Annotated in this window: 45 protein-coding genes and 5 pseudogenes; 25 read left to right on the top strand and 25 right to left on the bottom strand. The window is 61.5% G+C overall.

The window, feature by feature from the left end; all coding sequences use genetic code 11:
* Positions 1 to 819: 819 nt before the first annotated feature.
* Positions 820 to 1414, bottom strand: a pseudogene (locus tag R4P64_RS32960) (IS6 family transposase).
* 483 nt (positions 1415 to 1897) lie between these two features.
* Between R4P64_RS32960 and R4P64_RS32955 the strand changes: the two are divergent.
* From R4P64_RS32955 to R4P64_RS32930, 6 genes are all read left to right on the top strand, one after another.
* Entirely contained in the window at positions 1898 to 2746 is an 849-nt protein-coding gene (locus R4P64_RS32955) for a type II CAAX endopeptidase family protein (protein WP_317824364.1), read from the top strand.
* Positions 2747 to 2892: 146 nt separating this feature from the next.
* The gene (locus R4P64_RS32950; protein WP_317824362.1) at positions 2893 to 3354 is read left to right on the top strand and encodes an SRPBCC domain-containing protein; all 462 of its coding nucleotides are present in this window, start codon (positions 2893 to 2895) and stop codon (positions 3352 to 3354) included.
* A complete protein-coding gene (locus tag R4P64_RS32945) occupies positions 3351 to 3704 on the top strand; it encodes a metalloregulator ArsR/SmtB family transcription factor (RefSeq protein WP_317824360.1) in 354 nt (117 codons plus the stop codon). Before R4P64_RS32950 ends, R4P64_RS32945 begins: the two co-directional genes overlap by 4 nt.
* Before the next feature lie 47 nt (positions 3705 to 3751).
* Complete coding sequence (locus R4P64_RS32940; protein WP_317824358.1) at positions 3752 to 4195, top strand: SRPBCC domain-containing protein; 444 nt, start codon at positions 3752 to 3754, stop codon at positions 4193 to 4195.
* 174 nt (positions 4196 to 4369) lie between these two features.
* Complete coding sequence (locus tag R4P64_RS32935) at positions 4370 to 4525, top strand: hypothetical protein (protein ID WP_317824356.1); 156 nt, start codon at positions 4370 to 4372, stop codon at positions 4523 to 4525.
* Positions 4522 to 4650, top strand: coding sequence for a hypothetical protein (locus tag R4P64_RS32930; RefSeq protein WP_317824354.1), 129 nt, complete (start codon positions 4522 to 4524; stop codon positions 4648 to 4650). Before R4P64_RS32935 ends, R4P64_RS32930 begins: the two co-directional genes overlap by 4 nt.
* A gap of 350 nt (positions 4651 to 5000) precedes the next feature.
* Here the strand turns inward: R4P64_RS32930 and R4P64_RS32925 are convergent, their stop codons facing one another.
* The gene (locus R4P64_RS32925) at positions 5001 to 5402 is read right to left on the bottom strand and encodes an ATP-binding protein (RefSeq protein WP_317824352.1); all 402 of its coding nucleotides are present in this window, start codon (positions 5400 to 5402) and stop codon (positions 5001 to 5003) included.
* Entirely contained in the window at positions 5399 to 5545 is a 147-nt protein-coding gene (locus tag R4P64_RS32920; protein WP_317824350.1) for a hypothetical protein, read from the bottom strand. Before R4P64_RS32920 ends, R4P64_RS32925 begins: the two co-directional genes overlap by 4 nt.
* 1181 nt (positions 5546 to 6726) lie before the next feature.
* On the opposite strand from R4P64_RS32920, the gene R4P64_RS32915 reads away from it, so the two are divergent.
* Complete coding sequence (locus R4P64_RS32915) at positions 6727 to 7017, top strand: hypothetical protein (RefSeq protein ID WP_411742754.1); 291 nt, start codon at positions 6727 to 6729, stop codon at positions 7015 to 7017.
* A gap of 43 nt (positions 7018 to 7060) precedes the next feature.
* Here the strand turns inward: R4P64_RS32915 and R4P64_RS32910 are convergent.
* The 4 genes and pseudogenes from R4P64_RS32910 to R4P64_RS32895 form a co-directional block, all read right to left on the bottom strand.
* A pseudogene (locus R4P64_RS32910) lies at positions 7061 to 7317 on the bottom strand (MerR family transcriptional regulator).
* A gap of 507 nt (positions 7318 to 7824) precedes the next feature.
* Positions 7825 to 8382, bottom strand: a pseudogene (locus R4P64_RS32905) (hypothetical protein); the annotation flags it as partial.
* Positions 8383 to 8399: 17 nt separating this feature from the next.
* The gene (locus tag R4P64_RS32900) at positions 8400 to 9176 is read right to left on the bottom strand and encodes an IclR family transcriptional regulator (RefSeq protein ID WP_317824348.1); all 777 of its coding nucleotides are present in this window, start codon (positions 9174 to 9176) and stop codon (positions 8400 to 8402) included.
* A gap of 134 nt (positions 9177 to 9310) precedes the next feature.
* Positions 9311 to 10741: a RidA family protein gene (locus R4P64_RS32895; RefSeq protein WP_317824346.1), complete on the bottom strand. Its 1431-nt coding sequence runs from the start codon at positions 10739 to 10741 to the stop codon at positions 9311 to 9313.
* Positions 10742 to 11099: 358 nt separating this feature from the next.
* Between R4P64_RS32895 and R4P64_RS32890 the strand changes: the two genes are divergently transcribed.
* From R4P64_RS32890 to R4P64_RS32850, 9 genes are read left to right on the top strand one after another with little or no spacing between them, the layout of a single operon-like run.
* The gene (locus R4P64_RS32890) at positions 11100 to 12272 is read left to right on the top strand and encodes an ABC transporter substrate-binding protein (RefSeq protein WP_317824344.1); all 1173 of its coding nucleotides are present in this window, start codon (positions 11100 to 11102) and stop codon (positions 12270 to 12272) included.
* The gene (locus R4P64_RS32885; RefSeq protein ID WP_317824343.1) at positions 12269 to 13081 is read left to right on the top strand and encodes an ABC transporter ATP-binding protein; all 813 of its coding nucleotides are present in this window, start codon (positions 12269 to 12271) and stop codon (positions 13079 to 13081) included. Before R4P64_RS32890 ends, R4P64_RS32885 begins: the two co-directional genes overlap by 4 nt.
* Before the next feature lie 12 nt (positions 13082 to 13093).
* On the top strand, positions 13094 to 13993 hold the full coding sequence (locus R4P64_RS32880; protein WP_317824342.1) for an ABC transporter permease: 900 nt from the start codon (positions 13094 to 13096) through the stop codon (positions 13991 to 13993).
* A 36-nt stretch (positions 13994 to 14029) separates the two neighbouring features.
* Positions 14030 to 15100, top strand: coding sequence for a class I SAM-dependent methyltransferase (locus R4P64_RS32875; RefSeq protein ID WP_317824341.1), 1071 nt, complete (start codon positions 14030 to 14032; stop codon positions 15098 to 15100).
* A gap of 40 nt (positions 15101 to 15140) precedes the next feature.
* Positions 15141 to 15395 carry a hypothetical protein gene (locus tag R4P64_RS32870; protein ID WP_317824339.1) on the top strand — a complete coding sequence of 85 codons (255 nt, stop codon included), beginning with the start codon at positions 15141 to 15143 and terminating at the stop codon, positions 15393 to 15395.
* On the top strand, positions 15392 to 16198 hold the full coding sequence (locus R4P64_RS32865; RefSeq protein WP_317824338.1) for an SDR family NAD(P)-dependent oxidoreductase: 807 nt from the start codon (positions 15392 to 15394) through the stop codon (positions 16196 to 16198). The genes R4P64_RS32870 and R4P64_RS32865 overlap by 4 nt, the downstream gene beginning before the upstream one ends.
* Positions 16195 to 17631 (top strand): amidohydrolase family protein, encoded by a 1437-nt coding sequence (locus R4P64_RS32860; protein ID WP_317824337.1) that lies wholly within the window; start codon positions 16195 to 16197, stop codon positions 17629 to 17631. The genes R4P64_RS32865 and R4P64_RS32860 overlap by 4 nt, the downstream gene beginning before the upstream one ends.
* Entirely contained in the window at positions 17616 to 19142 is a 1527-nt protein-coding gene (locus tag R4P64_RS32855) for a class I adenylate-forming enzyme family protein (RefSeq protein ID WP_317824336.1), read from the top strand. The genes R4P64_RS32860 and R4P64_RS32855 overlap by 16 nt, the downstream gene beginning before the upstream one ends.
* A 47-nt stretch (positions 19143 to 19189) precedes the next feature.
* Entirely contained in the window at positions 19190 to 20416 is a 1227-nt protein-coding gene (locus tag R4P64_RS32850) for an MFS transporter (protein WP_317824335.1), read from the top strand.
* Positions 20417 to 21417: 1001 nt separating this feature from the next.
* On the opposite strand, the gene R4P64_RS32845 is transcribed toward R4P64_RS32850, so the two are convergent.
* The 10 genes from R4P64_RS32845 to R4P64_RS32800 form a co-directional block, all read right to left on the bottom strand.
* Positions 21418 to 22605, bottom strand: a complete 1188-nt coding sequence (locus tag R4P64_RS32845) for an NAD(P)/FAD-dependent oxidoreductase (RefSeq protein ID WP_317824334.1) — start codon at positions 22603 to 22605, stop codon at positions 21418 to 21420.
* Between the two features lie 279 nt (positions 22606 to 22884).
* Complete coding sequence (locus R4P64_RS32840; RefSeq protein WP_317824332.1) at positions 22885 to 23124, bottom strand: hypothetical protein; 240 nt, start codon at positions 23122 to 23124, stop codon at positions 22885 to 22887.
* Positions 23125 to 23416: 292 nt separating this feature from the next.
* Positions 23417 to 23539, bottom strand: coding sequence for a hypothetical protein (locus tag R4P64_RS32835; protein ID WP_317824331.1), 123 nt, complete (start codon positions 23537 to 23539; stop codon positions 23417 to 23419).
* 92 nt (positions 23540 to 23631) lie between these two features.
* Entirely contained in the window at positions 23632 to 24480 is an 849-nt protein-coding gene (locus R4P64_RS32830) for a DUF5995 family protein (protein WP_317824330.1), read from the bottom strand.
* A 325-nt stretch (positions 24481 to 24805) separates the two neighbouring features.
* Complete coding sequence (locus tag R4P64_RS32825) at positions 24806 to 24970, bottom strand: hypothetical protein (protein ID WP_317824329.1); 165 nt, start codon at positions 24968 to 24970, stop codon at positions 24806 to 24808.
* 76 nt (positions 24971 to 25046) lie between these two features.
* Positions 25047 to 25775, bottom strand: coding sequence for an aspartate/glutamate racemase family protein (locus tag R4P64_RS32820; RefSeq protein ID WP_317824328.1), 729 nt, complete (start codon positions 25773 to 25775; stop codon positions 25047 to 25049).
* Between the two features lie 242 nt (positions 25776 to 26017).
* Positions 26018 to 27001, bottom strand: a complete 984-nt coding sequence (locus R4P64_RS32815) for an ornithine cyclodeaminase family protein (protein WP_317824327.1) — start codon at positions 26999 to 27001, stop codon at positions 26018 to 26020.
* Between the two features lie 5 nt (positions 27002 to 27006).
* Positions 27007 to 27927: an ABC transporter substrate-binding protein gene (locus R4P64_RS32810; protein ID WP_317824325.1), complete on the bottom strand. Its 921-nt coding sequence runs from the start codon at positions 27925 to 27927 to the stop codon at positions 27007 to 27009.
* 42 nt (positions 27928 to 27969) lie between these two features.
* Positions 27970 to 29418 carry an MFS transporter gene (locus R4P64_RS32805; protein WP_317824324.1) on the bottom strand — a complete coding sequence of 483 codons (1449 nt, stop codon included), beginning with the start codon at positions 29416 to 29418 and terminating at the stop codon, positions 27970 to 27972.
* Between the two features lie 190 nt (positions 29419 to 29608).
* Positions 29609 to 30238 (bottom strand): GntR family transcriptional regulator, encoded by a 630-nt coding sequence (locus R4P64_RS32800; protein WP_317824323.1) that lies wholly within the window; start codon positions 30236 to 30238, stop codon positions 29609 to 29611.
* A gap of 265 nt (positions 30239 to 30503) precedes the next feature.
* Between R4P64_RS32800 and R4P64_RS32795 the strand changes: the two genes are divergently transcribed.
* Complete coding sequence (locus R4P64_RS32795) at positions 30504 to 30878, top strand: hypothetical protein (protein ID WP_317824322.1); 375 nt, start codon at positions 30504 to 30506, stop codon at positions 30876 to 30878.
* A gap of 406 nt (positions 30879 to 31284) precedes the next feature.
* Here the strand turns inward: R4P64_RS32795 and R4P64_RS32790 are convergent, their stop codons facing one another.
* From R4P64_RS32790 to R4P64_RS32780, 3 genes and pseudogenes are all read right to left on the bottom strand, one after another.
* Positions 31285 to 31707 carry a hypothetical protein gene (locus R4P64_RS32790; protein ID WP_317824321.1) on the bottom strand — a complete coding sequence of 141 codons (423 nt, stop codon included), beginning with the start codon at positions 31705 to 31707 and terminating at the stop codon, positions 31285 to 31287.
* Positions 31708 to 32953: 1246 nt separating this feature from the next.
* A pseudogene (locus R4P64_RS32785) lies at positions 32954 to 33241 on the bottom strand (DUF3349 domain-containing protein); the annotation flags it as partial.
* A 278-nt stretch (positions 33242 to 33519) separates the two neighbouring features.
* Positions 33520 to 34485, bottom strand: coding sequence for a GlxA family transcriptional regulator (locus R4P64_RS32780; RefSeq protein WP_317824320.1), 966 nt, complete (start codon positions 34483 to 34485; stop codon positions 33520 to 33522).
* A 100-nt stretch (positions 34486 to 34585) separates the two neighbouring features.
* On the opposite strand from R4P64_RS32780, the gene R4P64_RS32775 reads away from it, so the two are divergent.
* Positions 34586 to 35224: an HD domain-containing protein gene (locus tag R4P64_RS32775; RefSeq protein WP_233364474.1), complete on the top strand. Its 639-nt coding sequence runs from the start codon at positions 34586 to 34588 to the stop codon at positions 35222 to 35224.
* A 160-nt stretch (positions 35225 to 35384) separates the two neighbouring features.
* On the top strand, positions 35385 to 36686 hold the full coding sequence (locus R4P64_RS32770; RefSeq protein ID WP_317824318.1) for an amidase family protein: 1302 nt from the start codon (positions 35385 to 35387) through the stop codon (positions 36684 to 36686).
* 191 nt (positions 36687 to 36877) lie between these two features.
* Here the strand turns inward: R4P64_RS32770 and R4P64_RS32765 are convergent, their stop codons facing one another.
* Positions 36878 to 37291 (bottom strand): hypothetical protein, encoded by a 414-nt coding sequence (locus tag R4P64_RS32765; RefSeq protein ID WP_317824317.1) that lies wholly within the window; start codon positions 37289 to 37291, stop codon positions 36878 to 36880.
* Between the two features lie 362 nt (positions 37292 to 37653).
* Here R4P64_RS32765 and R4P64_RS32760 point away from each other — a divergent pair, with 362 nt between their 5' ends.
* A complete protein-coding gene (locus R4P64_RS32760; protein ID WP_317824316.1) occupies positions 37654 to 38289 on the top strand; it encodes a PAS and ANTAR domain-containing protein in 636 nt (211 codons plus the stop codon).
* 699 nt (positions 38290 to 38988) lie between these two features.
* On the opposite strand, the pseudogene R4P64_RS34195 reads toward R4P64_RS32760, so the two are convergent.
* Positions 38989 to 39114 (bottom strand): annotated as a pseudogene (locus tag R4P64_RS34195) (hypothetical protein); the annotation flags it as partial.
* A 21-nt stretch (positions 39115 to 39135) separates the two neighbouring features.
* On the opposite strand from R4P64_RS34195, the gene R4P64_RS32755 reads away from it, so the two are divergent.
* Entirely contained in the window at positions 39136 to 39606 is a 471-nt protein-coding gene (locus R4P64_RS32755) for a hypothetical protein (RefSeq protein ID WP_317824315.1), read from the top strand.
* Positions 39607 to 39670: 64 nt separating this feature from the next.
* Here R4P64_RS32755 and R4P64_RS32750 read toward each other — a convergent pair whose 3' ends face one another.
* The gene (locus tag R4P64_RS32750) at positions 39671 to 39973 is read right to left on the bottom strand and encodes a helix-turn-helix domain-containing protein (protein ID WP_233364469.1); all 303 of its coding nucleotides are present in this window, start codon (positions 39971 to 39973) and stop codon (positions 39671 to 39673) included.
* Complete coding sequence (locus R4P64_RS32745) at positions 39973 to 40320, bottom strand: type II toxin-antitoxin system RelE/ParE family toxin (RefSeq protein WP_317824314.1); 348 nt, start codon at positions 40318 to 40320, stop codon at positions 39973 to 39975. The genes R4P64_RS32750 and R4P64_RS32745 overlap by 1 nt, the downstream gene beginning before the upstream one ends.
* 381 nt (positions 40321 to 40701) lie before the next feature.
* Between R4P64_RS32745 and R4P64_RS32740 the strand changes: the two genes are divergently transcribed.
* From R4P64_RS32740 to R4P64_RS32725, 4 genes are read left to right on the top strand one after another with little or no spacing between them, the layout of a single operon-like run.
* Positions 40702 to 41607, top strand: coding sequence for a TraG/TraD/VirD4 family protein (locus tag R4P64_RS32740; RefSeq protein ID WP_317824313.1), 906 nt, complete (start codon positions 40702 to 40704; stop codon positions 41605 to 41607).
* A 55-nt stretch (positions 41608 to 41662) separates the two neighbouring features.
* Positions 41663 to 42310: a hypothetical protein gene (locus R4P64_RS32735; protein ID WP_317824312.1), complete on the top strand. Its 648-nt coding sequence runs from the start codon at positions 41663 to 41665 to the stop codon at positions 42308 to 42310.
* A gap of 21 nt (positions 42311 to 42331) precedes the next feature.
* Positions 42332 to 42751 carry a hypothetical protein gene (locus R4P64_RS32730; RefSeq protein ID WP_317824311.1) on the top strand — a complete coding sequence of 140 codons (420 nt, stop codon included), beginning with the start codon at positions 42332 to 42334 and terminating at the stop codon, positions 42749 to 42751.
* Entirely contained in the window at positions 42748 to 43185 is a 438-nt protein-coding gene (locus tag R4P64_RS32725; RefSeq protein WP_233364463.1) for a DUF4913 domain-containing protein, read from the top strand. Before R4P64_RS32730 ends, R4P64_RS32725 begins: the two co-directional genes overlap by 4 nt.
* Positions 43186 to 43348: 163 nt before the next feature.
* Here the strand turns inward: R4P64_RS32725 and R4P64_RS32720 are convergent.
* Positions 43349 to 43895, bottom strand: a 547-nt coding sequence (locus R4P64_RS32720) for a YncE family protein (RefSeq protein WP_317824310.1), incomplete at its 5' end; no start/stop codon positions are given.

Raw genomic sequence — 43895 nt, 5'->3', positions numbered from 1 at the left:
CCCCGACGAGTACCGCGCCCAAACACCCGCCATCGCATAAGGTTCCATTAAGAGTCCAACTTTTGGGGTCCACTCCACTGTTGCGTGACTATTTCCCGAAGGGAACAGATCTCACCATCCATTCGCCGGAGCATCTGCTGGCCGTTGAGAACGAACTCAACAGCCGTCCCAGGGTCTTCCTCCAAGACCGTTGTCCGACAGAGTTGTTCACGGCTCTACTAGAGTTACAGAATCCGTCGGTGTTGCGACGTTGACTAGAACCCAAGGTGTCGTACCTTGATCAGTTTTCACCTGCCGTCGACATGTCCCCCACAAGCAGAGAACGAAGTGGCGTCGCATGTCACGGCCGACCGTCAAGCCTCCTGTGCCTTTTCTGTAACTGACACAACCAAAGACGATGACAGGCACTCAGTTTCACACCTCTCAGCGCTACCGAAAGTAGTCATATCAGCACGCCTGCAGACTTGTAGGCGCGAACTACGAGCGCAGTCTGCACCTGCCGAACACCGTCCAGTGCGAGAGACAGCCAGTAGGCCGATCTGCAGCCTGATTCACGCCCGGGCAGTCAAATGCATTCTGGAAAAGCAGATTGTCGACGATGAATGGACTTTTGCGCCGATGGTAGGATGCGTTTACGGACAAGCCGTTACATGGGAGCGAATGATGACCCTAATAGAGGCTTACAACACTGAGTTATGAATTGCCCTCATCAAGTCCAAGGTACTTCAGTGCAGCAGGCACCGTCACTTTAATCGAAAAATATAGCAGCACATATAGTTTGGGACAGGTTGCTACGGCACACCGCCTGGCCGTTCACTTTCAGGCGGGGACATCGGTCGCGATGATCTCCCGCCAAACCGCGGATCGGTCGGCCATCTCGGTACGCCATTCGGCGGCGGTCAGCAGGTGTCGGCGCGGCCGGAAATGTGGCGAGATGCCGCTGAACGCGGACAGGAACCGTTGCGCGTGCCCAGGTGAGGTGAAGCGTTTCATTGCACGTTCGCGTTGTCGGGTCGCTTGGTGCGAGTTCTCGGCGCGATTATTCAAATACTTCGACTGGCGATGCTCGACCGATCCCAGCAGTTCCCGGTGCGCCACCTGGTAGCTGCCCAGCTTGTCGGTGACGATCATCCGCGGAACATACTCCAAACCTTTGAGTAGACGCCGGAAGAACTTCTTGGCTGCCAACGCGTTTCGGCGTGACTGAACCAGCATCGAGAACGTTGCCGTCCTGATCGACAGCACGCCACAAATAATGTTGCCGACCATTGATCCGAATGAACACCTCGTCGAGGTGCCACTTGTCACCGGGTTCCGGGCATCGGCGGCGGAGCTCGTTGGCGTAGGCCTGCCCGAATTTGGCGCACCACCGCCCGATCGTCTCGTAGCTCACCACGACACCGCGGTCGAGCATGAGTTCCTCGACCTCACAGAAACTGAGTGGGAACCGAACGTACAACCACACGCAGTGGTAGATGATCTCGCCGCGGGTAGCGGTGACCTTTGTACAACGGCATCGAGGTTGTCACGCCACATTCTCCCAGTTTTCCGCGTTCAACAACGTGACAGTGCCATTTGGCAGGTTTCACGGAATTATTTGACACGGGGGTGACCATCAGGCGAGTTGAGGTGCCTGTAAACGGATGCTCGGCGGACACCGAGTGCTTCGGCGATCTTGCTCGTCGATCACTGGCCCAGGTCGGAAACTTACTGATGGAAACGGGTCGAAACACCGTTATCGAGAAACAGACCCGCCGAGCACGATGGTCGGACAATTCGCAGATAACTGTCCACGCTGGTGCCAATGGGCTCCGGGTGTGGCGGTCCCTGGGTATGAGGAACGGGCAATACCGTGGGTTGATGCGCTCGCGCCGACGTTCGAGCGAGGCTCTGTTGCATGACTTCACGCCCGCCCCGGATGTGGGTGCCGACAACGGTGTACGTACTCGTCGCGTTTGTGGCCAGCGGTATCCTCGTCGCCGCCCAGTCTGCGACCGGCCCCAATCCAGAACTGCTCGAATTGGTGCAGTTCGCACCCGCTGTCGCTGTGGCGGTGGTTCTTTTTGCGTGGAGGGGTAGATGGGTTGCGCCGTTCGAGGTGAGCCTGTGGCGGCCCGCCGCGGCTCCCACCCTTACTGCCGCCGCTTCGGTGCTGGTTATCTTGGCTTTTCCCGCAGTGGTGTTGGTCGCACTCGGAGGCAACGTAAGCGTCGCCGCGATACACGTCGAGTCGGAACCGATCGGGCTGCTCGTCCTCGCGCAGTGTGTCGGCGCCTGTGGTGAAGAGGTCGGATGGCGCGGCTTTCTGCAGCCCTACCTGCGCAGCAGATATTCCGTACTGGTCACCGGCATGCTGGTCGGCACAGTGTGGGGAGTGTGGCACGTGCAGGTCTTCGCGGCCGGACCCGCGTATGCGAGCGGCTTCTTACTGTCAACAATTACCATGTCGGTACTGTTAGCGGTCCTTCTTGACCCGTTCCGCAGTGGGAACCTGCTCATCGCCACTCTGTTCCACGCCGTCGCCAACCTGGGACTGTTGACGTTCAGCGACGCCGGCGGCCGAGAGCCGCTGCTTTGGACATTGATGGCAGTCGCCGCGGCATGCTGCGCCACGGCGATCCTGGCGGTCAGGAAGTTTCGCGGCGTTACAGACTCGGCGCCACGTGAGAGCGCTGTTTCCTGTTCGATCGATCCCAAGCTATCCCTCGACGGGACCTGTCGAGATTCCGATAATTTTCGATGCTGAATGGCTCACTCGGATCTACATGCGGCTGCTGATGATTTCCCTTGTCTCACCGTCTACTCGAAACCACCAATGAGCAACCAATGGTTGCATGACGGCGTACGACAGGCTAGCGTCATGTGCAACCAAACATTGCACATGGAGGATGAATGAAGAGCATGGAGTACGGCAGCATCGAACGAGAGATCTACGTCGACGCCTCGCCCGAGGTGGCCTTCGAGGTCGTCAGCAGCCCGGAGCACATCTCGCAATGGTGGACCGACGATGCCGAGGTCGAAGCCACTCCCGGCGCGGTCGGTGAACTGGTCTGGGGCGAGCGGGCGGAGGTCGTCCCGATCACCGTGGTGAGCGCTGAGCCGCCTCGATTGTTCTCCTTCCGATGGTGCTACCCAGACGGCAAGGTCAACGACGCCGCCAACTCGATGCTGGTCACCTTCGAACTCACCCCGTCGGGCACGGGCACCAAGATTCGGCTCATCGAGACGGGTTTTCGCGAGATGGGCTGGGAGGCTGCGAAGTTGGAGGAGCAATACCACGAGCACAGCATCGGTTGGGACACCTTCGTTCCCCGACTCGGGGAGTACCTCGCGCGGCTGGTGGCGACCCAATGACCACCGCCGTCGACGACGACCTGTGGTCCGCGATCGGGGATCCGACTCGTCGGCGGATGCTCGACCTGCTCCTGGCGGATGGAAATGGCACGGCCACCAGCCTCAGTGAGCAGCTGCCTGTGACACGGCAGGCCATCGCGAAACATCTCGGTGTGCTCGACCGTGTCGGCTTAGTGCACGCAACCCCTGCCGGGCGAGAGCGCAGGTACCGGGTGGACGAGGCGCAACTTGCTCGCGCGGTCGCGCAGCTGTCCTCGGTGGGGGCAGCATGGGACGCCAGGCTCCGGCGTATCAAGCGGATCGCCGAGACCATTCAGCGCACGAAAGACCGGCCCGGCATGGGGCAGTGAATTCATGAAAGTCATCCGAGAACCAACACTGAAAGGACGTACCGAAAATGGTGGACATCCTGCACAGGGTCGGTATCAAGTCGTCGGTAGCGGAGGTCTATGCGGCCTTGACCACTGCCGAGGGGCTTGCCGGCTGGTGGACGACCAACACGCAAGGTAACGGCAACGAGCTCGGCGGCGCGCTCCAATTCCGTTTCGGGGCCGGCGGATTCGACATGAAGGTCCTCGACCTTGACCCGGGCAGGCGCGTGCTCTGGGAGGTGGTCGACGGACCCGAAGAATGGATCGGCACACAGGTGGTCTGGGACCTCGATCAAGTCGACGACCACACCATCGTTCTCTTCAATCACCACGGTTGGAAGGAGCCCGTGGAATTCATGCACCACTGCAGCACCAAGTGGGCGGTCTTTCTGATGAGCCTGAAGTCGCTGATCGAAACCGGCAAAGGCGCTCCGGATCCCCACGACGTCAAGATCGACAACTGGAACTGACGTTCCGATCAAAGAGGAAGGGGATCCGAGGTCACTCGCAGGCAAGCGGCGTATCCGACAGCAAGGCAGTCGGGAACGCCCAACACCGATTTCGGCGGCGGAGCGCCGCCGAAACCGGAAACCACGCCACCACCAGACGATCACACGCAACTACCCATCAGCGACGACGCCGTCATGTGTGGGCTCCTACGCTCAACCTTGCTCGCACATGCCGATCAAGGCCGCGACATCACCGAACCCACCCTCCTCGGACTCCTCGCCATCACCGGCGCCCTCGAAGAACGCCTCACCCGGCTCAAAGCCACAATCCGCCCCTCCCCTACGCCATGACCCCACTCACACCACGCACCCACCGACGAAAACGCGGGCCCGAATTACTCGATATGGCAGCAGAAACTGCCGTCGTTCTCGGCTGCATCCTCTCCGCGATCATCGTCGTCTGGTGGGCCGCCTGAAAGAACCCCTCCTGCCGAAAGCGCAAAGACTGCAGGGTATTCGACGCAAGTTCTCGACACCTCGACCTCAGAACGAACTGGGGATACGCATCCTTCGCAGAAGTGTCGAAGACCGATTGAGACCAAGATCGACATTCGACGCCCGCCGATCATTGCACGTAATTCTCGGAACTACGGGCACTGGGATCCGTCAGACATGCCCGAGACATATTGTGGCGCACAAGATCCCTGGCCAGTATGACGACGGGGCGAACGGAAGCGTGTCCAGCTTCGCTTCGTGAATCGATCACCGGCGGTACCGCCTGATCGGCACGTGCGCGAACCAGCGTCGGTACCCCTCTACACGCGGGTCATCGCTGTGTGTGCGGCGCTTTCTTCAAGGTAATCGTCACTGCCCAGCTTTCCTTTTCCCCTAGGGCCCGAACGTGTTTGACGGCGACGGTAACTGAGTCGACCAAAGTGCGGAGAACGAACCATCCGAAGAACGTCATATCCGGGTTGATCGGGTCAGTCGTGACGGCACCGAGGTTCACGCGCACACCAGGGTCCTCGACCGCGACTACACAGGTGAGGGCACTGCAAGGAACGCTGTGATCGAGGAGGATGCCGGCAGCTTCGTCGACAGCGAGAACAAGATCAGCCAGATCGTCTGCCGCAAAGGCGTGGTCTGCGGCGACAGTCCGCACATGAGCGCGGACAACACCGAGTTGGTCAGGGGAAGCCGAAACGGACAGTGACTCGTCGATAATCATTTCTTCTCCATGACGATGCGCAGGTGGATCCAGCAAGGGGTGAGGCGTTCGGACTCTCGGTGCTCGCTCGCGATGATCAAGGCGCCAGTCCCGACCAGTAACGGCGACGCATTCACGAAGTGACTCTCATCGCCAGCCGACATGGACATACACCTTTCGGAGGATGTGTACGCCGACGCTCCCGGCACACAACATCGATACTTTTACGATGCATTCGTAGCCACACCGAGAACGGATCGAAAAGCGCGGAAAATAATGAGAAAGCCTGAATGCCGATCCAGGTCATGAGACAGGACAAGTCCATTGGGATCGCAAAATATCTGCAACACAACAACCTTCAAGATCGTTGGCAAAGTGACCCTCACACTGACCTGCAACGAGCGTTCAACCCTCCCTCACCCTGCACCGCACGGCGACCCTGATTTTCCGGCAACCAGTCGACGAGCACGCCACCCTGGGGCCGTCATCACCGCAGGTCACAGCAGAACAAACATGCGGGCTAAGCAACCAGCGTCCAACCAACCGGAAAGATCAGCCTTCCAACCAAAGTAAATCAACACTCAAGTAACTGTTACCTGCCGAAGACTGGCCTCCGACTGGGTGCCATATATGGGTTTTCGCTCCCGCGACTGCTGAGTCAGTCGCATGATCGAGTCGTCCCGCCGCCGTGACATCCCCCAGATCGGTGGCGGGACACAGAGCTCGGATCCCAGCTTCGAAATTTGAGGCAAGTCGGTCACCGTGATCGGTTACAGTTTCCTGTACGTATCACCGCACCCCCGAGGTAGTGATACGTAAGGCCCGCTGTAGTTAACACTCACCTGCGCTACAGCGGGCCACCACAATTTGGACACCGTAAAAAACGTTACGGTAAAAGAAGTTTGGTCCACTGACATGGTCTCCGAGACGGCACAGACAGGATACAGATCGGCGCACCGGGGCGCTTTCATCGCCGCGGCAGTGGGCATGTTGCGGACCGCACCTGCCCCAGCCACATCACATACCCACCGCTTTGCGTGAGTTCACTACGGCCGGCCACCACGAACAACAGACCCCGACACGCCATGAGATCCAGTTCGAACGGCGAATGAGTTTCAAGGCATCGGAAAAATTTCAAAAATTACTGCGCGGTACAGCTGAGATCCGGGGTTTCGCCGCAGGGTGCAATCCGGATCACCGGGTTAGGATCAATGTCAGTCTTCGTCGAGGCGCGGCAATGGACTGCCCTGACCCGTTGTAGCAGTTCAACATTCACGCCCGAAGGTAGGACAGCGATGCTCTGACGACGAGATACTCTCAGACATGCAACGACGCGCTGATCGCCTTGGCTACCGTCACCCAACGCCCGGCCAACGTCGTCAATCTTGTCGGCAACTACGCCATCCGCGTCGACCTCGAATACAACCGCTACCTGGTCGCCACCAACACCACCCGAGGACTCTCCGACGAACCCGACACCAGCGACTCCTGGACGGCTCGTATCTTTCACACCACTATCGCGGAAGTGCCGGACGCACTACTCGGCGAGGCTGCAGCCTCCGGGCTCATCAGCGCCTTCGCACATCTCGACACCGACGCCAACAACATTGTGCGGACGCCGACTTCGGTGCCATAGGACACACCGGCACACCCACACCAGCAGATGTCAAAGCATCGAATCACATATGTCCGTCTGCTGTTTCACTCGCCTGAGCAAGCCGGGCGGCCAAAATCGCGTTCTCCGCTTCCAACGAGAGAATCGTTCGAATTCCGACGAGATTGACCCCATCGGCGATCAACGCGGTAATACGGCCCAACGTCGCTAAATCCACTTCGCGGTACCGGCGGGTCCCGCCTCGGTACGTGACGGCGTCAACAACCCGCGCCGTTCGTACAGACGCAACGTCTGCGGACCGACCCCGGACAGCTCCGACATCACCGAGATGCCGTACACCCCACGCAGCGCACGCGATTGCGACTCCGACACAACACCCCTCTAGAAATTTGTTTGTCCGACCACACTACCAAGCTTGACATTTCAACTACACGAAGAATCCGATCAGGCGCCGGTCTTCGTACTGCTGGCGATCGTGCTTCTCTCATTGGCCTTTTCGCGCACGCCAGTCGGATGCGCCTGCCGTCGTCCCTGGTCCCGAATGTCGTAGAGGATCGCTCCAGTCGCAGGGCAGGCGTCCCGACACATCAGCTGTGCCGGTATTCGACACGACGAGAGGCGCGATCGGGACGCAGTCGACGGCGGTATCACCAGCAGGTCGGGTGTAGAACCAGCTACGAACTCAGTCCTTCAAAAGTCAGGTCCAACCCGACCAGAGGAAGAAAGATCCACCGACGGGCATTCTCGCTCGGGGGTTGGCTCCACGGCCGGTGACGTCCACCCTGCCGCTACGCCCGGTGCGTGCCCGAAAACAATCAACGCCGGGTGCTAATTCCAGTCGATGTGGACGGATTCGATCGAGTCGAAGTGGAAGCCGAAATCGTTGCTGTACCGGTCGAATCCCTTGTTCTCGGGATAGTCCATGGTGGCATGCCGCTCGAGCAATGCCACCACACGTGCGTTGTCGTCGTTGGCGAGGGCAGCGGCGAGTTCGCGCGATTCCTCTGCCGTGAACGGTACATCCGAGTTCGCGAAATCCAATGTGCGAACTCGGTAGTCGTATCCCTCTTCCGATCCGTTGCGCACCGAGACACCGCCCTTGACTCGGATGGTTGCTTTCTTGGGGGTACCGTCCGGGCGCAGGACGCCGGCACGGGTCATGATGTCGTCTGCTTTGACTTTCTTGAGTTTCTTCTTCGCATCGGCGCGCAGCTCATTCGTCTGACCTGACCTGTACCGGGAGACAGCGGATGGAGAGCGGCCGATCTTCTTCGCTACTGCACTGATTCCGCCGAGGCGCTCGATCGCCGCGCGGCGTTGTGCCCGCTAGGCGACGTCCGCGTGCGGGATGCGGCCCTGTTGGGCCCACCGGCGCAGGGTGCGTTCTTTCTCGTCGACGCGATTCAAGGAATCAACCATCTAGCTTCGAGATCCGACGACAGCTCGGCTGCAGCCCTCGATACCGTCGGTCCGAGTTCCAGACGGCGTTCCCGGGTCAGACGTGGCGTCGGCCCGAGCACACTGAGCGCGCCCAGCAGCCGACCGTAAGGGCCGAAGACCGGCGCAGACACGGCAGCAGCTCCTTCGATCCGGTCGACCACCGAGTGCCCGAAACCACGTTCGGCAATGACTTCGGTGATACAAGCGAGCTCATGCCGATCAGTGATGGTGACCGCGGTATGTGGCCGCATGTCACCGGACAACACATGTTCCCTGTCCTCCGGACTGACGAATGCAAGTAGCGTGAGCCCGGTACTCCCGACATACAGCGGTGAGCGTCGTCCGATCTCGACTCGCATCCGCACCGGTTGCGTGCTTTCAATCTGTGTCACGTTGATCCACTCGAGGCCGGCGAGAACGCTCAAGGCCACGGTCTCCCCACTCAGCTCGTATAGCCGATGCATGTAAGGCACCGCAGTGTCCTGCAGGGGGCAATCCTGAATGACGCGGGCGCCGAGTGCTGCCGCGACTTGGCCCAGTCGGTAGGTGCGGGTGACCGGGTCGTGGACCAATAGCCCTCCGTGGTCGACGAGAGTCTGCAGGATCCGGTGAACCACCGATTTCGAGATACCGAGCTTACGTGCTAAGGCTGTGACGCCGAGTGGAGATTCCTCGAGAAACGCAAGGAGTACATCGGATACCCGGGCGGCGGACTCCGTGCCCGGGTGCTGTGCCTTCATGGGAGAAATACATCCTTCGTCGAGAATTTGACCAGGAATCGTCCTGCTGAGTCGTCGACATCAGCGAAGCACAAAATCGTCTCCAGCTGGACCAGTAATGTTCCGCCGGAGACGATTCCGAAACTATGTGTGCGTCACGGCATCGCTACTACGAGATCGACCGTCAGATCGCAGCCCGGCACCTCCTGACAACCAGGCGGGGTCTCGAAGAATCCGCTGGCCGGCAGTCCGTCGGCAAACGGGTCACGCCACGCCTCGAAGAATGCGGGTAGGTCGGACAAGTCGGAGAGGAAGGCGTCGACCTTGACGGCATTCTCGATCGACGTACCTGCCGCCTCGCAGATCGCGGCCACGCCGTCGTGTATCCGGTGCACCTGGTCGGCGATGTGGCGTCGGGAATGTGGCATGCCGCGGCGGCTCGAGGCCGAGTAGTCGCTGGCTCCGCTCGGGCTTCGACCGAGTTGGGTGGAGAGGAAGAGAAGTGGACCCGATCGCACTGCTTGCACACTGTGACCTAGCGCATCGAGTGCATTCGGGGTGTGGATGACCTGACGGTCACCACCCTGGTCTGGACGTGCCACCACCACATAGATCTCGACGTTGCCGCCCTTGACTCCTCCGATGCCGGAGCACGGCACCACGGCGCGGGCCGGTGGTTCAGTGGGCCAGTGCTTGCTCCAGACCTCGTCGACGGCTGGCAGGTTCCGCATGCCCTCAGGTGTCAGGTACAGCACTACTTTGACGACGTCTTTCCAGTGCGCGCCGGCGGCCTCCATTGTGATCCGGATCTGTCGCAGTGTCTCCTCGGTCTCCTGCGCTACCTGATTTCCATACCAGATATGCGCAGGCACACGTGCTTTCGGATGTAGTCCATTTTCGAAGTCGGTGGCGATGAACCCTGCACTGAATACCCAGGGGCCCGCCTCGACGCCGACCGAGTAGCCGCCGAGCGGATTGTGGACATCGTGCGCGTAGGCGGTCTTCGTGATCCCGGAATCGGCAAGGAGCGACACGAGTTGGACTTCGATGTCGGTGTCGGCGGCTACCAGTCGGTCGACCGGAAGCAAGCAGCTGGCGGGGCGATCGCTGAGCAGGAACTCGTCGCGGGTCTGGATGTACGGGTGCGAAACGCGCCGCCAGTCCTCCCAGAACAGATCGTACGGATCCCGCATCTGCTCGTGGCGCGATACGTCGCCGTGATAGCTGGGCTGCCACTGATTGATGGATACACCGGCGTCGAGGGATGACCCGACAGCAGTCAATGCGGCATCGAGCTTCCGATATGTTTCCCGCACCTGCAGTTTGACAGGATGTCCCGTCGACAGCGGCAAACCTGAGTCGGGTGCGGCAGCGGACGCAAGTTCGCCTGTAGCCCAGTCGGTTCCGGACATGGAAGCAGTGAAGGCGAATGGTCCGGCAGTGACAACGGAACTGCTGGGATACCAGTCGGGGAAATCTGCCCCGGGGATGTTGTGAACGGCACGACGTGCAGACATATCGATCGCTTTCTGTCCGAGGTCCGAGCACACAGAAATGGTGTCGGTACCGAGTAGCGGGGATGTCATGACCGGAAATGGTCGAGGTGGGACGGTGACCTGACCCGTCGGCAACGACAGTCGATCATGGCCGCAGGATCCAGTCAACTCAGGACGGAACGAACCCCACAATCCACTATTGTCCCTCTCAGCGGAACACTGACCTTTCAGGCGATTGCACTCATCGCCACAGCTACTGCCACCAAAGCTGCGGTGAAAGATGTTCTGTAAACACGTTATTAACATCGGCCACGTTGATCGAAACAATCTACCGCCTAGCATCGGAACCACAACAAGTCGCTAGATCTACTACGTTCCGCTCAGCGGTACACAGTCGGGACCGGCAGGCCCGCACATCCCTGCCCACGCTTCCAGCCTCGGAGACCCCATGCAGTCATCGATCTCGCGGACCATCGATACCCGCTCCACCATCACCCGCCATCGCCGTGCCGGCGTTGCGGTCGTTGCCGCCGCACTGTCCGTCGCGGTAGTTTCAGGCTGCTCGCCCGACAGCGGAAGCACAACCGCCGCAGCCGCCGCTGCAGCCGCAGAATGCGAGTCCGCCACCCCCGTGACCATCATGATGGGCACGTCCGACATGGATATCTCGTACTCGCCATATGCGTTGCTCGCCAACCAACTCGGGTATTTCGCAGAGGAATGCATCGACGCGACCGTAACCACGACGGGCGGGCAGACCACCACCCAACAGGCGTTGATCGGCAAGGCTGCCGATATAACCCTGCAGACGCCGGACAGCTTGGTCGTGGCAGCGGAAAAGGAACGCCTTCCGATCAAGATGTTCTACAACCTGATTCCCCGATCAACGTACGAAATCGTCTCTCTCCCCGGCGGGGACGTAACCTCCGACAAGGACCTCGCAGGCGCCGTAATCGGCTTGCCGGCTCTGACGGATTCACTCAAGGCGTACGTCACGGCGAGACTCAAGGATGCCGGCATTCCCACAGACGGGGTGCAGTTCATTGCCACTGGATACGGCGGGACCTCGATGGAGGCACTCAAGAGCGGCCAGATCGATGCCTTCGTGGGCTGGCCCGGACTGTGGGCTGCGTACCGCAACTCGGGGTACGAAATGAGTGTTCTTCCCGAACCATCTTGGCAGACAGATTATTACGGCATGGGTATGGGTGCTCTCGATTCCTACATCGACGAGAACCCGGAGATCATCGAGGGAGTCAGTCGGGCACTGGCAAAATCGTCTGTATTCCTGTCCGAGAATCCGACGCAGGCAATCGAACTCTTCTGGGACGAGTTCCCGGCACGTGGTCCCCTACCTGGCGAGGACAAGCAAAAGTCCCAGGATCAGACCATGGCGGTACTAGAATCCACAATGAAACTGATGGACATCGGCACCGCACCGGCGGATCAGCAGTGGGGTAAGCAAACTGAAGAACGCTGGAAGTCGCAGGTGCAGTACAACATCGACGCCGGCCTGGTAACCAAAGATCTCGACCCGAATCTCTTCTTCACCAACGAATTCAACGAAGCCGCCAACGATTTCGATCGAGCACCGATCATCGAGCAGGCGGATGCTCAGTGACCGCCGCCGGCACCTCGAGTGCAGTTGCCGCCGAGCGCAGCGCAGAGCGCGGCGCGAGCATTACCGTCGAATCCGTCACCAAGGTTTTCAAAACCCGCGACGGCGGATCCATCCACGCATTGGCGGACTCCTCAATGACAATCGAGGCAGGAAGTTTCGTCTCCGTCCTCGGCCCCAGTGGCTGCGGCAAGTCCACACTAATGCGATTGATCGCCGGGTTGTCCACTCCAACCCAGGGACGAATTCTTATCGGCGACGCCGTCGTCAACGGTCCCAGCCCCAAGATCGGGATCGCCTTCCAGCAGGCAGTTCTACTGCCTTGGTACACAGTCGCGCAAAACGTGAAAATGCCCGCAATGCTCAATCGCACGCTGTCCAAATCCGACATCGACCAGCGTTGTCGGGAACTACTCGACATGGTCAAGCTCACCGGTCTGGACGAGAAGTACCCGACCGAACTCTCAGGCGGCATGCAGCAGCGCGTCGCCATCGCCCGGTCATTGATCAACAACCCCCCGATTATCCTCATGGACGAACCCTTCGGCGCACTGGACGCACTCACACGTGAACACATGAACGACGAGTTGCTCCGTATCTGGGAGATGACCGGAGCGACAGTCGTATTCATCACCCACGACATCTCCGAAGCGGTCTACCTGTCGGACAGAGTGATCACCATGTCGCCCCGGCCAGGTCGCATAGTCAGCGATCTCGAGGTCGGTCTGCCTCGCGACCGCAACGAGAGCACACGCACGCTACCCCGATACATCGAACTGACCAGCCACATCCGGTCCCTGATCGGTCATTGAGAAAGGGCTCCGATGAGTGCACCTTCCGTGGATACCGTGGTTTCAGGACTCGGCACCACATCCTCCCCCGACGACGCCGCAACGCCGGCTCCGCCCGTTGACAGTACTGACGACGACAAACTCACCCCCGCAAATGTCGCATTACTCATCGGCCGCAAGCTGGGATTACTGATCCTCCAGGTTGCCGCTGCAATCGCCGTGTGGCAGGCAATCGTTTCGATCTTCTCGATCAGTCCTCAGGTTCTTCCTGGTCCATTACCCGTGTGGGATTCGTTGATCGGGCTCATCCGTTCGGGGATCGTCTTCGAGGCAGGGTGGGTGACGCTGCAGGAAACACTATTGGGCTTTGTCATCGGTGCGGCACTGGGAATTGGCTTGGCCGTCCTGCTCACCGAAGTTCCCGTCCTGCACAGACTCGTCAATCCCTACATCGTTGCATTTCAAGCAATGCCCAAGATTGCGGTTGCCCCACTGTTGTTGATCTGGTTCGGATTCGGTATGACGTCGAAGGTCGTGCTTGTTGTCGTCATGGTGTTCTTCCCAATTCTGGTGAACATGTACACCGGCCTCAACAGCGTGGGCAAGGACCAACTCGACCTCATGCGCGCCTACCGAGCAAGCCGATGGGACACGCTACGACGGGTGCGTATCTATGCAGCACTACCGTTCCTCCTCGCCTCGTTCGAAGTGAGCTTCGTACTCGCACTCACAGCTGCAGTTGTCGCCGAGATCCTCGGTTCGGGAACCGTCGTCGGACTGGGAACGCTGCTGCAGATGTACAACGCACGCGTCGACATGGGCGGCATGTTCGCCACCGTCGTAGTGCTCTCGGTGATGGGCATGCTTCTCTATGCCTCCGTCAAGATGGGCTCTCGATACCTACTTCGCTGGAATCAGAATCCGGGAAATTAATGCCGAAATCACTCTTCGAAAGGAAGGCCTGAGCCAGTGGCGACAGGACTCAAACAACGCGGCCGCGCCAACTTCAACTTCCTCGCCGACCTCGCCGCGTGGAGCGGCAAGGAACTCCAGGCCAAAGCTGAACAGGACCTCGAGGCCTTACTCGACGGCATAGATCTTCCGGAGGGCGAGCAGCAGCGCATCCGCGCAGCCGCGGCCCTACTCGAACAGTCACAGAACTACACCTGGGACCGCTTCTACACCCGATTCTCCGGTGAACGCCAGTTCGTCGCCGCCCGCGAGGCCTACGACGACGGCACCGACATCGTCGAAGCCGAGTACTCCGCGAACGCCGACAAGGGCGGCGATATCGTGCTCGATCCCACCATCGTGCCCCCGAAGTACTGGAGCGAGACCGAGTTCCACCTCGCGCCCGGTGGCTGGGAAGGTCACGCGCGTATGGGGTTCATGATCCACGATTACGTGTACGACTTGTTGTTCGCCACCGGCGGTATCGGAGCGGTAAAGCCCGGTGAGTCGTTCGCCGATCAGCGCTACACCGCCGCCCAGCAGGGCCGCGCCGATCACTACGACCGGATCCTGGAACTGGGAATCGGCACCGGCCGCTACGCCGCCGCCATCCAGCGCGCCTACCCGGAGGCAAAGATTTCCGGTGTCGAACTCGGCCGCACCGAACTCGAACACGCCAAGCTGATCGCCGCCCGCAACGGCTACGAGTGGGACCTGCGCCAAGCCGCCTGCGAGGCGACCCCGTACGAGGACAACACGTTCGACCTGACGACTGCGTTCATCCTGCTGCACGAGGTGCCGGTTCCCGCCGCCAAGGACATCCTCACCGAATCGTTCCGCGTCACCAAGCCCGGTGGGGAAATCCTCATCGCCGACGTCGCCCCGTACCGCTACCAGGATTCGCTGTTCCGGTGCGTGGTCCTGGACTGGGAGACCGAAAACCGCGACGAGCCGTTCTGGCGGGGTGCGCTCCTGCAGGACCGCGCACAATTGCTGCGGGACGCCGGTTTCGTCGACGTCGAGGACTACGGCGTCGGACCGGGCAACTATCCGTGGGTCACCCGCGGTGTCAAACCTACCGGCGCCTGAACATTCGTCCGAGAACCATTCCTAGAGAGGGACTTCCAGTATGTCCAGCCCGTCTTACCTTCAGAACGCGACGAACGACGAACTCGCGCGTATGGTCACCGCTCTCACCGAGGAACTGTGGATCCTGCGCGACCGGGTGATGACTCTCGAGCAGGTACTCGAGGACGCCGACGTCGTCACCGTGGACGACGTCGATCTGCATGAACCCGCCGAGGCGCTTGACGCGCGTCTGCGCCGTGAGCGTCAGCGCGTGATCCACAAGGTCCTCGGCGCACCCCTGGCGGTGGCCCGATGACCACCACCGCGACTCCCGCTTCGCTCATTGCCGATGCCGAACTCCATTCGCTCGGAACCATTCTCGACCTGACCGGAAAAACTGTACTGATCACCGGAGCCGGGTCCGGCATCGGACGCACCCTCGCTCTCGGGCTGGCCCGAATGGGCATGAACGTCGCGGCAGTCGGGCGCCGCACCGAGCTACTCACCGAACTCGAGATCGAAGCTGACGCCGCAGGTCTTTCGATCATCGGTGTCGTCGCGGACGTCACCGACGGCTCACAGATCGATGCGGCGGTAGCCACCACCGTCGAGCGGTTCGGCGCATTGCACTGCGCCGTCGCCAATGCGGGCATCGCGGCCGTCGAGCCAGCGATCGACATGGCCGAAGACGCGTTCCGCTCCGTCATGGACACCAACGTCGTCGGCGTCTTCAACACGGCTCGAGCAGCAGCGCGGGCGATGTCGGACGGTGGATCGATGGTCCTCACGAGCTCGAGCTTCGCCAAACGCGGGTTCGACCTGTGGGCTCCCTACAACGCGAGTAAGGCTGCCGTGTCGATGCTCACCGAGACGCTGGCCAGCGAATGGGCCGGTAGCGGGATCCGTGTCAATGCAATCGCCCCGACCGCGACTCTCACCGACGTCAACGCCGAACTCTTCGACGACCCCGAGTTCGCAGCCGGGGTCATCGCCGGGATTCCCGCCGGCCGGATCCTCGCCCCGGCAGAACTGTTGCTGCCCACAGCGTTCCTGCTGAGCTCACGCAACGCAATGCTGCTGGGTCACACGTTGTACGTGGACGGCGGTCAATCACTGTGACCTCGCGGACCGTACTGATCCCGGAATGGGTCCTCACCGGCGACGGTGTCGTTCGAACCGGATGCGCCGTCGTCGTCGAGGACGAGAAAATCACGGCAATAGTCTCCGCTGACGAGACAGTAGCCGACGCGATACGCATCCAGCTACCCAGGCATCTCCTGATGCCCGGCCTGGCGAACCTGCACACCCACGTCGGTGCTGGCCCGATTGCTCGCGCTATCTCGGAGGATTACTCCATTCCAGCGGGAATGCCTTTCTACGTGCCGCTTTCACAATTATGGAAGCACGCGTACAGCGATGAGTTGCGTGATCAGTATCGGTCCGTTGTCCAGTGGGATCTGCTGGCGATGATGCGCACCGGCACCACCACCGTGGTCAACCATGCCTCCACTGATGCGGAGGGATATTTCGACATCGCACTCAAGTCCGGTGTGCGAACGTTTGCAGGCCCGACCGTCCCGCTGAACGTCACACATCGACTCGGCCGGCTTCAGGACGGGCACGCGCATCGCCGCGACCTTGCTGCTCTCGATAGCCAGATCGACGAACTCGCCGACATGCGAAAACTATTCGCGCAGTGGAACGGTCGAGATGGCAGAATTTCGGTCCTGCTCGGCCCCGCCGCCGTCCACGCCGTCGAACCGACAGTACTCGAGTCGGTTGCGAAGCTCGCAGACGAGTTCGACTGCCTGGTAACAACGCACCTGTGTCAGGCTCCTAGCGAATTGTCCGAGACGAATCGACGATACGGATTGACGCCACTGCGGGTCCTCGATCGCATGGGCCTGACAAACCATCGACTGCTCGCCGCCCACGGTACCTACCTCCCCGACGCCGATCTCGAGCTTGCAGCCGATTCCGGTATGACGTTGGTGCACTGCGCTTCCCGCAAGGCCAAGGAGGCGATGATCTCTCCGTCCGTCCGATTCCGGGATGCAGGCATCACCGTCGGCTTGGGCACCGATGGGTTCTCGTGCGACATGGTGGAAGAACTCAAGTTTGCGGCGATCCTGGGCAAGATCGGTACCGCCGCAACCGATCGCCCCACCGCATTCGAGACAGTGCGTGTCGCAACCTCCGGAGCTGCAAAATCACTGGGCCGCAGTGATCTCGGTTCCATACAGGTCGGAGCAACAGCCGACCTCATCGCCATCGACCTGTCCGGTCCCGTGACCGGGCCGGTCTTCGATCCGCTGCAGACACTGGTGTACTACGGCAATGGCCGCGACGTGGCTTTCTCCATGATCGGTGGACGAATCATCATGCAGCACGGCCGATTCACCGGAGCTGATCTCGATTCTGTGCGCCGCGCCGCGCAAGACGCACTCGCCGGCATCTGGGAGCACGCCGTCCGTGAGGGTCTCATTGCGGAGGCTCTCCCATCAGCGGTTGGTCGCCCAGTTCGAGGGGTACCGACATGCCTGACCTGTTGAGCTCGCTCGCGGTTAACGCAGTCCGCGCTCCACACGGCCGTGCCCTGGTTTCGGCGAGCGGCCGAACCCTTAACTGGAGTCAGCTTTCTCAGCGCCTGACGCGCTTGGTCGCCGGTTTCCGCGAACGCGGTCTCGAACCCGGAGCGCACGTCGCGATCGGCATCTATCACGGCACCATTGCGCTCGAACTCTATCTCGCTGCGCAGGCTGCGGGTCTGGTGCCAGTGGTTCTCGGCCGTGGACTAGGCCAACACCTGCCAGCCGTCCTCGCCGATCTCGATGTACGGGAGGCATTCCTCGGGCCGGAGTGGGATGTCGAAACCTCAGCTAGCACTGCCCAACTGTGGCGCGTCGACGATCCCGAGACTCTCTACGCCTCGATCGACAGCACCGCCCCGACCTCGTGGGTTCCCGAGCGCGCGGACGACGCGATCTCGTCGATCCAGTTCTCCACCGGCAGCACCGGCATCCCCAAGGGACTAGTGAAGACTGTCGGCGCGGATTGGTACGACGCGGTCAACCGCTGCCTCGCAATGGGCGTGCGCCCCGGAGACAGTTGGGTCGCCGCCGCACCGTCCAATACGAACGTCGCGATCGGCGCGTTCCGATGCACGATTCTCATGGCTGGCACGGTACTTGCACTCGACACTGTGTCGCCGGAAGCTATCGACGCGTTGACGGTCGACGGAGTCTCCATCCTTCCGCTGCAATCACATGACTGGCGTCAGATGCTCGAATCCGGGAAAGCGCCAGCACTTCTCGATCGTGGCCTCCGGTTGGCGATCGCCACCGGCGGAACCGCCACCCCTGCCGTACTGGCCCGCTTGGACGCCTTGATGGCAGGCCACGGAGACGTCCTCAACATCTACGGGCTGACAGAAGCCGGATCGGTCGCGGTGTCCACCTCCGCGATCCGCGCGCTAGCAGGCCCCTTCTGCGTGGGCATCCCCGGCCCACTGGTGCAGATCGATGTCACCGACACCAGCAATGACTCCACCGAACCAGATAACACCGACGGTTGGGGCAGAGTACGAGTGCGTGGGAACACCGTCTCTCCTCGCTACCTCACCTTCGGAACCGAGCCGAGCGAGGACATTGGTAGCGTTGATGGCGTTGACGCAGGTTGGCTCGATACCGGCGACGTCGGCCGGTTCGACGTCGCCGGTCGGCTCGAAATCGTCGGCCGTTGGAAGGACGCATTTCGCGTGGACGGGCGGTGGGTGATAGCGGGCGAACTCGAAGCTGCCGCTGCCGCAGTGCCTGGTGTCAAAGAAGGAGTCCTCGTCGCTACGGGTCGCTCGGACACAGCCGACTGCCACGCAGTCGGCTACCTGTACATCGCCGACACCGATCATCCGGCAGAGGAGCAGATCCGTACTGCGCTCGGCACCGTCGCATCGGCAGTCGTGCTGCGGGTCGACTCGCTCCCCCGCAATTTCGGCGGCAAGACGGACCGGCGTACTGCGTGCGAGATTCTGGAAGCAGCGCTGTACAGGGGAACGCTCAGGTGAACCGAGGCAGCCCCGTGAACAGCGCACCAACCTCATATCACGCAGGTATGCCCCGCGTTCTCAGTCTGCTGATTGCGGTCGCAACGGCATTTGCGGCGGCAAATCTGTACTACGTGCAACCCCTTCTCCCAGCACTCGCGAAAGACTTCGCGGTATCCGATTCGGTGATCGCGCTGGCGATGACGGCCGGACAGATCGGATTTGTTGTCGGTGTGTTGTTTCTCCTTCCCCTCGGCGACGTGCTGGCACGTAACCGACTTGTACCAGCCATGCTCACCGCCGTGGCAGCAGGCCAGCTACTTACCGCAACCACCTCCACCACCGCCGTAGTCTTCGGTGGGGCAATAGTGATCGGGATCGGGTCGGCTGCCTCGCAAGTACTGGTGCCGTTCGCCGGAGCCTTGACTCCGGCAGAACTCCGCGCCACTGTAGTGGCACGGACCGTCGGCGCGCTGTTGACCGGGATCCTGCTCGCTCGGCTGGTTTCCGGTGTCGTCGCGACCGCAGCGGGCTGGCGTGCGGTCTACGTGGGGTCGGCAGTCATTCTGGTCGTGCTGGCGGCGGCGCTGCTGCGGTACGCACCGGGAGAGAATCGAACCCTGGTGACCCGGCCCCATTACAGGAGCCTGTTGACCTCGATGCTGACGTTACTGCGTACCGAAACCTGGTTGCGGTGGATCATCATCTCAGGCGCCGGCACTTTCGGCGCCTTCAGCATGTTCTGGACAGCCATACCCTTCCTGCTGGCAGGTGACGAATACGGCTGGTCCCCCGCACAGATCGGAGCACTCAGCCTTGTCGGGATCGGCGGCATCCTCGCTGCCCGCCGAGTGGGTCCGTGGTATCAGCGAGGATTGTCCCGAAATGTCACGATCCTCGGATTGGTCTTGGTAGTAACTGCCTTTGCGCTCGCCATCCCGGGCGCTCACCTGCTTGCAGCACTCGTCACCGCGGCGATTGTGATGGATGTGGGGGTGCAAAGTGTGCACGCGATCAATCAGTGCACAGTGGTCGGGTACACCGAGGAAATCCGCAGCCGCGCTAATGCCATGTACATGACGCACTACTTCCTGTCCGGAGCGATCGGATCCGCGCTGGCTCCATGGCTCGCCGATGCCGGCGGATGGACGGCCGTATGTCTAGCTGGTGGCGGGGCGGTCTCCGTAGCCGCGTTCGCGTGGGTGATGCTCGGACGGTCACTGGCCCGTCCGTCACGTGACTCCGGGACCACGTCGTCGCGTGCGCGACCAAGTCCCGTGGGCGATGTCATCTGATCTACGCACGACTCGCCAACATGTCGATGCACCCCGGTGCGACCTAGTTAAGCTCTACGCAGGCCGACTCGTCCGCCTGCGGCGCGCATCGCGTCGCTGTACCGATATCGAGAAATGCGAATCAGCCTCCGGCAACACCGTCCCAACGCAACGGCCTCTAATGAGGGCTATCCGACTCCCTATGAGGCAGGGTGAGGTTTGGTAGTCGCCTGTGGGTGATCGCCGAGCTCCTCTGAGCCGTGTTCGAGCTCTGTTGGACAGGCCGTGCACCCACCAGTGGGCCGTATGCGCCCGAACCGGCAAAAGAGAGACGCGCATCCGTGATGGTACGTCGCGAGATCCGCCCGGGGTGCATGGCTCGGACGGTTCGCGTTCCATTCGTCGATGTTCTTTCGCAGTCCATCCGCGTAGTTCGAGGGTCACCTGTCGCGTAGATCAGATGACCTGCGCGCAGTCCGAGCGGCGTGCATAGTTTCCGCGGCCTGCACATCATCTGGAAATATTTTGAAATCGTCGAGTAGGTGTCACTCTGCGAAACTCGTACTATGAGGCATGATCCCGTACGTTTCCTTTTCGGCGCCGCGGCATTCCCGACCCAACCCCGGGTTGCGGCGCCCAGCCCCGCCGATGCGACATCCCCAGACCGTTGGCGGGGCAACATAGTTGACGCACTGTCTCGACGAATCCGCCGCACGAACCACCTCATTCATCCATACATGCTTTCGGAGTGGCTTCGGAAGAGGTCTTGAATTCCGACGAGAAAGTCCTCGCCTACTTTCTCGACTGAAGTCAAATATCGCGACTCCACGAAACTCGGGGTACATCAAAGTCTCCGGACTCGCCGGTGCGATTCAGATCGAGGCCGAAGGCACGGTATTTGAGTCGGTGCGCAACTGCTCCCCGGATGTCAGCTGAGGTTCTCACGCCAAAATTCGGGGAGCAGTTTCAAACCAGAGGGTGCTCACCACCCATCTGAGTCGTGTCGGCAGCAAAGACAGAAATCAGGCTTGTCCGACGCGGGTTCGGCCAGTTTCCCGGGAGCCGGCAACAAGCGGAAACGCATACTCTGCCATCTGGGCTTGGTAACTGGCGACCGCCTCAACCAGTGACGTGTGAGTGCTCGAGGCTTCAGAGAGCGTCCGGGTCAACTCGGATGCGTCCCGTATCGCGGTGTTTGCTCCCATCGCCAGTACCGGGCTCATCGCGTGGATCGCATCGCCGATCAGCGTGACGCGGCTCGGTTCCCAGTCCCGTACAGCCGCCGCGGTGGAAATTCGTAGGGGCAGAAGCGATTCGGTTTCCCAGCGCGCCAGAAGCTGGTGTATTTCCGGGTGCCATTTGTTGTCGATCAACTGTTCGGCCACATCGCGCAGGTCTCGGTGGTCGAGTTGGCGCAACGCAGCGGCCGTCGGCATGGCGGGATGATCGGCGGGAGCTCCGACCATGAATGCGAGGTAGTCGTCGACGGCGGTCAGGTCGACGGGCGGGTTGCTGTTCAGCCCCGCCACATCGGGCCTCTGATTGAACTGCACCGGCCCCATCCCGATGTGGGGTTGGCCCGGCCCGCCAGTGACCACAGTGAAGATGCTCTCGAATACCCACTGGGGCAACATATCCGAAATATTTGCGCTCAGCGGTATCTTGCCGTAGATCAGGCGCAGCCCAGCGTCCTCAACTTCGGCGTCCGGGAGGAGAAGCTTGCGTACCGATGATCCGACACCATCGGCACCGACCAACAAATCGGCAGTCACGACCCGGCCATCAGCAAACCGAGCACTGACAGTGTCATCCGATTCCAGACAGCTCACCAGGTGTGCCCCGAAATGCACCGTCTCGGCAAGGCTCGACAACAGGATTTGCCTCAGAGTGGAGCGATTGAACGACAGAGGACCAGTAGCGCCTGCCGAGCGACTCTGCGCAACTGCGGCGGCATCGGACAGCACATCAAGATGGCGATTTCGAACAGTCACTCGTGGCGGCGGTGATCCCGCGGTGGCCAGCGCCAACTCGTACAGATACGGGGGCAAGCAGTCCTTCAAGCCGCCCAGACCGGGCTGGTCGAGCTGGATGCGGTATCCCTGCGGACGGGCACCCGAATGCGAGTCTCGTTCGTACACTGCGACATCAAAGCCGCACCGGATCAGGCCGTGTGCGAGCACGAGACCACTGAGTCCGGCGCCGACAATCATGACACGATTTTTTTGCATAGTCCTGCCTTCGTTTCTTTCTCACGAAGGAAGCACTGGATTCCACGGAGGGAATGACGCCACGAAGGGGCGCAGCTCTGAAAGACCATTCTGGAGCTATTTTTTGCGCGTTCCAATTAACGAGGGACAGATTAGCCTCGACGTACCCAACACGTCAACACCATCACCGTCCACATCTGCCGAGCACCGATAATCGCGTCCAGCCCCACCAACCCGCGTGCAGTTCCGCACGAATCACGACGGCCCACACGGAACGATCGGTCAGGAAGCGACGGCCTGGAGGAAGAGGCGGTAGACGGCCAGACCGTGCTCGAGGCGTCCGCTGTCCGGATCGTTGCCGCCGAGAAGGTAGATCCGCTGCCAGTCTTCGTCGAATTCGGCGAAGACTGCTCGCGCCCATGCTTCCGCTCTGTCAGTCCCACGTGCCGGCGGGCTCCTGACTTGCTGTCGCTGCTTGTCACGGTCACCGTGACGACGGTCCCGGAAGCGGCCGGGTCCCATCGCCGCTGCGGGGCGTCGAATCGGCGGGAGGTGATCACGGCGGTGAGGGTGACGTTCTCGGTCGCGAGCGCTTCGGCCACCACGGTGCTCGAGGTCTCGCCTTCCGCTCCGGTGGTGAACGAGGGAAGTTCGAGGTGGTGCGCTAATGATCGGGATCCGGAAGGTTTCGATCGCTATCTGAATCTCGATGCCTCACCCCAATTCTCACTGGAGAGCATCGGCGTCCGAGACCAAGCGCCTCTCGCACGAAGCCCAGACTCATCATGGTGTCGCAGCGTCCTCACGTGAGGAACTACAGGCCGAGTTCGAACACGCCGACAATATCGATCCCGACGTGCCGCACGCCGGCCGACATGAGCGCCACGGAGACGACGGCAATCCGGTCCACTCCGATAACCCGGGTCCGCGGCAGCAACGTCTCACGGGGCGAAGAACCGGCCCGGCACGTCGATGATGCTCCGGCACCCGGCCAACGACACACGCCCCAGTAGGCGGGGAGTTCGGCGATCAGATGAGGCCGGTCACCTCGAGTCCATCCAGAGCTAGGTTGGCCGTACCCAGCAGCAGGTTCATCTCACCGACCGTGGCGTCGTGGGTCGCAGGATTCTGCAAACCGAAGCTGTTGACCAACGCCAAAGTCCGTACCGACTGGAACATCAACGTGGTGGCCAACTCATCGCCGAAGATGTCGCCGACGAACCAGCCCGTGAACAACCCCTCGAGGTCGGTGCCGTAGGTCTTCTCGAAGCCAGAGACGATCCCGGGTGTCGCGTCCACCAACGCACCGCCGAAGGTATAGAAATCCTTGGTGTTGTCCGCGGTGGTGCCGATGTTGACCAGCGCTTTGGGGAAATCGATGATCAGGTGCGCAAAGATGGCGCCCGTGACAACCCGTCCGGGACTACGGTCGCAATCCTCGGTGAGCGCCAGCGCAGCGGCCCAGTGTGGTGACGGAGTCCCGCCGGTGACGAACTTGTGCAGGTCGGTCAGGTACAACCGGACCACCTCCACGGCAAGATCGCCGGCCCACACCGGATCGTCGTACACCCCCGAATCGATACTCGGGCCGACGAGACTCAGGATCTCGTCGAACGCCAACGGGAAGGTGCCCCGATAGTCGTCGGAGTGGGTGAGTTCGCCACGCAGGGCGGCGATGCGATCTCGAGCCTGCTCGAAGGTGTCGATACCGGTGGGGTCCGTCAGGGCGGCGAGTGTGCCGTCGAACTCAGGTGCCGAAAGGGGTACACACGCCGACGCCGCAGGTGCCGCGCCGACGGCGGGAGCGGTCAACGTCGCGGACCCGAGAACCAGCGCAACCGTCACGACTGCGGCTCGAAGTGTCGTAGTGAGAATCACAGCCGGACACTAACGCGTGCTGTGCGCTGTCAGCAAGGCAGAAGGTGGACCGGTTCCAGGAGTTCACGCTGCTGCTCGATATGAACGACGGAGCAGTCTGCGTCCGCGTCCCGTGATCGAGCGGAAGGTCCAGGGGTAACCCGCACTTATCGGTCGCGGTCTCGATGTCGCTTAGGCAGTCCCACAGCGCCAGTGCGCGCTCTACGGCGTGGTGGGCAGCCCCGATGTGTTCCGCAGCTTCCCGGCCCGCACATCCCGCCGAGCCTGGTGTGCGGCTGCCCTACATCGGTTTGGCCACGAACCTGCGCAGGCGGATCACCAGTAATCACTCACCCGCTGCGGACCGTCCACCCTGCCCCGCACCCTCGCCGGGCTGCTGCTCGATACCGAGTGCTACCGGCCCTGGCGCACCGACCGTGTCGTCCTCGTCAACGAAGACGAAAACCGTCTGACCACCTGGCACACCAACCTTCAACGACATCTCGGGCATGTTCAGTCACACTAGGGGCATGGATCACGCGTCGGGTCGACATCGAGCAATACTGTACGGGTATCCGCCCGCTTAGCTAGAGCGCGTAGGACGTCATTATTCCTTTGTAGGACTTGGGTATCGGCGGCGCGAACTCGTTGCGTGTGCTCGTGGACAGGCCGAGGGTGAGCAGGGACTCAACCATCGTCACTGCTGCGGTGACTCCGTCGACAACGGGCACCCCCAATTTTTCGGACAGTTCGCGGCACAAGTCCGCCATTCCGGCGCAGCCGAGGACTATGACGTCGGAGTCGTCGCGTTCCAACGCGTCGAAGCATGATTCGAAGATGATCTTTCGGGCGTCTGGATTGTGATCCAAGTCGAGAACCGGGATCTCGCAGGAATGAATGCCGAGGCAGCTGCGCTGCATTCCGTAGCTATCCACCAAATCGGCTGCGCGGCCTCGGGTTCGGCCCAGAGTGGTGACGATGCTGAATCCACGACCAAGGAATGAGGCGTAGTGCATGGCGGCCTCGGCGATGGCCACGACCGGGCCGGTCGCCAGCTCGCGCGCAGCGTCCAGACCGGGATCGCCGAAGCACGCGATGACGTAGCCGTCGACGCCGTCCATCTCGCCGCCAGCGATTTCAGCGAGAATTCCTGGAACACTGAGGGCTTCGTCGTAGTGACTTTCGATGGAGGCTGGACCCATGGCGGGGCTGACGGCCTCGACGAACGTACCCGGGCCGACAGCGGCCCGCGCGCATTCCTCGATCTTGGCGGTCATTGCCCACGTGGTGTTGGGGTTGATCACTTTGATCTTCATGATTGTCAGTTCACTCCTGTGGGTTCGGGGCGGATACGGTTTTGACGGCAAGTGATGTGCGGTTTGCGAGCGACCACGACTGGGTCACCATCGGCGCTGTCCCTGGCCTGTCACGGCAAGTTTCTTATAGCGGATGGCGACGGCTCGCCACTACGTGGCGCAGTTCAAGAAGAGTTCGCCAACAATGCGGCAATCGCCGGGGGCGAGTTGGCAGATACCTGAGCCCCCGGCGTCTGCCTGAGTCAGGAACTCAGATCGATCTGCGTACCGACATCGAGTTCGAGTGCGCGATCGATGACCAGTCGGGCAACCACGAGGTCCTCCAACCCGATACCCGTCGAATCGAACAACGTGATCTCTGACGGCGCCGACCGCCCGATCCTGCGACCGGTGATCACATCTCCCAGTTCGATATCGATTGCGCTTTCGGCGATTGCGCCTTCGGCGATCGCGAGTATCGCGTCACCCGACTTCGACAGGGCAGTCGGCCTGCTGTCGACGATAATCCGCGATCGCGCCATCGCCGTTCCGTCGACCTCGCGCTCGTCGGGTCGAGGAGCAGCGCCGACCACGTTCAGATGCGTTCCGTCCGTGAGCCAGCGGCCGCACAGGATCGGATCGACCGACGGGGTGAGCGTGCAGATGATGTCGGCTTCACGCGCGAGCTGTTCGACCGAGTGTGCACTCGTCACCTCCAAGCCCAGGTCCTCGATACCTGCCCGGAACTTCTCGACCGTGGACTTCGATCTGGACCACACAACGACGCTGTCGATGTCGCGGACGCCGACTATGGCGCGGACATGTTCGATGGCCAGGTTGCCGGCTCCGACAACGCCGAGCACCGAGCTGCCCGGGCGCGCCAGGCGCTTTGTCGCGACGGCACTGGCTGCAGCCGTTCGGATCGCCGTGATCGCGCGGCCGTCGAGCACCGCTACACACTGCCCGGTGCGTGTCGACGTCACTAGCAGGGTCGATCGTTGCCGGGGCAGTCCGCGGTCGCGGTTCCCTGGCAGGTCCGAGAGGACCTTGACCACTGCTAGCTCAGCGGTCCCGGACTGCGCCATCATCGGTATGACCCGGCCGTCGTCGGCGCTGTCCATCGACGTCGGCGCTGGGTTTTGGGCAATCCCTGTGCTCAGGTCGGCCAGCCCCGCTTCGACCGCGTCGAAGACGTGTTGCCGGTCGAGCAGTGCCGCGATCTCAGTATGCCGCAATACCAGTGCCATGCCCGTCAGCCGACCGTTGTCAGTTCTGCGCTGTCGACGATGTGGGATGACACCAGGTCTGCGAACTTCGGCGCTGTGCGAACCATTCCCTCTTCCTGGAGGATTCGCATCCACCGGTCGCTGGCATCGCCGTCGATTCGTACGGTGTCCCAGGTGTTCGACCGTTGAATTCGTTCGCATGCAGCAGAGAGGGTGGGCAGTGCAATCTGCGGCCAGTGCTCCGTCAGCAGCGGCTCGAGTTCCTGAACCGGAGCCGCCTTGACCACAGCCATCGCCGCACTGAGTGCGGTAGTGAATCGAATCAAGTTGTCGCTGAGCTCGTCGAAACGGTCTGTGCGGCAGTAATAGACACTGTTCGGACCGAGTCCTCCGACATCGGCGTATTCGACAACGATCTGACCCAAGCCCTGATCCGACAAGATCTGGGCGGTGGTGATGTCGAGAATGATCGCGTCACCGAGTCCGTCCTTGAACAGTTCGACGAACATCGGCGTCGAGAGGTCACGCAAAAAGGTGGTGCCGGCAGAATCCACACCGCTCTCGCGCATCATGCCCGCGGTGATGGCGTAGGGGGCGCTACCCCCGATCCCGGGAGCAAGGACCGTTTTGCCGGTCAACAACGACCAATCAAAGTCGCCTGACGGTGCCTCCCTCATTACCAGTGCCTTGGGGAACTGGTGATTGAGCTGTGCGAACACGGTGAGTTCCCGCGAAGTCCCCCAGTACATCCCCGGAACCCACAAACCGCCGAGTGCGATATCGGCGACACCGCTGTCCAGATCGTCGAGGACACCCGTCCACGGATCGCAGGCTTTTGCATGCACCGACAGTCCACGGTCGGCAAACAGTCCGGCGTGGTCGGCGTAGTACTCGGGCAGGTAGTTGAGTCCGTGGGCTGTTGCCGAGATGAACAGTGTTTCAGTCATGGTGAGATACGACCTTCTCTATCGAATAATCTGGTAGACAATCTATTTCGAGTCAACTACTACGTTTTCAGTTACCTCCTCCAGCGACTTGTTGAGAGTCTCGGGACCAAATCGGGCGGCCACCACCAGGAGTGCGTACATTCCGGCGATCATGAAGAACACCCCGGCTATGCCGGCGATGTTGAAGAAGAAGAGCGCGGCAAAGGGCATCACCGCTCCGGCGATATTTCCGATCCCGTTCACCACTGACGTACCCATGGCGCGAATCGATGTCGGGAACAACTCCGGCGTCCAGACCGACAACATGGTGTTGAGCAACATCGTGAAGAACTGGAAGATGGCCCCGAGCACGAGGATGAGAACGGCGTTCTGCGCGAGTGTCGCGAACGCGATCGCGGAGATGCAACCGAGTACCGCCGCGGCCATAACTGTCTTTCGGCGCGGGAACCGTCCGGCGAGATAGCAAGCAGCACAAGCACCTAAGAGACTTCCGATATTCATGATCATGGTGAACAGCAGCGAATCCGAGAGTGAATATCCGCGCGACATCAACAGGATCGGCATCAGGAACAGAAGAGTGACCTGCGCCCCGAATGACATCCACGACGCGGAACCGATCGCCACTGTCCGGCGGAGGTTCTGTCCTCTGAACACCTCTGTGTACGAGGTCTTGGTTGTGGGAAGTACGTCATCCAACGTTACGAACTGCTGTGTGGGTCCCGGATCACGAAGGCCTGCGATAGAACCGCTCGCCAAGCGTGTCAAGCTCCGATTCGCTTCTTCCACACGACCTTTCGACAACAGGAATCGTGGCGATTCGGGAAGGTAGCGGCGAAAGAAGACAACGAGCACCGCGGGTAGAGCGAGGATCACGTACGTCCAACGCCAGGAGGTGTCGTCTCCACCGAGGACGTTCCCGAGCGGGCCGAGAACCATGAGGAAGAATCCGAAAGAAACGATGTTGCCGATGCCGCCGGACGAGATGTTGAGCGTGGCCAACATCCGGCCGCGGTGCCGGGTGGCCACCAGTTCGGCGAGAATTGCCAGGCCGACCGTGAACTCACCGCCGAGTCCGATTCCCACCACGAAACGGCTGGCCAGGAGCATCTCGTAGTTCACCGCGGCGGCACTGATCAACCCACCCAAGGTGTATACGAGCAGGTTGAGGCTCAGAGCAGTCCGCCTGCCCCAGCGGTCGGCGATGTAACCACCGATCAGGCGGCCGGCGAGACCGCCGATTACCGTGACCGTGTTGATGAGGGTGAGCTGGGCGTTACCGATACCGAGTGAATCCTTGATCAGTGGCCCCATCGCCCCGGTCGAGTTCTGCTCCAGGGTGTCGAAGAAGAGCCCTGCCATCAGCAGGATGATCACCGCTGCCTGCACACGGGTGAAGCCAATGCGATCGAGCACGCCCGACAATCCGGGTGCAGGCACAGCCGAGGGTGGGGTGGGAGTTGGCGGCGTGGTCACCGAAGTAGGAGTGGACATTGCGAGCTCCGGAGGTGGAGGAAGCACCGGGACGGTTGTCTACCGGCGAGTCGACTTCGGGATGTCAACGAGACGACTGCCTATTTTGTATACGACCAGTGTAACAATGAGGTTATTCGATGCTAATTGCACGTAAACTGGCTATATTCGCCATCAAGTCGTATACGACTTATAGCAAAAGTGGGACTAGTCAGAAATACTGTTCGTCGCGGCGTAGATGCTCGTCCATCAGATAGCCAGCCTGCACGGAGGCGCCGCTGAGAATAGCTGCGGCGAGCGTGGCATGGTCGCTGACCGACGCCTCCGGGTCGTCGCCGAGACCCCAGGCGACACGTCGATTAACCCCGGCCAAGATCTCCCGCAACTGGTCGTTGCCCGCAGCGATCACGATCAGATCATGAAATGGTCGCCCGACGTCCCCTGCCGGATCGATTCGCGCACCATGATCTGGCGAGTGATGGTGTCCACGTTCGGCGACCGCGCTCAGCTCAGCTGCCACCGAGCCACCCCTGTTCGCAGCGGCCAGCTGCGCCGCGAGCACTTCGAGACCTCTGCGTACCTCGAGCAGTTCACGATTGTCTTTGCGCAGCGTCGTCGACACCGTCGCACCGCGATAGCGGACAATGGTGACAAAGCCTTCACCCTCCAGCTGCCCGAGCGCCTCACGGACCGGAACCCGCGAAACCCCGAATTTCTGGGCGATCGCCTCCTCGACCAGACGCTCACCCCCGGCAAGTCGTCCCGCCAAAATATCCTCGCGGAGAAGACGAGCAATCACATCACGAGGAGATTCGTCCTCGCCCACGCTGTGCAGATCCACACCGAAAGTCTAGAGCGCGTCTCCTTTTGGCCCTGGTGCGGCTCATGATTGCCAGCGTCACTCGGGAGAGAATCGCTCATCTCGTGAGGAATCGTCATACTGCCATACGTGGCCGGTTGGATGTCCTGGGCATCTGGTCGACAGTGCCCCCAGTCAGCACTTCTGATGGTGCGGCAATCGTTGTGAGCACTGCACTACGTGCGCCTGGTCGAGACACTGAGCTTCAAGTCCCGACGAATCCGATGTTGTTGTCTACGCTGGGTAAATGCGAGTGGACGGTATCGACGACCACCTCATCGAGGATGCAGGAGAATTGGTGCTCGATTCCCTCGACGTTCTCCTCGAACGTGTAGCCAGCCGACCGGAATTCGCACCTAAAGCGGGCTCCCCACAATGGCTTACTGAATGGAATGACCGCGATTCCGATGCGGGCCGTGCCCGCGTCCGTCAACACGTGCTCCTCAGAATTGCTCTTGCTGCTGCCGCTCACATCACCCCGCGCCCTGACATCGAGCTAGCCCGACAGATGGGCATCCCTGAGGACGTGATCGAACGCGCACAAGGAGTGCGCCCTCGATCACGGAAACGTGAGGGCCGAAACATATCCGATGAATCTCCCGTACAACCTGCACTGTGGTGAGGTTCGAGCAAAAGCACCACGACCACCCAGAACTTAGATGGAGGATGCCCGCTCGAGGCAAACTTGTCTGCCCACAGCTGCCACGCCACCGCTGCGCGCCGGCTTGCCAACGAATATGCAATCAACAGTCTCCGTGACCGGAGTCCAATCGCGCCCGACGCCGTCGAAAAATATTGAACCCCAAAGACTTCTGGATAATTCGATGAACGGTCATGGCGCAGGGATACAACTAAGAGACTGCTCAGTCTTGCGGCAAGAGTCCGGTTCAGCCAACACCGTTCTTGTACTGAAGCCGAGCGAATCGACGCCGACGTTCACAATGCCGAGGCTTCACCGATGTGCGTGAACTGTATCGAAACCTGTTTACACACAACATTTTTCATCGGGGACCGATCGGCACTATCGCCTACTCGGGTAGCAGGTCCAACCTCGCCCGCCCGCCACAAAAATGGCCCGCCTGACGTTCGTCAGTAACGACCAGACGGGCCGTGCGCACCCTCGCCGGTAGGAAAGAGTACGCAGTCCACGGTTCGCTCAACCCGGGCAGCCAGCCCTCGGCATCGCCGAGAACCCATGCCACGCCGACCAACGACACGCCAGGAGCGTATCGCGCCGGCGATCTACGCCGCGCGCAGACCCGGCCCGCCGAAATTTCGAACCTTTCCGTACCTGTTCCCGAATCATCCAGAGCGGTCACCGACGAGGCCGTCCCCGTCGCAACGGAAGGCTCGATCCCCAACGCCTCACGCCACCACGTTTCGCGTTCCTCCGATTCGGTCCACACCACCACACCGCGATCACCGAAATCATGCTGTGCTGCTTCACCCACGTCTTCACGCCTGATATCCCGTTCTCATCCCACGAAACGCGCCGTGCCCGCGGCGCACGGCGCGCGGCGCGCGGGAGAACATCGCGTTCCACCATCCCAACGGGCAGTGTCGTGCGCAGCAACTCACCGCGAACGGCCACAAGCGTTGCCCGCAGCGACCTCCAAAGCCTCTCGAACACAGCATGTGTAATCGCGCTCCACACACGCGGCGAATGCAAAGTGCCTCGCTGCCGCGGCCACACTCACAACCGTAAGCCTGATGTCCGGCGGGATGATGTCCGGCGGGATCGCACTCCTCATCACCGTCGAGGTGCACCCCGACATCAATCCCGCCGATCGAGACCGCCCACCATCCCAGCACGAAGCAGGCTTGCGCGCAGAAGCCCGACGAACCTACGGACAGCCTGAACACGAAGGCACGACCGTCACCCCCACCAACGGCATACAAAACGTGTTCCATACTCTTCCCACACGCACCACCATCTTCAGCCGGTGCATGCTTCCTTGCCCGCAGCTATGCACGCATCCTTGTGCGCAGCCATGCACGGCGGGCCGGAAGGCAGCGATCAGCGACTCGAGAACAACGCACCACACACCTCGGCCGATCGGCAGCCCAACTCCTGTTGAATACCGCCGGTTTCGACGACGACATTCCCCTGTCGGGTTCGTATTCACGGTTCGGGTATACGAGGGACGTGCGGCATTTTCAGGCGTGAGGCTGCCGCGCACTACCCGCCAACCGCCCGCCACGGGCCGGAAGACGGGCAGAAGGAGACCGCGCACCGTGATCTACGTTCGGTGCGCTCCGCTCACCGGCGCTCCGCATTCACAAGCTTGTGCCGGTGAGCTTTCCCGAGTCAGTCGACAAGAACCTCAGCATGTGTGTGGTCCGCGGACTGGATGTGGCTGTGACTGGCACGTTTTGATGCCGAAATTCGTGCCAGAGTATGTGCCGGCGTGCGTCAACGCCCTTTCGACACAGCCCCTGAGGGAGGAGTTGATGGTCGGGCGCAGTGACTCCCTGTGGCAGGCACACAATCCGCGGTACACCGCCGATCGGCGCAAGACGCAATGGAACGTGTCGACGAACCTGGGCCGGTCCAACCGGTCCAGGTGGGACGCAATCGACGACAACAACGCAAGACACTGCCGTTTCCCGCAGTGCCGAAGCATGTTTCGACTCCCCCACCCTCGACGTCGAGCGCTCAACCGTCATCGTCGGTGACGCCACGGTGCTGTCAATGCTCGGCCACCCGCCATGTTCGAGGCACTGCGAGACGCGTGTCATGTCCTCGTCAGAGGGTTCTTCGCGGATCTTTCGAGCCAGCAAGGTCCGCACGCGGTCGTGATTGATGTGCCGATCCGGAGATTCGTGAGCGCGCTCAATCGACAGAGCGACCACTTCGTCGATCTCCTCGTCAGTCAAACGCCGCCTCAGCACTGCAAGCAACGCAAAATGATCCTTGTCAGGAATGCTTGTCGGATACGCACCGCGCAGCCACTCAAGCACACTTCGCACAACGTGCATCCTCATCGCGACCTCCTAACTTGATCGACATCGACATCGAGAGCGCGCTCATCCGTGCACGCCACCGCCTCCAGGCGGTTGCTGTCGGCGGAGAGGATCGTCACACCCCCGCCATGTCCGCATTGGAGATCGTCGCCACGATCTACCCGCAGCACCGGCTACCAGGCGTCCAGGAACTCAGATCGCTTACGCGGACGGGGCACGAGCCGAGCGTCATGATCGACTCGTGCTCGTTCAGGGCGTCGTCATGCCGCAGAGATCGGTACGACGACAATCGAAAAGGCTCATTCCGGGTTCGGTGTCGGTCCCACCGTGGCGAAATGCCTGCGGTAGTCGGTGGGTGTGACACCGAGGTGGCGGAGAAAGGTGCGGCGGAGGGTTTCGTCGCTCCCGAATCCGCTCCGCCGGGCGGTCGAGGTCACGCTGTGGCCATCGAGCAGCAGTTGCTGAGCGCGGCCGAGTCGTACCTCCTCCACCCACCGGGCCGGTGTCGTCCCCAATTCGCTACGGAACAGCCTGGTCAGATGCCGGGTACTGACCGCGGCGGCTCGAGCCATCGCCGGTAGTCCGTGATCGGCCGACGGATCGTTGCGCACCGACTCGATCACGGCGTGCAGGAGATCAGAGGGCTCCACTGGGGTGGTGTGCGTCGCGAACTGCGCCTGCCCGCCCGGACGCCGCAGGAAGACCACCAATTCGCGAGCGATGCGGCGGGCAGATTCGGCGCCATGGTCGTCTTCGACGAGGGACAGCGTCAGGTCGATGCCGGCACTGATCCCGGCGGAGGTGACGAACCGTCCATCGCGCACATGGATCGCATCCGCATCGACATCGACGTTGGGGTGTCGCCGGGCGAGCGTGTCGGCGTGACGCCAATGTGTCGTTGCCCGGCGCCCGTCGAGCAGTCCGAGTTCGGCGAGAACGAACGCGCCGGTGCACACCGACGCGACCCGTGCCGCTCGGGCGGCTACGGCGCGGGTAGTCACCAGCAACCGGGGATCAAGCGGCGATGTGGTCAAGCACTCGCCCCCAGCCACGAGCAGCGTGTCGACGCGGCCGACGTCGCTCGCCGTGACAGTGCCGCTCAGCAACATCCCCGTCGAGGTGGTCACCTCGCCGCCGTATGGGGAGATCAACACAACCTCGTAGTGGTGGCCGAGGACAGACGCCTGATGCAGAACCTCGGCGGGGCCGCTCACATCGAGCATCGTCACACCGTCGAAGACCACGAACCCCACCCGATGCGTCATGTCCAGATCCGAGGGCTACTTGTCTGAAAGGACATGGCATCAGGTTACGACCATCGACCATCCTGGAGAAAGGTCATCGACGGACACGAGAGGACGAACCATGAGCGAGACGATCGCAGGCGTGCAAATCCCGGACAGCGCACTCGCCCGGGAAGCCACCGAACTGGTACGTGAAGCAGCTTCCCCGCTGCTGTTCGACCATTCCCGGCGCGTATACATCTGGGGTGCGCTGCGCGGCGCGGGGGACGGACTGCAGTTCGACCCGGAACTGTTGTACGTCGCAGCGATGTTCCACGACCTGGGCCTGACCGAGAAGTTCCGCCGCACCGATCAACGCTTCGAGATCGACGGCGCCGACGAAGCGCGTCGCTTCCTGCACTCACACGGCATCACCGGCGGCGAGGCCGACCGGGTCTGGACGGCCATCGCGCTGCACACCACACCAGAGATCCCCCTGCACATGTCGGCCGAGGTCGCTCTCGTCACACGCGGAGTGGAACTCGATGTCCTCGGTATCGGCTATCACGCGGTCTCCGACGACCAGCGTGCCGCCGTGACCACCGCGCATCCCCGGCCCGACTTCAAGAACCGGATCCTCGCGGCATTCACCGACGGGATCAAGGATCGTCCGGAGACGACCTTCGGCAACGTCAAGGCTGACGTCCTGGCCCACTACGTGCCGGGATTCGTCCGGGGCGACTTCGTCGAGGTCATCAAGAATTCGGACTGGCCCGAATAGACCCGATGGAACCAACCGCGAGCGCCTGCGTCCGCCAGGGCCGCACCGCGGGCGACACGAACCCCTGCGCACGAGAGACGGGCCATCGCCCACCGACCCGGTGTGCAGACTCTGCCGTGAAGTCGTACGCCATCTCGATTCCTGACCTGCGAAGGCCACCATGGACGTTCCCCAGCCGAACAGTGTTGTCACCGATTCACCCGATCGGGTGCCACCTCCCCGCGGGGCGGTGGGAGCGCAGACACCCGTCACCGCTCCCGGAGCCGACGTGGACACCTCGATATGGCGGGTGGTCGACGACCCGCTGATCGCAGCGTCCGCCGCGGGGGCGCTGTCCGGTTGCAGGATCGCCGTGAAAGACCTCTTCGCTGTCGCCGGTCACGCCATCGGAGCAGGCAACCCCACCTGGCTCAGTCATGCACCGGTCGAGCCGGAACACGCTGCGGCCGTGTCGCTTCTGATGCAGGAAGGAGCGGACATCGCCGGGATCGCGCAGACAGACGAACTGGCGTGTGGTCTGTTCGGAGTCAACCCGCACTACGGAACGCCGCCCAATCCGGCTGCACCCGGGCGCGTCCCCGGCGGTTCGTCGAGCGGCTCGGCCAGCGCCGTTGCTCTAGGTCTGGCCGATATCGGGTTGGGTACCGACACCGCCGGTTCGGTGCGTGTGCCGGCTTCCTACTGCGGGTTGTACAGCCTGCGACCGACACACGGAATCGTCTCCAACGCCGGCAGAATCGCCCTGGCCCCGTCGTTCGATACCGTCGGCTGGATCACCCGGACACCGCAGATGCTCGCTCGGGTATCCGAGATACTGCTACCTCCGCAGCACACACAACCGATCGAACGACTACTCATGGCCACGGACCTGTTCGACCTCGCCGAGCCGTCGGTGCGAATACTTCTGCAGCAGGCAGCCCGACAACAAGCGAACCGGATAGGCATGCCGCTGCAGGACGCGACGAGCACATTCGCCGAGCACCTTGGCACATGGGCCGAAGCTATGGGCGTTGTCCAAGCCGCGGAAATGTGGCAGGTACACAGCCGCTGGCTGCAGATGCACCGGGACGCGGTCCCACCGCGAGTCGCCACGGCCATCACCACCGGCGAGAGCATTCCGATCGACTATCTCGTGTGGGCGCGGGACACATTGAGCCACGCCCGAATCATCCTCACCGATCTGATCCCGCCGGGGACCGCGCTCGTACACCCTGCGGCCCCGACCGCTGCTCCCCCGCCCGGCCATGCAAGTTCGGACCTCGGATTGCGAGCCGCCACAGTATTGTTGACCTGTGCGGCGAGCGCAGCGGGTCTACCAGTGCTCACCACGCCAGGCACGCAGAGCGCGGACGGTCCTGTCGTGCTCAGTGTCGTCGCAGCAGCCGGAAGTGATCGCGCTCTGGTCGCCGCCCTCGCCGAACATCGCGAGATCTCCGAACCCGAACCCAGGCAGCATCCCTGACACGCAGGGCCACTCCACCCGAGGGCGGTTCTGCATCAGGTGGTACTGGCACTCGATACCAACAAACATTCGACTACACACGCCGCGAAGCACCCCAGAAAGCACGCACACCATGACGACCCGACTTCCACACCTGATCACCACCGTGCCGACAAGACGAACTCAGAGCTCGCGCGACGGACGTTGTACGTTCACGACACGAGGAAGACACCCGTTCCAGCGACACTCTCGTAACCCGTAGTCATCGATGCAGTTACAAGCCCCGCCCCCGTAAACACGCTCACGGCATCGCTGTAGGGGATTTCCAGCACTCCGGAGGCTCCAGTCACAAGGTTCCGCCAGTGCATCCAGTACGTGCCCTTCGCATCGGGTGACATGGCAGGGAACGTGACAGTGCCGGGCGTCTCGCCCGTGATCGCCACCAGGTTCGATACACAGAAGATCTGGAATCCGCAGGCCCAGATGGTGTTGGTCACGAACAGTGGAATCTGAAAGGTATTCACAGTGGGCGACGCCGACGCATGAGGAAGCAAACCTGTTACAGGACCCACAGCTAAGCCCGCGGCAATGACACCGATACCCAGCAATCGCCGCAGACTCCACATCAGGATGCCTTTCGTCGAGCAATTCGGCCTACGAACACAATCCCCATCCTGCACCACCCCCAGCGTGCGCAGCATCGAGTCTGACCACCGAAATCGTGCGGTAGCGAACGCCGCGCTGTGGAGCGCCTCCGAGTGAACATGCGCCGTTGAAACCAACAAAGCATGCCTCAAACTAAAAGGTAATCCATTTCTTTCAGCCGTCCGGCATCGGTCGAGGCCGCGTACGAGAGAACCCCGCCTTTCCCAACCGAGCCGATTCAGGCCAACCATCCCGAAAAGCACCACGATCGTTGACTTCTCGGCTACAAAGTAGTCATTCCTTAACACGCCCATCATGGGTGCAAGGACGAGAGGGCGTGGGCATGACGAACGGCCGAATGAAACGAGTATCGGAATCAGGTGCCCCACACCGAGTCGGAGGATTCCGGTACTCCCGCACCGAAGACGAGTGGGAATGGTCCGACAACGTCGCGACGATGCACGGCTACCGCCCCGGGGAAGTAATTCCCACCACCGAACTACTGCTCTCGCACAAACATCCCGACGATCGCCACTACGTCGCGCAGACGTTGGACGCGATCCGCACCTCGGGCGGGCCGTTCAGTAGCCGGCATCGCATCGTCGACACCAACGGTGTCACGAGATCAGTGATCGTGGTCGGCGACAGCAGCCTCGACGAGCACGGCGAAGTGACCGGGAGTTCCGGCTTCTACATCGACGTCACCGAAACCCTCGATCGCACCGTCCAGGAATCGGTCGACGAACTGGTCGACGAGATCAGCAGCTCCCGCGCAGCGATCGAACAAGCTAAGGGGATGCTGATGATCGTGTACGGCATTTCCGCCGACCGGGCCTTCGACATTCTCATCTGGTGCTCGCAGCAGAAGAATGTCAAACTCCGCCGCATATCCGAGCAATTGATCGCCCGCGCCCGCGCCGACTTCGTCCTACCCAACGGACTGCGTTCGCAATTCGATCATCTGCTTCTCGGTTCGTGACCGAACGACAAGGGATTGAACTGCTGTGTGGTCGGTGTCTGCGGCTGACTGCTTAACCACAGGCACCTGGCCGAGGGCCCTCCATCACGCCATCGGCGTGAAACCATTTATACCGCCTGAAAGAGCGCGAAAACACCCCTCCGGGTGGCCTGTCCGATACCGAAGAGCCCGGCCGGAGCCCATCCCACTGCCCACCGTTGCGAGGGCGCCCGTGCAGACTTCAGCCGCGACCTTCACTGCTGCCCGCGCCGACGCGAACTGTGAAGGCTTACATACCACGATTCGTCGGCCATCGAAGTTTGCTCTCGAGTCGTTCATACCTGCAAGTTGGCGAGAATCGATGCCCGAGAGCAAGAGCCACGGTCACGCCAAGAGGATGACACCGATCCTTACCTCTGCGGTCCACCGAAAGCTGGACCTCGATGAACATCCCGAATTGAGATGTCGGGGATGTTGTGTCGCGTCAGCTCGTAGCAGCGGTCCGGATCGGGTTCGGCGACAACCGCCTGCTCGGCGCCCACGGACGAAATCTTTCTGCCCACATACCGATGACGAGAACGAACCGAAACCACCGAAATGTCGTCCCCCCGCGCCAAAGCAAAGGGGTACGAACGTGTTTACGGAAAACACCCGACGATCCTCCGGTTGGATAGGCCACACATCGTCGACTCGGTCAACAGACCTCGAGCCCTGGCATATCTAGACGGGCGTGATGTCACCTAGCTTCCATGTCCAGTCGAAATAGGGCTCGAGAGGCCCGTAGAACCGGAAGTACGAGAACCAGTGCCGACCCGCGATGGTCTGAACCCAATTGGATTCCTTCCCTTCCGGGGGACGGACACCCTAGTGACATCGCAGTTCGAAAAAATGATGGACTCGATCGAGGACATCGCATCCCCGGCAATAATGGACGAGTTCCGCGACACGGTCATCGCACCGAATGTGGCGTCGATTCTCGACAACATCGTCAACACCGTCGACGAGGACATGATCGACGAGATCGAGGATTTCATAGGCGCGATCTCGCAGGAGCAGGAAGCCTTCGTTGCGGATCTGATCGCGGCGAATCCTACGTTGAAGGCAAAAGTCCAGGCGGCGGTGAGCAGCGTGAAGCGGGCCACGGGAAAGGCCGCAGGAAAAGCTGTCAGCACCGCGAGCGATCACAACCTTGGCGTCGGTCTGGCACTCTTCGCGGTCTCAGGCCTGATCTTCACGGTGCTGCTGGTCGTGCCGTCCGAAACAATGGAACGGGCGATGCAGTTCACGACGATCGCGGCGCTGGTGTACAGCATGTACATGCTCCACGAAAAGACGTAGACCCCACGATCCGGTTACGGCGGGCACGCCCGGATCACAGCGCCGGCCAAGCTCAGCAGGGGTGTCAGTGGTTGGTGAGCGTGTCGGTGTCCACATGCACACCGACATGGACACCGACCTTGCTACCAAGATTGACCAGGGCATCGAGAGAGAACTTACTCAACTTTCCCCGATAGAGATCCGACAAACGCGGCTGAGTGACACCGAGATTCTGGGCAGCAACAAGCTGCGACCAACCAAAACGGTCGATCTGCCCACGGATCGCAGTCATCAGATCCGCGCGCAGTCGACGGTTGTACGCCTCACCCGAGGTGTCACTCACCGCCTCCCACACGGACGCCGTCTCGACAATATCGTTCTCACTCATCACTTCTCCTTCGCATGCGCCGACGCCGCCCTGTACCGCTGTCGACCCAACTCGATGTCAGACTTCGAAGTCTTCTGCGTCTTCTTCTGAAAACAGTGCAACACGTAAATCACCCCTTCGAAACGGGCAACATAGAACGTGCGGAACGCTCCATCCGACGTCCGGACTCGGATTTCGCGGCAACCAGCCCCGACGTCCTTCATCGGCTTCCAGTCATCCGGATCCAACCCCTGCTGCACTCGCCCGATCTGATACCCGAGATCGTCCTGCACATCGGCCGGAAGGTCACGCAAGTCGTCGAGCGCACTGCCCACCCACCGGATCGGTTTCTCATCGCCTCGCTCCACCCAACCACTATATATCAATACTGATATATACCGCAGTCGTCCACATAACCACGATCGGGCACGGCATGCCGCCGGATGGTCAGAGCTACGGACCCGCCCCAGATGTGGACGGCTCCACCGCACCTAAGGCCTCGGGTGATTGCACTATCGGCGGCGCGAATCTCGGTGACGGGGGCGCAGAACTTGCCGCCGGAACGAGTGCACGGCAGTGCGCGGAAGTCACGCCGGTTCTCTTGGCCGGTCAGCTCGAGTGGCCGCGAAACCACAGACAGCGAAGTCCAGCGGTAACGGCGATTTCTTCGATCAGAAGGCCGCGACGCTGCTGCGCTCCTACCTGCACGCTGCCGCTTTGGACGGACGTCGACTCTCGGACGTCGTTGAATGGTGCGAATCCACGACTGCCCTCGATGCTCGCGACATTCTCAAGCAACATCACCCCGAATGGGAACGGACGCTGAACGAGATTCTCGACGCGAAATCCGAGAAAACGACCTCCAGCATTTTGATGGTGTTGACCTCGGTCATGGGACCGCTGGCCTCGCCAGCACTGTTGGCGGCTGTGGACTGCCCTGCCGCGAACTCGTTCGACGTGGCGGACTTCGTCGAAAAGGGCACCGGCACCATGTACGTGCTCTCCGAAGGTGGCAACGGCTCGGTGGCACCTTCGCGGCCGCACTGGCAGCGGAAGTTTTCTTCGTCGCGAACAGGCTCTCGCAACGTCGAGCGGGTCGAAAATTGGATCCGTCGCTGCGTCTGGTCCTCGACGAACTCAACAACGTGGCACCGATTCCGGAATTGCCGGCGAAGATGTCGGACTCGGGCGGCCGCGGAATCCAACTGTTCGCGTTCACGCACAACATTTCGCAGACCGAACGCCGCTGGGGTCCCGGCGGTGCCCGCGAACTCGCTGGTAGCGCGAACGTGCGTCTGATCCTGCCGGGCTTGCTGGACACCTCCACGCTCAAGGAAATTTCGACGCTCCTCGGCTCGATCGAAGAGTTCGTGCTCTCGTCCCCCGTCTCCGGGCCTCGCGGCATGGGCACTCAGCGCGGCGGCAACCTGCAACGGCGGCAGGTGATGGAGGAATCGGCGATCCGCGAGCTCGAAGAGGGAACGGCATTGATGATCCGTCGCAACAACCGCCCGGTCATGCTCAAGCTTCCCGGCTTCTGGGAAGACCCCGACATTCGCGATGTGGTCGCGGCATCGGAAGCGCAGGCAATCGTCGTGCTCGATCAGGGGTTCGTGTCATCGTCGCCGCCGGTCGAAGTTTCCTCGATCAGCTGACCTCAACTCACCACCAGATTTCAAACAAACACCTACTCAACAAGGAGTTGCAGTCATGGTTCAAGGTCGTCGCAGCAGCACCAAGCCTCGGGGCACCAGTTCGTCTTCCGCGCAGTGGGACGAAGTCGGCAAGGCAGTTAAGGAAGGCGCGGAGGAACTGCGCTCGATGGCACAGCGGCAGCGGCTCGCACAGATCGAGGCGGACGCCGCCGATGGTCCGTTGGTGGAGCTGTGGGCAGCCGGTGATGACAAGGTCGCTTCGTACGCGGTGTGTGGTCCGGATGGACTGGTTGCCTGGTACGGGGAGTTTTATGAGGAAGACAAGATCCGCAAAGAAGGCGACCAGAACTCGGCGGACCTCTCGGCGGCCGGCAAAGCGGTGTTCCTGGCGGGCAAGGTCCGCGAAGAACTCGAAGTGTCGGCACTGACGGTCCGGATTCACGTTCTCAACCATCATGTTCGGGCTGATGATCTGATGCGGGCTGCGCTCGGCGCCGGAGTCGTCGTGGAGATCGATGTCGACGACGACACCACCGCATTGGACTGGTGCCGCGAACCTGGGTCGAAGTCGTGGCGGGAAACGAAGCTCGAACGCCTAGTCGTTGCCGACGCCGATGCCGATACTGCTGCAGAATCAGATGGGGAGGGGGAAACGGATTCCACTGTGGAATCAGAAGAACGAGAAGAAGGCGTCGACAACTAAATAAAAGGTGGGGGATTAGTGATGGACCGCTACGCAGACCACGAACAGCCGTCCGAGATGTCGAACCAAGAGTTCAACGACGTCATGATGAAAGACGACGCGAAGAACGCTCTGCATTTATGGCCACGACCGAGCAATCTGCTGTCGCTGCTGACGGTGGTGTACGGCAACGACGTCGAGAAAATCACCACCTGGCTCGATGACCCGAACACCGAAGTAGACGAGTACCTCACCACCTGGGGCTTGACGCCGCAGATCACCCGGTTGGATATGTTTCGGCGGGCGGCAACACGGGCCGGAACAACGTTCGCGCAGTTGTGCGCCGAAACCCGGGCGCTAGCCCTAGCCCTAGCCGGAGGCGTTCCCCAGAACGCACAGAGCTTGGACGCCACGGGGAAAGAGGTTTCCGCAAAGAGTGTCGAGGAGGAGGGCACCCGATGAACGACGAGTTCGAGGAAGAACAGCTCGAGGACGATGTCCCTGCGCGCATCTATCGGTGGGCGGATCTCGACGGTGAGCAGGCTGCGGAGTTGTGGGCCGAACTCATCGCGTGGGTGAGCTGGTTCCGCCGGCGCTACTCGGTGCCCGGCTCGGATGCGGTGATTCCTCCGTGCTGGTATCGACATCCGGTCGCGGTCGAGGAATTGACGGCGTTGATGGTTTCGCACCAGAGCGCCTACACACTCGACGAACCGGGATCGGAGCTCTCGGCGCTTCATGTGCAGTGGCTCTGGCCGACGTTGCGTGATCTTGCGGAGCGTGCCGGATACAAGCGTTGCACCGATCAGAAATGTGGTTTCACGCCGCCGGAGATCATCGATGACTTGGACGGTTTGGGTGAGTGGATCAGCAACGACATCGCTGCCCGCCACTGATCTACCTGCCCGAACGCAGGCAATGTGGCTGTTCACTCCCTGTTGAGAGTGAACGTTTCGGACAGGGCATCAGTCGCACCGAGATTCAGTCCGTCGGCAGTGCACTGCCGGTGACGGTGAGGGCGAAACGGTAGGGCTGACCGAGAACACCGGCAGTCGGGGTCTAGGTGAGAGTGAGTGCCTGTTCGATCGCGATAACCGACACCACGTTGCTGCCCCAGTTGGTGACGTAGGCGCGGGCACCGTCGGGGGTGATCGCCACCCCGAACGGATAGGCGCCGACCACGATGGGTGTGGTGGTGACGGTGTTGTTGGCGGTGGTGATCACCGACAGCGAGTTGCCGTAGTAGTTGGTGACGTAGGTGCGGGCACCGTCGGGGCTGATCGCCACTCCGAATGGATTCGCACCGACCGCGATGACGTCCACGACGGTGTTGGTGATGGTGTCGATCACCGACACCGAGCCGCTGTTCTGGTTGGTGACGTAGGCGCGGGCACCGTCGGGGCTGATCGCCACCCCGGACGGATTCGCACCGACCGCGATGATGGCAACGATGTCGTTGGTGATGGTGTCGATCACCGACACTGAGCCGCTGTTCTCGTTGGTGACGTAGGCGCGGGCACCGTCGGGACTGATCGCCACCCCGAACGGATAGGCGCCGACCACGATGGGTGTGGTGGTGACGGTGTTGTTGGCGGTGGTGATCACC

The sequence above is a fragment of the Rhodococcus sp. IEGM 1366 genome, from assembly GCF_033142425.1.
GTDB lineage: Bacteria > Actinomycetota > Actinomycetes > Mycobacteriales > Mycobacteriaceae > Rhodococcus_F > Rhodococcus_F globerula.
Note: the sequence above shows the minus strand (reverse complement) of the source record. Positions and strands in the feature narration are given on the sequence as shown.

Bases quoted from the DNA above. Each gene is read 5' to 3' on its own strand.
- R4P64_RS32955 (WP_317824364.1), top strand. From the start codon at position 1,898: ATGACTTCACGCCCGCCCCGGATGTGGGTGCCGACAACGGTGTACGTA.
- R4P64_RS32950 (WP_317824362.1), top strand. From the start codon at position 2,893: ATGAAGAGCATGGAGTACGGCAGCATCGAACGAGAGATCTACGTCGAC.
- R4P64_RS32945 (WP_317824360.1), top strand. From the start codon at position 3,351: ATGACCACCGCCGTCGACGACGACCTGTGGTCCGCGATCGGGGATCCG.
- R4P64_RS32940 (WP_317824358.1), top strand. From the start codon at position 3,752: ATGGTGGACATCCTGCACAGGGTCGGTATCAAGTCGTCGGTAGCGGAG.
- R4P64_RS32935 (WP_317824356.1), top strand. From the start codon at position 4,370: ATGTGTGGGCTCCTACGCTCAACCTTGCTCGCACATGCCGATCAAGGC.
- R4P64_RS32930 (WP_317824354.1), top strand. From the start codon at position 4,522: ATGACCCCACTCACACCACGCACCCACCGACGAAAACGCGGGCCCGAA.
- R4P64_RS32925 (WP_317824352.1), bottom strand. From the start codon at position 5,402: ATGATTATCGACGAGTCACTGTCCGTTTCGGCTTCCCCTGACCAACTC.
- R4P64_RS32920 (WP_317824350.1), bottom strand. From the start codon at position 5,545: ATGTCGGCTGGCGATGAGAGTCACTTCGTGAATGCGTCGCCGTTACTG.
- R4P64_RS32900 (WP_317824348.1), bottom strand. From the start codon at position 9,176: ATGAAGGCACAGCACCCGGGCACGGAGTCCGCCGCCCGGGTATCCGAT.
- R4P64_RS32895 (WP_317824346.1), bottom strand. From the start codon at position 10,741: ATGACATCCCCGCTACTCGGTACCGACACCATTTCTGTGTGCTCGGAC.
- R4P64_RS32890 (WP_317824344.1), top strand. From the start codon at position 11,100: ATGCAGTCATCGATCTCGCGGACCATCGATACCCGCTCCACCATCACC.
- R4P64_RS32880 (WP_317824342.1), top strand. From the start codon at position 13,094: ATGAGTGCACCTTCCGTGGATACCGTGGTTTCAGGACTCGGCACCACA.
- R4P64_RS32870 (WP_317824339.1), top strand. From the start codon at position 15,141: ATGTCCAGCCCGTCTTACCTTCAGAACGCGACGAACGACGAACTCGCG.
- R4P64_RS32865 (WP_317824338.1), top strand. From the start codon at position 15,392: ATGACCACCACCGCGACTCCCGCTTCGCTCATTGCCGATGCCGAACTC.
- R4P64_RS32855 (WP_317824336.1), top strand. From the start codon at position 17,616: ATGCCTGACCTGTTGAGCTCGCTCGCGGTTAACGCAGTCCGCGCTCCA.
- R4P64_RS32850 (WP_317824335.1), top strand. From the start codon at position 19,190: ATGCCCCGCGTTCTCAGTCTGCTGATTGCGGTCGCAACGGCATTTGCG.
- R4P64_RS32845 (WP_317824334.1), bottom strand. From the start codon at position 22,605: ATGATTGTCGGCGCCGGACTCAGTGGTCTCGTGCTCGCACACGGCCTG.
- R4P64_RS32840 (WP_317824332.1), bottom strand. From the start codon at position 23,124: ATGGGACCCGGCCGCTTCCGGGACCGTCGTCACGGTGACCGTGACAAG.
- R4P64_RS32825 (WP_317824329.1), bottom strand. From the start codon at position 24,970: ATGCCCGAGATGTCGTTGAAGGTTGGTGTGCCAGGTGGTCAGACGGTT.
- R4P64_RS32820 (WP_317824328.1), bottom strand. From the start codon at position 25,775: ATGAAGATCAAAGTGATCAACCCCAACACCACGTGGGCAATGACCGCC.
- R4P64_RS32815 (WP_317824327.1), bottom strand. From the start codon at position 27,001: ATGGCACTGGTATTGCGGCATACTGAGATCGCGGCACTGCTCGACCGG.
- R4P64_RS32810 (WP_317824325.1), bottom strand. From the start codon at position 27,927: ATGACTGAAACACTGTTCATCTCGGCAACAGCCCACGGACTCAACTAC.
- R4P64_RS32805 (WP_317824324.1), bottom strand. From the start codon at position 29,418: ATGTCCACTCCTACTTCGGTGACCACGCCGCCAACTCCCACCCCACCC.
- R4P64_RS32795 (WP_317824322.1), top strand. From the start codon at position 30,504: ATGCGAGTGGACGGTATCGACGACCACCTCATCGAGGATGCAGGAGAA.
- R4P64_RS32780 (WP_317824320.1), bottom strand. From the start codon at position 34,485: ATGACGCATCGGGTGGGGTTCGTGGTCTTCGACGGTGTGACGATGCTC.
- R4P64_RS32775 (WP_233364474.1), top strand. From the start codon at position 34,586: ATGAGCGAGACGATCGCAGGCGTGCAAATCCCGGACAGCGCACTCGCC.
- R4P64_RS32770 (WP_317824318.1), top strand. From the start codon at position 35,385: ATGGACGTTCCCCAGCCGAACAGTGTTGTCACCGATTCACCCGATCGG.
- R4P64_RS32765 (WP_317824317.1), bottom strand. From the start codon at position 37,291: ATGTGGAGTCTGCGGCGATTGCTGGGTATCGGTGTCATTGCCGCGGGC.
- R4P64_RS32760 (WP_317824316.1), top strand. From the start codon at position 37,654: ATGACGAACGGCCGAATGAAACGAGTATCGGAATCAGGTGCCCCACAC.
- R4P64_RS32750 (WP_233364469.1), bottom strand. From the start codon at position 39,973: ATGAGTGAGAACGATATTGTCGAGACGGCGTCCGTGTGGGAGGCGGTG.
- R4P64_RS32740 (WP_317824313.1), top strand. From the start codon at position 40,702: ATGGTGCGAATCCACGACTGCCCTCGATGCTCGCGACATTCTCAAGCA.
- R4P64_RS32735 (WP_317824312.1), top strand. From the start codon at position 41,663: ATGGTTCAAGGTCGTCGCAGCAGCACCAAGCCTCGGGGCACCAGTTCG.
- R4P64_RS32730 (WP_317824311.1), top strand. From the start codon at position 42,332: ATGGACCGCTACGCAGACCACGAACAGCCGTCCGAGATGTCGAACCAA.
- R4P64_RS32725 (WP_233364463.1), top strand. From the start codon at position 42,748: ATGAACGACGAGTTCGAGGAAGAACAGCTCGAGGACGATGTCCCTGCG.